Origin of the sequence: Xenorhabdus sp. PB30.3 (genome assembly GCF_963895965.1) — a bacterium.
Taxonomy (GTDB): domain Bacteria; phylum Pseudomonadota; class Gammaproteobacteria; order Enterobacterales; family Enterobacteriaceae; genus Xenorhabdus; species Xenorhabdus stockiae.
In genome coordinates this window covers 1-52,737 of sequence record NZ_CAWQMW010000114.1, presented here as the reverse complement: position 1 = coordinate 52,737, position 52,737 = coordinate 1, and the positions used below count along the sequence as shown (strand labels likewise).

Sequence of the window (52,737 nt, the reverse complement as noted above, 5' to 3'; positions counted from 1 at the left end):
TTGTCTGATTATGTTGTTAAAGAGCATTGCAACCGAACATCTCGTTCCGGGTTGCGAGGCTGCGTATCTTACGCTTTTTGCCTCCGGAGTCAAGCGTTTATTTTCGCTTTCTTTCCGCTGTCCTGCGCGGCGTGTCTCAGCTCAGCGTCGGTCAGTGGTGGCGCATTATAGGGAGTTTTTCGGCCTTGACAATAGTTTTTTTGAAAAAAAATACCGACTGCTGGTTATTACGCCAAATTTGACTTAAGTTGGCAGTTTTTCCAGCGAAATGAAGCCATAATTATATAAAACAGGCCGTAGAGACTCGCTATTAGCATCTATTTTGGTGCAATACGCTAAGTTATTTTCTGTCGTTACAGATAAATTTTCTCGATTTTTTATCAGCCATGCGGTTCTTCGTGCAATTGCAGCACCTGAATCAATCAATCTCGTGCCATTAGGCAGAACCTGAGACAGTTCCTCTGCAAGTAAAGGAAAATGAGTACATCCCAAAATAACAGTGTCTGGTGGTTCTTTCATTCTCAGCCACGGTTTTAATATTTTTTCCAGTTCTTCCAGAGGGATGGTTTCACCGTGCAGCTTTCGTTCTGCCAGTTCGACCAGCTCAGCTGAACCGATAGCATGAACCTGACAATCCGTAGCGAATCTGGTGATAAGTTCTTTAGTATAGTCACGATTGACTGTTGCCCGTGTTGCCAATAGTCCAACTACGCGGTTACAAGTGAGCTTCGCGGCAGGTTTGATAGCAGGAACAACACCCACAACAGGAAAAGAAAAACGCTCACGCAAAGCTGGAAGGCTGACAGTACTCGCGGTGTTGCAGGCGATAACGACAATTGCTAATGGATGCCTTTTCTGGATTTCATCAACAACTTTGACAACCCGCTCAATAATGACTTCTGCCGTTTTCTCGCCATAGGGGAAGGCTTCATTATCGAATGCATATATATAGTGGAGATCCGGCAGCAATTGTCGGATCTCCTGATATACAGATAAACCACCCACACCGGAATCAAATACCAGAATGGTCGGGCGGGCGGTTTTCTTTATATCGAATGTAGTTAAATCAGAAGTTGTAACTGCCTGTGATGAAGTATTCTCGTCCTGGAGTGCGATAGCCATACGCTGTCTCATAATTTTTATCAAACAGATTAGCTATTCTAGCATGGATTGTCAGACGGTCAGTGACTGGATAAGACCCGTTGATATCCCATAGACTGACTCCGCCCACGCGAGTCCTCTTATAATTATCGGTGTTTATATCATAACGTTGGCCTAAATATTGATAAGTCACTCCCCAATCAATATTCAGAGCTTCCCAATCTAATTGGTATTTCACTTGTTGCTTAGCCCGGCGAGTCAATGGTTGGTCATTACCATCACGCGGATCAACATACTGCAATGTGAGTTGATGTTGGAATATTCCGGTATCCAGATTTCCTACCCACTCAACTCCCTTAATAGTAGCTTGTGCAATATTGTAATAACGATTATTTTCGAAACCGATAAATTCACTAATCTCATTTCGATAAGCACTTAAACGCCAACCTAGCGTTCCTGTAAGACCTTCTAGACCGCCTTCCCATTGCTTACTTTGTTCTGGCTTAAGATTTATATTTCCCCACTTGCTATAAAGCTGACCAAGTGTTGGTGCTTTAAATGCCGTTCCATAGGAAGCAATCAGACGATAGCCATCAATGAACTCCCATCCCATTGCTGTTTGCCATGTGGTATTCCAACCATATTCAGAATGCTTATCCGAACGAACAGCACCCTCGACAATAACTGTATGAATTTTTTGCTGAGCGGTTAAATATAACCCCGTATTATCAATATTTCTTTTGGCCAGAATAGAATTTGAACCCGCAGCAACAGATTCCCTTTGCCAATCAATTCCACCACTAACTGTCCCATGACCAACACTCAGTGAATTACCCCACTGAATATTGTAATTTTTAGAATTACTTAGCCCAGAACTCTTATCATAACGACCATATTTGGGATCAAAATTATAATCCTTTGCATGGCTATAACTCGCAATCAATTGAGATGAATACACATCCTGATTAAATTGGATGCCTACATCATAGCTACGACTGAAAAATTCACGGGTATCAGGTCTGGCATATGGGTAATCCCAATCATTACCGCTATCATAATTCGAGCGGTTATTAAATCCAGAAGTGCGAACAAACCCATTGAACCGATCATTAAACTGATGATTAATCCCCAACCACAAAGCCTTACTCATAAAACCGTCACGATCCGACTGAGGGTATCCTCCCGTACTGCCATTAGCGACTACATCAAATCCTTTAGTATAGGTATAGCCCGCTGCGGCACTCAGTACTGTATCTTCATCCAATTTCTGCTGGATTGAACCATTGTAATTCTGGTATCCATGCGAACCGATCCCTGCATTGAGGGTCGTCCCTTGCTGCTCTCGTGTTGTGATGATATTGAGTACTCCTCCAATCGCATCTGAGCCATATACAGCAGAACGGGCACCGCGAATATATTCAATTTTTTGCACTAAACTAAGCGGGATCTGGCTAAGGTCAGAAGAGCCTGTAATACCTGCTTGATTTAACCGAATGCCATCGACCAGAATCAAAACATGGCGTGAATCTGAACCGCGTATAAATAAAGAAGAGTTCTGCCCTATTCCACCATTTTGAGCAATATCAACTCCCGGTAAACGGCGCAATACATCAACCAAGCTATTTGACTGCCAGCTGTCTATTTCGTCACGGGTCACAACTGTTACTGGTGCCAGAACAGAAGAAACGGGCTGTTTAAAGCGGTTTGCTGTCACTACCAGCGAGTCCTGATTATCTGCGGCGGAGAAATTGCTCCAGCCAGAAAACACCACCATGAAAGTGGCGGATATGAAAGTGTGTTTTTTATTTATCATGGGAGAGAATGGAGTCTAACAATTAAAGAGCCATGCTACGATGAAGGCTGGGTAGTGTCCAGAATACCTTCCTATCAAAAAAGCCGGGTAATGAACCAGAAAACTGGACATCCTTTGTACTTTCCCTACAATGCCGCTCGGAAATTTTTCTTAATGTGATCATACGAGAACCAGATAATGCAGAATCTCTTGCCAACGGAAGATTATGAAAACCAATTGATGGAGAAAGTCCATCGTCTGAAAGAAATGATGGTTTCCTTTAGTGCGCCCGAGCCTGAAGTTTTCCGTTCCCCTGCATCTCACTACAGAATGCGTGCAGAATTCCGTATCTGGCATGAGGAAGATGACCTCTACCACATTATGTTTGATCAACAAACTAAGCAGCGTATCCGGATTGATCAGTTTCCCGTAGCCTGCCAACTCATTAATAGCATGATGCAGGCCATTATTGCGGGTGTAAAAAATAATTCAGTATTGCGCCACAAACTGTTTCAGGCTGATTATCTCGCCACTCGCAGCAACAAAATCATTGTTTCCCTCCTTTATCATAAAAAACTGGGGGATGAGTGGCGTGAACAAGCAATCGCATTGCGGGATCAGCTAAAAGCAGAAGGCTTTGATGTTCAGCTTATTGGGCGTGCATCAAAAACCAAAATTATGCTTGATCATGACTATATAGATGAAGAGCTACCTGTCGCCGGTAAGACAATGATTTACCGTCAGGTTGAAAACAGCTTTACCCAGCCAAACGCCAGTATCAATATCCATATGCTGGAGTGGGCGATTAACAGCACCAAAGACGCCAAAGGCGACCTACTTGAACTGTATTGTGGTAATGGTAACTTTTCTCTGGCATTGGCTCAGAACTTTGAACGTGTGCTGGCGACGGAAATTGCTAAACCTTCCGTTGCTGCTGCTCAGTTTAATATTGAAGCCAATCAGATTGATAACGTACAGATTATCCGTATGTCCGCAGAAGAATTCACTCAGGCAATGAATGGAGAGCGGGAGTTCAACCGTCTTCAGGGAATTGACCTGAAGAGTTATCAGTGTGAAACCATTTTTGTCGACCCACCGCGTAGTGGTTTAGATGAGGAAACGGTGAAAATGGTACAGGGATACCCGCGCATTCTGTACATTTCCTGTAACCCGGAAACACTCTGCCAGAATCTGGAAACATTGTCGCAAACCCACAAAATCAGCAAGCTGGCTCTTTTTGATCAGTTCCCTTATACCCATCATATGGAGTGTGGGGTATTACTGGAAAGAATCAATTAATTCTATTATTACTACAACCCGTTTTTACCTTACAAACGCCATAACTGATTATTATGGCGTTTTCATAACATATTTCTCAAACAGTCATCAGTTATGTTTTTCTGACAAGGTTGCCTGTTGTCTGCGCCCTTTTATCTTCCTGTAAAGCCAGAAGACTAATGCCGTTCCAACCACAACAGACAGGAAGTTAGAGCCAATTTCTGGGTGGTTAACCCGAATAATTGCGTTATAGGCAAAAAGGCCTAAGAAGAAACAACCAACAGCCAGTTTTGGTAATCCCTCAGCCATAGGATAATTTAAATAACGCTGATGGAGACAATACAGAGATAGTGCAAGTGTGATAATCGGGAAAATTGAAAAAGGTACCAACGAATTAAAAAATGCTGAAAAAGTGCCGTGAGTTGCCAATCCAACGATAAGAGCCAGCAGCATTGTGCTTTTATCCTGGCGATATTGTTCCATCGTGTTGTTCTCCTTTCAGTCGTGTTCAAGGGGTTTTAGGGACAGAAGTCTTAGAGACAGCGGTTTTTAGGACAGTATTTTTTAAGTTAGCCGTTTTTTCCTGCTCCCGCCGATACCAGTAAAAAGCACCTTTGGAAATCATACGCAGTTGTAATACCAAACGTTCTTCGAGACGACGTCTTTTTTCTTCATCAATATCCAGCGCTTCTGCACCCGCACTGAACACAATTGTTACCATCGCTTCGGCTTGTATTTCGGTAAAATGGCGAGGCATATGACTGGCCTGCTCAAGGTAGTCTGCCAGTTCTGCAATAAAATGTTGGATTTCCCGTGCGACAGCGGCACGGAACTCAGCCGATGTACCGGAACGTTCACGCAGTAATAACCTGAATGCATTCGGATTATTACCGATAAACTCCATAAAGGTTGAAACAGAGGTGCGAATGATACTCCCACCTTTTGCGATACGCTGTCGAGCCTGACGCATAAGCTGACGCAGCATTAAGCCGCTTTCATCCACCATCGTCAGCCCTAATTCATCCACATCACGAAAATGGCGATAAAATGAAGTCGGTGCAATTCCTGCTTCCCGGGCGACTTCCCGTAAACTCAGGCTGGTGAAACTACGTTCAGCACTCAGTTGGCTAAATGCTGCTTCAATCAGTGAACGACGGGTTTTCTCTTTCTGTTTCGCTCTGACACCAGTTACATTATTCACAGCAATCCTGATATACATACTCGACTATACTATGCAGCAAATATATCAGATTCTGCTACATTTGCTGTGATTGTTCTCTTAAAGATATTAACCAATGTTTCCTTAGTTTTATATCAACGCCGGAAACAAAAACCGTACTCTAATTAGGTTATTACGCCAACCAATGTTAATATAGAGTTGTTATTTTGTGTAAAAACAGGTCTTTCCTCTATGCAATATACTCATTTTGATGCCATTGTGATTGGCTCCGGACCCGGTGGAGAAGGGGCAGCAATGGGGTTGGCAAAACAAAGAAAAAACGTTGCAGTTATAGAGCGTTATAACAATATTGGCGGCGGCTGTACCCACTGGGGCACTATCCCGTCCAAAGCTCTCCGCCATGCTGTCAGTCGTATTATTGAATTTAATCAAAATCCTCTCTACAGTGACAACTCCCGCATTCTTCGCTCTTCGTTTTCAGAAATTTTACGTCATGCCGAAGTTGTCATAAATCAGCAAACTAAAATGCGGCAAGGGTTTTATGAGCGCAATCGGTGTAAGATGTTTGCCGGTGAAGCCACCTTTATCGATGAACATCATGTTAGTGTGCGTTATGCTGATGATAGTGTAGATATATTGAGTGCCGACAAAATAATTATTGCCACAGGCTCTCGCCCTTATTGCCCTCCCGATGTCGACTTCACTCATTCCCGTATTTATAACAGCGATACTATTCTGGAACTGGATCACGAACCACGTCATGTCATTATTTATGGCGCGGGTGTGATTGGCTGCGAATATGCTTCTATCTTCCGTGGGTTGGGCGTTAAGGTCGATTTGATCAATACCCGTGACCATCTGCTGTCATTTCTTGATCAGGAAATGTCTGACGCGTTGTCTTATCATTTCTGGAATAGCGGTATTGTTATCCGCCATAACGAAGAATATGAAAAGATTGAAGGTCTTGAAGATGGCGTCATTATCCATCTGAAATCAGGCAAGAAAGTTAAAGCAGACTGTCTGCTTTATGCCAATGGCCGAACCGGCAACACAGATAAACTCGGGATGGAAAACGTCGGGCTGGAAACCGATAGCCGTGGTTTAATGAAAGTAAACCGGGTTTATCAAACCAGTAATGAAAATATTTATGCTGTTGGTGATGTTATTGGTTATCCCAGCCTTGCTTCTGCCGCCTACAATCAGGGGCACATTGCAGCAAAAGCCATCATGACCGGAGCTAAGAATGCCGAACAGTATCTGGTAGACGATATCCCAACGGGCATTTATACCATCCCTGAAATCAGTTCTGTAGGTAAAACTGAGCAGGAACTAACAGCGATGAAAGTTCCGTATGAAGTGGGACGTGCCCAGTTTAAACATCTGGCCAGAGCACAGATTGCAGGGATGAATGTAGGCAGCATCAAGATATTATTCCACCGCGAGACAAAACAGATCCTCGGCATTCACTGTTTTGGCGAACGTGCAGCGGAGATTATTCATATCGGTCAGGCGATTATGGAACAAAAAGGTGAAGGTAATAGTATCGAGTATTTCGTTAATACAACCTTCAACTATCCGACAATGGCCGAAGCTTATCGCGTTGCTGCCCTTAATGGACTGAACCGGTTATTTTGATGTTGTTCCACTAATGTCGAAATAATTCATCATTCTGGTTCGGATCGCCTCTGCCAGTTGCTCATAGCGATTACGCAGAGGTGAGCCGGGACGATAAACCAGAATCACAGAACGTTCCGGCAAGGGATTATGACACTCGAGATAACAGATCCCATCACGCTTTTTCTCTTTAGGGACAGCCAAATCAGGCAACAAAGTGATGCCGCTCCCTGCCGCAACCATATTACGCAATGTTTCCATACTGGTTGCCCTGAAATGAGTATCTTCTTTGGCTCCGGCCTGAAAACAGAACCCCATTGCCTGATCACGTAAGCAGTGGCCATCTTCCAGCATCAATAACTTTTCACCGGTCAGCTCGCTCATATTGATCTTATCCCGATCTGCCCATTTATGTTCTTCATAGACCGCAAGCTTCATCGGTTCCTCAAAAAGAGGAATTTCAATAAACGCTTCCGTTTCTTTTATTGCAGCCAGAATCGCACAGTCTAATTTTCCGCTATCAAGCTGAGCCAGAAGGCTCTGAGTCTGGGCTTCGTGCAGGTACATTTCCAGCTTGGGGAACAACTTATGCAGTTCAGGGATAATCAGTGGCAGGAGATAAGGGCCAACAGTTGGAATAAGACCGATATGTAATGGGCCGGACATACTTTCACCCTGAAGTGAGGCCATTTCCTGTAATACCTTCACTTCTCGCAATACCGTCTTGGCTTGCTCCACCAGCAACATTCCCTGTTGTGTAAACAAGACCTTGCGGCTTGTGCGTTCCAGCAGCATTACGCCCAACTCATCCTCAAGTTTGCGTATCTGCCCACTGAGCGTCGGCTGGCTGACATGGCAAGAATCAGCAGCCCTGCGAAAATGCCGATACTCAGCAAGTGCCACAAGATATTCCAAATCGCGGATATTCATTCCCAACCTCATTGTTTTGATATCAATGATAGAATTGATCAATAAATCATTATATGCATGAGAGGAGAAAACTATCAATTCGTGGCGATTTCAGTTTTTTTATAAAGTTACCAGATAAAAAATGACGGAATTCATTCAAAAAATAGATAAATCGGACCACCGCAATAAGCAGGCAGCCCAATTCGTTGACCCGGGGAAGTTATATACTCAGAGGGGTTTCAGTTAGCTGAGGTGTAGCCTCTGCTTTGCCTCAGCAATAGCCAGCGTTACCTGTTTCTGTGCCACGCCACCTTTTGCCAGACGTTTATCCAGACAGGACTGTAACGATAAAATATCGTATACATCGATTAAAATAGTTTCACTGAACTTTTGTAATTCAGATAATGACAACTCTTCCAGCGCCTTACCTTTCTTTATTGCATCAATCACTACTTCACCAACGATGTGATGCGCTTCACGAAATGGAACACCTTTTGCCACCAGATAATCGGCTAATTCCGTAGCATTAGCGTAGCCCTGCTTTGCTGCCTCCCGGCAACGCTCACGTTTTATCTGAATGCCATCCAATACCATTGCTGCCATATGCAGGCAAACCCGCCAGGTATCTAACGCATCAAACAGCCCTTCCTTATCCTCCTGCATATCTTTGTTATAAGCGAGGGGCAGCCCTTTTAATGTCATCATCATACCTGTCAATGCACCCTGTACCCGGCCACATTTACCACGGATAAGTTCCAGTGCGTCAGGGTTTTTCTTTTGAGGCATCAAAGAAGAACCAGATGTTACCCGATCCGATAATTCAATGAAGTCCGCTTCTCCACTGTTGAAGAAAATCAGATCTTCGGCAAAACGCGAAAGATGGATCATACTGATGCTGGCATTTGACAGCAGTTCCAGCACATGATCACGGTCTGACACGCTATCTAGACTATTACGGGTTGCTGATGCAAAACCAAGCCATGATGCCAATTGTTCCCGATCAATATCATAAGCCGTTCCTGCTAACGCACCACATCCCAACGGACTGACATCCAGCCGTTTTAAAGTATCCTGCAAACGGCTTTCATCACGGGCAAGCATTTCTGCATATGCGAGACACCAGTGTGCGAAAGTCACCGGCTGTGCCCGCTGTAAATGAGTATACCCCGGCATAACAGCATCCTGATTATTCTCAGCCGTAATCACTAATGCCTGTTGTAATGATGTCAGAGCCTGCCGGATATCCGCTATCTGATCCTTACACCACAACTTCAGGTCAGTCGCGACCTGATCATTACGGCTTCGTCCTGTATGCAGTTTTTTGCCTAAATCCCCAACTTTTGCGATCAGCTGGCCTTCCACCCAGCTATGAATATCTTCCGCATCGCTTTGCAAAATAGCCTCTGGGTTGGTTCTCACTTCATCCAATAATGCATTCAACGCCAACTCCAGCTTCTGCTGCTCTTCAGATGTCAGAACACCCACTGTAACCAGCGCCTTTGACCATGCGACAGAGCCAACAATATCCTGCTCTGCCAGACGATAATCAAAACACAGGGAATCATTAAACTGCTTAAATTGCTGATCAGCTTCCTGACTGAAGCGCCCACCCCAAAGTGCCATAATTGCATTCCTCTTCTTTTTATTACCCGGAAATTACTTTTTGCTTTTCAGCGCACGAATGCGGGAAGAAAGCGAATGGAGGCGGATAAACCCTTCAGCATGGCTGTGATCATAAACTTCATCCTCGCCAAAAGTAGCAAACTCTTCAGAGTAGAGACTATGAGGAGATGTTTTCTGAGTGGCTGTCACCTGCCCCTTATACAGCTTCAGGATCACTTCACCACTGACATTCTCAGCCAGCATCTCTGCCGCAGCCTGAATAGACTGACGCAGCGGCACAAACCAGCGCCCATCGTAAACAACATAAGACATTTCCAGACCCAGCTGCTGACGCCATTTAAAACTGTCACGATCCAGAACTAATTGTTCAATACCACGCAGAGCCGCCATCATGATGGTTCCTCCCGGTGTTTCATAACAACCACGGGACTTCATTCCGACCAGACGGTTTTCCACAATATCGACCCGGCCAATACCATGTTTAGCACCCAGCTCATTCAATTCATTAAGGCATTGATATGGCGACAGTAATTTCCCATTAACTCCGACAACCTCTCCTCTCTCAACAGTGACAGAAAGATATTCAGGCTCGTCAGGAGCATCTTCCGGCTCTACAGTCCACTCCCAACAATCTTTATTCGCCGCATTCCACGTATTTTCCAATACGCCACCTTCGGTGGAAATGTGCCACGCGTTTTCATCACGGCTGTAAATTTTTTCCAGTGTTGCCGTAGTAGGAATATCGCGGACTTTCAGGTAATCCAACAACGCCTCGCGGGAACGCAGATCCCACTCTCGCCACGGAGCGACGACTTTCAGATGTGGAGCCAATGCCGTATAGGTACTCTCAAAACGAACCTGATCATTCCCTTTACCTGTCGCCCCATGCGCCAGCGCATCAGCACCCACTTTCAGGGCCAGTTCAACCTGCGCTTTAGCAATAATCGGGCGAGCCATTGAAGTACCGAGCAAATAACTGCCTTCGTACAATGCTCCGGTTTTCAGTACCGGATAAACATATTCTTTGATGAATTCTTCACGCAGATCGGCGATATGGCATTCTGAAGCGCCGGAACGTAATGCTTTTTGTTCTATACCCTCCAAATCTTCACGGCTCTGACCAACATCGGCGACAAACGCAATCACATCACAGTTGCCATAATGTTCTTTCAGCCACGGAATGATGGCAGAAGTATCCAAACCGCCAGAATATGCCAGCACAATCTTTTTAATACTGTTTTTTACCGAAGTAGTCGTCGTTGTCATAGAGGTAGCCTTTTACTTTTATTCACCAGCAAGTTTTCACCAGAAAGGTGCCATGCTGTTAATCAGTCAAAACCGTTTTCATTCTCTGTTATGTCAGAATGGTTATGCCAGAATACGAGTGCCAACGGATATACCATTAAATAGAGCAATCAGTTGATCAGCATAACGCCAGCTGGCGATATCCACCGGACGCCCCAGTGTTTTTGCGGCTTCCAGTGCTGCATGGACTTTCACAACCATGCCGTCAGTAATCACACCCTGTTTAATCATCTGCTGTATTTCTTTTTCTGAAACTTCAGGGATCTTGTTGCCTTTTCCGTTCAGAATACCGCTGACATCTGACAGAAAAACTAAATCGGCATCCAGTGACTGTGCGACAGCTGTAGCAGCCTGATCTGCATTCACATTCATTAATTTGCCGTCTTCTGTAATACCAATAGAGCTAATAATGGGGATATAACCGATATCCAGTAAAATTTTCAGCAAATCCGGATTACCGGGGGAAGCCATGCCCGTGTGACCAAATTCCTCGTTAAACTGAGAAACTTTCACAACACAGCCATCACCCAAACATAGACCAACCGCAGGTAAACGGTATTTTATCGCCCAGGAGAGTAAGGTTTTATTAGCTGTGCCAGCCAGTGTCCCGGTAATAATATCAATCTGATCTTCTGGCGTTACACGCAGGCCTTGTTTCTTGATAATCGGCAACTGTAATTTCTGCATCAGTTCATCAACCAAGCAACCGCCCCCATGTACAATGACTAGAGGACGTTTATGCGTTTTTCGATATAACTGTAATGTGGAAAATAATCGTACCAGCGCTTCATCACTATCTAATAACACCCCACCCAGCTTGATAACTAATGGCTCCATCAGATTTATCCTCTGTCGATATCAAATAATTTCTGAAATAAAAAAGCTCTGAATTCAAAACACACTAAATTAAAGTAACGCCTGAGTTTCTTCGAACCCGAAGCGAATATTCATACACTGTACTGCCTGCGCTGCTGCACCTTTCAGAAGATTATCCTCAGCCCCGACAATAATCAGATGCTGCCCTTGTACAGCAAAACCAATATCACAGAATGGCAACCCGACGACCCCTTTCAGGGCAGGAACACCTTTTTCATATAACCGAATAAGTGGCTTATCGTGATACGCCTGTTGATAGGTATGCCTGACTTGTTCTTCTGTGATACCAGCTTTCAGCTTGCAGGTAATCGTAGCTAAGATCCCTCGCGCAAAATTGCCCAAATGGGGGGTGAAAATCACATCTATCCCTAAATGTGTAGCAATTTCCGGCTGGTGGCGATGATTGAAAACACCGTAAGGCTGCAAACTGACTTCACAAAAATTGTTATTTATTGACGCCTTACGCCCGGCCCCACTCACACCACTGACAGCATTAATAACGGGCCACTGTCCTGTATCCAGCAAACCAGCTTCCAGCAGTGGTTTCAGCGAAAGCTGTGAAACCGTAGGGTAACAACCCGGCACTGCGATTAGCTGAGCTGTTTTAATTTTCTCCGCCTGCCATTCCGCCAGCCCATATACCGCCTGCTCAAGCCAATCGGTATTTTTATGCTCAAATCCATAGTATTCTGAATAAAAACGTGTATTTTGTAAGCGATAGGCACCAGATAAATCAAATACGATACAGCCTGCCTGTAGAAATTCCGGAGCAATGTCATGGCTGACTTCGTGTGCAGTAGCAAGGAAAACGATATCAATACCGCTTGCGGCTTCAGCCACATCAGTTAACGGCTGTAAAGGTAAATCAAGGGTTCCTTTATACTGTGGGTAAAGTTCTGACAAGCACTTTCCGGCATCAGAGCTTTGAGCAGAAACCATCAGACCCGCAAGATGTATATAAGGATGGCGTTGCAGACATGCTGCTAATTCCGCTCCGGTATAGCCACTGGCACCAACTATCAACGTATTAAGCATGGGATTTATTCACCTTGTATGAACCCAATGTATTGTATTAACCCAATGTAGTAACCCGATTACACAATTGAATTTATATTCAATTAAATTGCATTAATATTGATACTATCTTGAATAAGGGCTGTCAACAGTGAATATTAAATTACCAACGTTTATTGAATTATATCGCCAGCTTATCGCAGCACCCTCCATCAGTGCCGTAGATGAAGAGCTAGATCAAAGTAATGAATCGGTTATCTCTCTATTGGCTGACTGGCTGAAACAGATTGGTTTTGAAATTGAGGTTCAGCCTGTGCCGGAATCTCGCGGAAAATTTAATATGCTGGCAACGTTAGGGAGTGGCTCTGGAGGGTTACTTTTATGCGGTCATACAGACACTGTACCATTTGATGCCGGGCGCTGGACTCAGGATCCATTCACACTGACAGAGCGTAATGGCAAATTATACGGACTGGGAACTGCTGATATGAAAGGCTTCTTTGCCTTTATCATTGATGCAATACGAGATATTGATATTAGTAAGCTGTCTCACCCACTCTATATTCTGGCAACCGCAGATGAAGAAACCTCAATGGCTGGTGCCCGATATTTTGCCGCAAACGCAACTATCCGGCCTGATTTTGCCATTATTGGCGAACCGACATCACTACAGCCAATCCGCGCCCATAAAGGGCATGTTGCCCATGCTATCCGTATTGAAGGAAAATCCGGCCACTCCAGTGATCCGGCACGGGGTGTTAATGCGATTGATTTGATGCATGAATCCATCACTCAGCTGATGAAATTACGTCATACCTTGCAGGAGCGTTACCATAATCCGGCTTTCGCCATTCCCTATCCCACCATGAATTTTGGTCATATCCACGGTGGTGATGCAGCTAACCGGATCTGTGCCTGCTGTGAGCTGCATATGGATATTCGCCCGCTACCCGGCCTAACATTACAGGATTTGAATGAAGCACTGAATGAATCACTGGAACCCGTCAAGCAACGCTGGCCGGGACGCCTGAATGTGACAGAACTTCATCCCCCCATTCCCGGTTATGAGTGCCCGACCAATCACAAACTGGTCGGTGTCATCGAAAGACTATTAGGAACAAAAGCAGAAACCGTCAATTACTGTACGGAAGCCCCTTTTATTCAGCAACTCTGCCCGACAATAGTTCTGGGACCGGGCTCCATTGAGCAGGCCCATCAACCTGATGAATATATAGAAGTGTCGATGATTGAGCCGACAAGGAAACTGATCGCCCAGATTGTGGAGCATTTTTGTTTGGGTGTGGATTAAAGCTCATTTTTCGGAGTGGGACCACGGTCCCACTTATTTTAAATGGAAAAATTCATTGAATCGCCATTAGGTAATTTAACACCAAGGGTCATTTCTCCCCCCATAGACTCAATGTACTTTTTGAGTGTGGAAATTTTTAATTCATTTCCCCGTTGCTCGATTGCAGCAACTGATGACTGTGCAATACCTAAATTTTTTGCGACCTGAGTTTGTGAAAGCTCTAACGTTTCACGAATTTGATATAGTTGTGTTTCAAGCAACAACTCCGCTGCTTTTTCTTTAATTCTCTCTTGGCTCTCGGGACTGCGTTTTTCCATTAGTTCTTTTAACGTAGCCATATCATCTCTCCAGATTTTCTAGATGAATTCTGAATTGTTCATCCGCAATTCTAATCATCTCTTTATAGAACAATCGTTGATTCTGCCCTTCTTTGTTACCTGCACAAAGAATAATTGCCTGACGTTTTGGATCAAATGCAAAAAAAGCACGAATTGGAACTCCATTATGTTGGATCCGTAATTCTTTCATGTTCGGATAACAGGAACCATTCAATGTATCAACCAATGGTCGGCCCAGTACTGGCCCTTTGAGCGCTAACACATGCATTACTGCCAAAACACTTTCTTGTAATTCATCTGGTTGCACATTAAACCACTGGTCAAACAGTTCTGTTGTTATTAACTCCCACACATTTTACTCCCTCTATACAGTTATAATTTTCCAAGTGAATCATAGACTGTAGGCTATAAACGCAGAATAGATTATAGTCTATAAAACACAACCTATCTTGTACAAAAATTATCCCGGTTTCGTTAATAACACATTTTTCATAGCACTTTTTCCCAACATGAATTTCTTTCCTGATCACACTGAATATTCCTCACTGGAAATAAGCCATTTCCTAATTGACTAAAAATCCCGCTTCGCTCATTCTATTTGGACATCTAAACGGATAGACATATAAACACTTAAGCATCTAAATATAATCGGAGAAAAACTCCGTTCGTTCACGAGGGTACAGGGTATGAGTTTCTTTCACGCTAATCATCAAGAGGCACTAAATCAGAATCTGGCTGAACTTGAAGGTCAAATTCGTGTTTCCTTCGAATTTTTTCCCCCCCAAACGGCTGAAATGGAACAGACCCTGTGGAAGTCCATTGACCGTCTAAGCAAACTCAAGCCTAAGTTTGTTTCCGTGACTTATGGAGCCAATTCTGGTGAGCGTGATCGTACTCATAGCATCATTAAGGGGATCAAAGACAGAACAGGCCTTGAAGCTGCACCGCATCTAACCTGTATTGATGCCAACCGTGAAGAATTGTGTAACATCGCCCACGATTACTGGAGTAGCGGGATTCGTCATATTGTGGCCTTGCGCGGCGATTTACCAAATGGCAGCAGTAAACCTGAAATGTACGGCGCTGATTTGGTTGCACTATTAAAAAAAGAGGCTGATTTTGATATTTCCGTAGCGGCTTATCCGGAAGTCCATCCCGAAGCAAAAAGTGCGCAATCTGACCTGATTAACCTAAAAAGAAAAATTGATGCCGGTGCCAATCGCGCTATTACTCAATTCTTTTTTGATGTGGAAAGTTATCTTCGCTTTCGTGATCGCTGTGTTTCAACAGGAATTGATGTAGAAATCGTGCCGGGAATTTTACCTGTCTCTAACTTCCGTCAGCTACAGCGGTTTGCGACTATGACTAATGTTCGTATCCCAAGCTGGATGACCAGAATGTTTGAAGGATTGGATGATGATCCTGAAAGCCGCAGCTTAGTGGGCGCTTCAATAGCAATGGATATGGTGAAAATTCTGAGCCGCGAAGGAGTGAAAGATTTCCATTTTTATACTCTGAACCGAGCGGAATTGAGTTATGCAATCTGCCATACATTAGGGGTTCGCCCTTGTTGATTCGTTCACAAAAGCCGGACAAAACTTTAATCTCCGGCTTTATGAGTTTTCATACTCAGTAATAATATACTCTCTCCTACTTCCCTCAAGTTATAAAGACAACGCCAAAATTACATCTAAATATATTCTGCAATATTTATACTTTAGTGTACTTTATCAACTCTCTATTGAAGTAGATGTCGTTATTCACTAAATAAAACCTCATTCAACACGATATCATATCTACCTTTTATCACTAAAAACTCTAATTTATTATAAATAGTTAGTAAGAATCATGTCTAAAAGGAATAACTACAGGTATGAAAACAAGATATCAGTTTCGCTTTAATCTTACCAACCAAGAGCAGGAACAGCTAGCGAAGTACACTAAACCCAGTAAAAGAGAAGCAATACAAAAAGGTTATAAGCTATTAGGTATTCTAGGAAATATAGCAAAAATCACATTCATGATAATTATGTTAGATAGTGTGTTACTTCTGATGATGTTAGCCAGTGGAAAAATACCTGTATCTCAGATAGATATGATCTTAGTATGGGCAGACATTATCGCAATTGTTTTGCTTTTCTCATTATTTTCTATCCGTGATTCATTAACCAACTATTTTATAAAAAAAAATGCAGTATACGAATCGACTTCACCTGATACTTTATATGTACTCAAAGCTAATCGCTATTTTGTTTATATTTATCATTGCAATATTGAAGTGCGCGTTTTTTGGCCTGACATAGATGATATTTACCGCAAGAAAAACAATGTCTATATACGCAGCAAAGTATTTCATGATATATGCTTCCCTGCAAAAATATTTTTGAACAAGCAAGAATCAAAAGAATTTTATACTTTCGCTCTACACCAGATGGCTAAATACGATTAGATTACTTCCTACCACATAGCAACATCATTTAAAGGATATAAAATGAAAAGACCATTCAGTATTTGGGTCATGTTAGTTCTTCTTCTCATCATGTCATTAGATCATCTTGTTGGAATACTTACCCTACTTATTCCTTTTTCTCAGATCATAGCTAAATACGGACTATTATCTGATGAAGCTCGTACCATTCTGGTGTATTTCTTGATCAGAGTAATTATTTTGGTCGTGCTATCTTATGGGTTTTGGATGACGGTATCACCAAAGAAAAATGCAAAAAAATTCCTTATATTCGCATGGATAATATTAATGCTCGTCTTTATATTTAGAAATTATGAAGCATTCGCTGGTACTAATGACAAATATTTGAAGTATGAAAATCCGGCTGAACAGGGTGGTGCTATGATTGCCTTTATGATTCAGTTTATTCTTTATCTTGGCGTCCTATGTAATCTGATTTTCTCAAAGACGGTAGCCAACTACCTTAAAGTAAAAGCCGGTAAGGCAAGTACTCAGAAAATCGATACAGGTAATGAAGTAATAAACAAATCATAAAATTCTTCTAAAAATTAACTAAATAAAATGGCAACCGCAATAAAAATGACTTTAATTAAATATTGCGGTTGCTTTTGATAAACCAAAACAGAAATCCAACAATAATAACCATACTATACACTTCGTCTTTCAAGTTGCCTCTTTGTTGGCTGCACTCGTTCCCCCCAGTCACATAGTTATCTATGCTCCTGGGGATTCACTCCCTTGCCGCCGCGATGCATCTTGAAATCCATTGTGTATAACAATATTCAGGATATACCACCCAGCCTCCATACCCACTGACAGAGAAGCAAGCATATTAGACAGATAGATAATAAGCGAATTAGCTCCCTGTAATTTATGTTTGAATGGACTACCGATACGATAAGCAAAACCGGACAGTTTCCCATCCGGTTTCACCATTTTTCTCATCAAGAAAACGAAATACTAACCTGTATTGCGCATCCCCGCCGCAACTCCTGCTATTGTTACCATCAGCGCCAGCTCTACGCGAGGATCAGGCTGTTCCTGCTGGCGGGAACGTTGTAATAGCTCTGCCTGTAAAACATTCAGCGGGTCTGTATAAACATTACGTAATGCGATGGATTCCGCTATCCACGGTAGATCCGCCATCAGTTGCCCATCACGTGAAACGGCCAGAACAGTCTCGATATCGGCTAAAAGTTGATTACGCAGTTTCGTACCCAGCGGCCACAGTTTTTTATCAACCAAACGTTGGTCATAATATTCCGCCAACCATAAATCAGCTTTGGCAAAAACCATCTCCAGCATAGCGATACGCGTCGTAAAAAATGGCCAGTCACGAGACATTTCCGACAAAGTATCCTGCTGATCAGCCTCTATCACATGCTGTAATGCAGCACCTGCCCCCAGCCATGCCGGAAGCATCAGGCGGTTTTGCGTCCATGCAAAAATCCACGGAATGGCGCGCAGGCTTTCTACTCCACCTGTCGGACGACGTTTGGCAGGGCGCGAGCCTAACGGTAATTTCGCCAGCTCCTGTTCAGGAGTTGCCGAACGGAAATAAGGTACAAATTCCGGCTGCTCACGGACGTAATCACGATACATATCACAGGAAATATCGGAAAGCGTATCCATGATCTGCTTCCATTCAGGTTTCGGCTCTGGCGGTGGCAATAAGTTCGCCTCCAGAATGGCGCTGGCGTACATTGCCAGACTACTGATCGTCACCTGTGGCAAACCGAACTTGAAGCGGATCATTTCTCCCTGCTCTGTTACACGCAACCCTCCTTTCAGGCTGCCCGGCGGCTGAGAAAGTAATGCCGAATGTGCCGGAGCACCACCACGCCCGATTGTTCCTCCCCGGCCGTGAAACAGTGTCAGTTTCACACCTTCTTTTTCACACACTCTGATCAGTGCATCCTGAGCACGATACTGTGCCCACGATGCTGCCATCACGCCCGCATCTTTTGCCGAATCAGAATAGCCAATCATGACCATTTGTTTATCCTGAATCAGTTCACGATACCATTCGATATGGAGCAATTGCTGGATCACGCTTTCCGCGTTATTCAGGTCATCAAGCGTTTCAAATAATGGGGCTACAGGTAATGACAATGAACAATCCGCAGCTTTCAGCAGTAATTTCACTGCCAGTACATCTGAAGGGACTTTCGCCATGGAAATCACATAGGCGGCAATCGCATCCGGTGGCGATTCTGCAATGACTTTACAGGTTTCCAATACTTCCTGAGTTTCTGCACTTGGCTGCCAGTGACGGGGAATTAATGGACGCTTCGAATTCAGTTCACGTAACAAAAAGGCCTGTTTCTCTGTTTCTGACCAGCTCGCATAATCGCCCATTTCCAGATATTGGGTCAGCTCGGCGATAGCATCAGTATGACGGGTACTTTCCTGACGAATATCAATGCGAACCAGTGACAGACCGAAACAACGGATACGACGCAGAATATCCAGCAACTGACCATCGGCGATAATTTCCATACCGCAGGATTTCAGGGACTGATAACAGGCATAGAGCGGCTGCCATAATTGATCGTTATGCAGCAATAAATCTGTGGGAGGGATAACCTGTTCACCTTTCAGGCGTTTTTCCAGATATGCCAGCGTATTATTTAATTGAGTACGCAGCTGTTTAGCAATTTCACGATAAGGCTCGATAACCTCATCTCCTCCTGCCAGCTGACGTAGCTCTGGCGTGCATTCCGACATCGAAAGCTCGGATACCAGAACCTGAATATCCTTCAGAAACAAGTCAGCGGCTTTCCAGCGGCTAAGTAACAGCACATGGCGGGTAACTTCTGCGGTGACGTTAGGATTTCCATCCCGATCGCCACCCATCCAGGAAGTAAAACGGATTGGCACCGCTTCCACCGGTAAGCTGTAACCGATAGATTCTTCTAATTGCTCATTGAATTCACGCAAAAACGCAGGAACACCTTCCCACAGGCTATTTTCCACTACCGCAAAACCCCATTTGGCTTCATCAATCGGGGTAGGGCGGATCTTGCGGATTTCATCGGTATGCCAGGACTGAGCAACCAACTGGCGTAAACGACGCATGATATTGTTATGCTCGTAATCAGCCAAATCATCATGATCCAGCTGTGCCAGACAGGTATTCACTTCAACCAGTTTATGGATCAGAGTGCGACGGGCAATTTCTGTCGGATGCGCGGTCAGCACCAGTTCAATGGAAAGTTCATTGACCGCCTGAACCAAATCATCATTATTGAAGTTTTTACTTTTCAGCCGTTCAAAGAGTGCTGCTAATGCAACCGGGTTACTGGCTGCTTCACCATGCGGTGAGATGCTGTGATATTGTTCAGCAGCATTGGCCAGATTAAGAAACTGGTTAAACGCTCTGGCAACCGGCAGTAATTCATCATTAGATAAATTTTGCAGTGTCGATAACAGTTGCTGGCGATCAGCGTCGTTTCCGGCACGGGATGATTTGGATAACTTCCTTATCGTTTCAACTTTATCAAGAATGTCCTTTCCCTGAGCCTCTTTGATCGTGTTTCCCAGTATCTTACCAAGCATACTGACATTACTTCGCATTGCGGAATATTGTTGATTCATGTGAGTCCTGACCTTGTGTTGCTGTATGCATGTTTACCCTTCGCCTTTCAAGCTGCCTCTTTGTTGGCTGCGCTCATTCACCCCGGTCACATAGTTATCTATGCTCCCGGGGATGACTTCCCTTGCCGCCGCGATGCAACTTGAAATCCATTGGGTATATTTAATCTACTATTCATATCAGAAAACAAACAAATTGGGCGGATTTTATGAAATTTTGCTCAAAACTTTCTTTAATCTGAGTCAGACTATTGGCTTTGAAAATTCCCAACAATGAAGGAAAAACAACGAACTTTGGCTGGTAAATGGGGGCTACTTGAGCCTGCTCCAATCAAAAATAAAAGATGGAACAGGCATAAATCAAATATTCTGATAGAAAGTGCGGATTACTATAAAAGTTGCGATAAACGATTCAAATCTGACTGAATCGCACCGGCCGTGACATCACGCCCTGCGCCCGGGCCACGAATGACCAGAGGGTTATCACGATACCAGCGGCTTTCTATGGCGAACACATTATCCCCCGGTAATAACGAAGCTAAAGGATGCTCTGAACGCACCGCTTCCACTCCTACTTTAGCCTTACCTTTGGCATCAAAGCGCGCCACATAACGCAGTACCATGCCCATTTCACGCGCAGCGTCCAGCCGTTTCTGCATTTGCTCATTAATCGCAGAGCTGTTTTCAAAAAACTCGTCAATCGAGCCAACGCTGGCTTCTGGTGGTACAAGTGATTCTATCCGCACCTGATCCGGCTCAATCTCATAGCCAGCCTCACGAGCCAGAATCACTAGCTTACGCATCACATCCTGACCTGAAAGATCAATGCGGGGATCAGGCTCTGTTAGCCCTTGTTGCCATGCCTGTTCCACCAGATCGCTGAAAGGAACTGTGCCATCAAACTGGAGGAACAGCCACGATAATGTACCAGAGAAAATCCCACTGATAGACAGGATCGTATCGCCGCTTTCCCGCAAGTCCCTGACAGAATAGTTAATGGGTAACCCTGCACCAACAGTTGCGTTATATAACCAGTGACGGCCTGTTTTTGTAAAAGCATCCCGTATCATGCGATAAGTATTACTGTCGGAGGCACCGGCAGCCTTATTAGCGCTAATCACATGGAAACCATAACTGGCAAAATCGATGTAGTTACCCGCCAACTCTTCACTCGCCGTCACATCAAGTACGACCAAATCATCATAAGGGTGTGCCCGCATCCACAAAAACAGTTCATCATCTGCATGAGTGGTGGCCTCATCATTGAAGAATGCTAATGCCCGGCTTGCATCAATCCCCTGATAATTCAGCAGGCTTCGGCGACTATCAACAATGCCTGCCAGAATGAATTCAAAATCACTGCGCGCCGAGATATTTTTCTGTTCACGCGCAAACAGCTCCAGCCAGCGTGAACCAATATTACCTTTTCCAAACAGAACCAAACCGATCTGTTTTTCTGCCCGGAACAAACTCTGATGTAGTCCCTGAATCAGATGAGATGTCTGACCCAAGCGCAGTACAGCAACCAGACTGATATCATCTTCAGCATGCCAGATAAACTCAACCGGCTGGTCTTTGAGCTGCTGATAAAAACGGTGGCTATGCAACGGATTTTTACATACTCCTGCCCCGACCAACGCCACCAGCGAAAACCCTTCACGCAAGGAAAGTTTTCCCGGCAAAGAGGCATCCTGTAATACATCAAGGGCACTGTTAACTATTTCAGAGGTATAACAAAGCTGAATCAAATTGCAGTCAGTATGCAGCCCCGTCGCCAACGGCCTGATTTGGGCGCGCTTCAGCAATGAGTCGATATCTTTATAGGTTTGCTTAAAATCGAGGGCCGAAAAAAGGTGTAACTCAATCAGGCAGACATCATCATGGCTGGTTACAATCTTTGCTCCCATCCCGGATGCCAGAACCCGCTCAATACGGGTAGAACCCTGTTCAGGCTGGTAACTGCAACGTAATTGCAAATCGATATCACTGAGCGAAACAGGCTGTAATGTTCGGGTATGAAGTACAGGAGCAGCCAGACGCGCCAGTTCACTGGCTTCATCCAGACGCAATAATGGCAATAGGCACGCATCGCTGACTTTACGTGGATCGGCACTGTAAACCCCGGCCACATCACTCCAGATTGTCACTTTTTTGGCACCCGCTAATGCCCCAACCTGTGTAGCAGAATAATCACTGCCATTGCGCCCTAATAGTACGGTTTCTCCTTTATGGTTACTGGATATAAAACCTGTCACCACCAGACGCTTATCAGAATTCTCAACTAATAACTGGCTCAATAAAGGCTGGGATAAGATAACATCAACCTGCGGCTGGGCCGCCCGTTCAGCACGCAGGAACTGACGCGCATCCAGCCATGCGCTGGAAATACCCTGAGATTCAAGCACGGCGGCCATCAGACGGGCAGACCATATTTCGCCATGACCAACAACTTCAGCGTAGGTAATATCACTCACCGGTTTATCCAGTAATGCGCTCAGCCTTTCCAAATCAGCAATAAAATCTGCGATCAATGTTTCGGCGGCAGCTTCTGGCAACAATCCCCTGATTAATTCCTGCTGATAACGCCGTAAGGCCTGCTGAACCTGATGTGCTGAAATACGATCATTCTGGCTTAATTTCAGCCAGTCAATCAGCTGGTTCGTCGTACTCCCCGCCGCCGATACCACCATCAAATCACCCGGCTGGCTGTAGTTCGCCATAATATCCGCAACCCGCTTATAACATTTCACGTCTGCAAGGCTGCTACCGCCAAATTTATGTAACTGGCGGCCAGATTCCGCCCCCGCTATTGCCAGTTCAACCATAATGAATGCTTACCTCGTTGCCGCTGCCTGAAATGCACTATCCAGATCAGCAATTAAATCCTGACTATCTTCTATTCCCACCGAGATACGAAGAAGTGAATCCGTAATTCCCGCCTGTTTCCTTGCTTCTGCCGACATACCAGCATGTGTCATCGTTGCGGTATGAGAAATCAATGATTCCACACCACCCAGCGATTCGGCCAGCGTAAATAATTTTAACGCAGATAAAAAGCGACGCATTGTTTGTTCATCACCTGCAAGCTCAAAACTCAGCATCGCACCAAATCCGGCCTGCTGCCGGAGTGCTATTTCATGGCCCGGATGATCTTTCAGCCCCGGATAATAGAGTTTTTTCACCTGTGGCTGTTGTTGCAGATATTCCGCAATGGCAGCCGCATTATTTTGCTGTAGAAGTACCCGGGCTGATAATGTACGAATTCCCCGCAACAGCAGATAACTGTCGAAAGCCCCGCCTGTTACGCCGATATTATTCGCCCACCATGCCAAATCCTCGGCAATGGCGGGATCTTTAGCAATCACGGCACCAGCAATCACATCAGAGTGCCCATTCAGATATTTTGTACAGGAATGAACAACCAAATCTGCGCCCAAATCCAGTGGTTTCTGTAAGACGGGACTCAGAAATGTGTTATCGACTACCGTTAATACACCGGCTTCACGAGCCAGTTCACAGATGTACCGGATATCTACGATCCGCAGCAACGGATTACTGGGTGTCTCAATCAATACCAGTTTGGGCTTTTGGGCAAGAGCCTGCTTCAGTGCTGCATCATCCGACTGATCCACAAAAATAACATTGTAGGCTCCACGGCGGCTTAAACTGTCAAACAGACGATAACTCCCGCCATAGCAATCATGGGGAGCCACCAGCAAATCGCCCGGCTGTAAGAATACCGTGCATAACAAGTGAATCGCTGACATCCCGCTGCTGGTCATCACAGACCCTGCACCACCTTCCAGTTCAGTCAGAACCTGCTGGACAACATCACGCCCCGGGTTACCGCGCCGGGAATAGTCATGCGCTCTGGGTTCATTAAATCCCGTGAAATTATACGTACTGGAAAGATAGACGGGAGGAACAACACAGCCATATTGTTCGTCAACATTGATACCACTTTGAACTGCAGCCGTTGCTTGTTTACAACCCGCGATTTGTTTACACCCCACTACTTGCTTAAACCCCATAGCTCTACCCATTATTGTATTTTAGGAGTGACAGAAGAATAACCTCCAGAAATATAGACGTCAATACATCTAGACATCCAAAAAGATTTGAGCTTTAATAATACAATCCGTCTATTACCCCTGTTTTGATGTCAGATTAGGGCATATTTTCTGAAATCCTTAACCGTAGCGATATAGTCGATAGGGGAAATATGCTAAAATGCGGAATTATCGACACGAACATAGTTCAGAAATAATTTCTTTTATTTCTGATTTCAATTGCTTGATTTAAAACTATTTAAGGTATCTCATGGCTGAGTGGAATGGTGAGTATGTCAGCCCTTATGCTGAACATGGCAAAAAAAGTGAACAAGTCAAAAAGATTACGGTTTCAATTCCATTAAAGGTATTGAAGATACTGACTGATGAACGCACCCGCCGTCAGGTAAATAATCTGCGTCATGCAACAAATAGCGAATTACTGTGTGAAGCATTTCTCCATGCATTCACCGGACAGCCTTTGCCTGACGACGACGATTTACGCAAAGAGCGTCATGATGAAATTCCTGAAGCAGCCAAAGAGATAATGCGTGAGTGTGGGATTGATCCCGATACTTGGGAATATTGATATCTCTTTTATCTCAAGTCGTTGTTTATATGCTGTACTGCGACTTGAAATCAATCAGATGCAGGCAGTTAAAATTGCATTCGTTTAAAACAAAAACGCCCGGTATATACACCGGGCGTTTTTGTTGGCAGTAAGAATTACTTCTTAGCACCTGGAACGCTGAAACGTTTGTTAAAGCGATCAACACGACCACCAGTCGCAACGTCACGCTGCTTACCAGTGTAGAACGGGTGGCATGCACCACAAACGTCCAAGTTCACATCGTGACCGGTAGATTTGATTTTGATAACGTTACCGCAAGAACAGGATGCAGTAATTTCTTCGTATTTAGGATGAATACCTTGTCTCATGGGGAAAACCTCTGTTAAGGCCGTGTCGCTATCCGGCCTTATTGCCGCCAGACACCACACGTCGTGTTGATTAAAATAAGTTTGGTAATTTTTATACCAAAGGCGGCGGATCATACAGAATATCGTTTTATCGCGCAATGAAATCTGCTGAGTTGCTATGATACTCTTTGTTTATATGTTTGCCATTAATCATCCGGAAATCACTTTATGACAGTTGTTCAGGTTGCGTTACCTGTCCCTTTGGCCCGTTCTTTTGATTACCTGTTACCCGAAGGATTGCCCGTTCCTGCCTCTGGAATACGGGTGCGAGTGCCTTTTGGCAAACGCAGTGCAATTGGTGTTGTCACCGGGATCACCGACAACAGTGAATTCGCTCCTGAACAACTGAAATCAATTACTGAACTTCTTGATGAAACTACCCTTTTCCCTGACGATCTCTGGCAATTACTCCAATGGTCCGCCCGCTATTATCACTACCCGCTCGGGGAAGTTCTTTTTCATGCTATGCCTGTTTTGCTGCGGCAGGGCAAACCAGCAGAATTTTCCCCGCTCTGGCAATGGCAAATAACAGAAACCGGCCAACAAGTGCCACCAGAACAACTTAAACGCTCAGCTAAACAACAACAGGCATTAGCCAAACTTCGCCAGCAATCCGTTTATCGCCATCAGGTTTCTGAATTAGAAATCAGCGAAAGTGCACTACAGGCACTGAAAAAAAAGGGGTTCATTGATTTGCATCCGGTACAGCCGGAAGCGGAGAACTGGCGGGAACATTTTCAGGTTATCGGCGAACGGCTGAAACTCAACACCGAACAGGCCACCGCAGTTGGTGCGATTCGCGCAGAAGATAAAACTTTCGCTCCCTGGTTACTTGCTGGTATCACGGGTTCAGGTAAAACCGAAGTTTATCTGAGTGTACTGGAAAATATTCTGGAGCAGGGAAAACAGGCGCTGATTCTGGTTCCTGAAATTGGTTTAACACCTCAGACTATTCGCCGATTCAGAGAACGTTTCAATGCACCTGTCGATGTTCTGCATTCGGCTTTAAATGACAGCGAAAGGTTATCCGTATGGTTAAGAGCCAGACGGGGAGAAAATGCGATTGTTATCGGCACCCGCTCTGCACTGTTTACACCTTTTGCCCACTTAGGTGTCATCATTATTGATGAAGAACATGACAGCTCCTATAAACAACAGGAAGGCTGGCGTTATCACGCCCGTGATCTGGCGGTATTCCGGGCCAAAAAAGAGAGCATTCCCATTATTCTGGGAACCGCCACACCTGCACTGGAAACACTGCACAATGTACAGCAGGGTAAATATCGGCAACTCACTTTGACAAAACGGGCAGGTCACGCCAAACCAGCTACTCAACACCTGCTTGATATGAAAGGGTTACCGCTGACTGTCGGTCTATCTCAGCCATTGATTAACCGCATGAAAGAACATTTAAACGCCGATAATCAGGTTATTCTGTTCCTGAACCGGCGTGGTTATTCGCCTGCCCTGCTCTGCCATGAATGTGGCTGGATAGCAGAATGTCAGCGTTGTGATCACTATTACACCCTTCATCAGAATCATCGCCATCTGCGCTGTCATCACTGTGACAGCCAACGGCCTATCCCACGCCAATGCCCACAATGTGGGACAACAAATCTCATCCCGGTAGGGCTGGGAACGGAGCAACTTGAGGACGGTATCAGCCAATTATTTCCCGATATTCCGGTTACCCGTATCGATAGAGATACCACCAGCCGCAAAGGGGCTTTAGAGCAACAACTGGCTGACGTTCATCAGGGAGGAGCCCGCATTCTAATCGGAACCCAAATGCTGGCAAAAGGCCACCATTTCCCTGATGTCACACTCGTCGCTTTACTGGATGTGGATGGTGCCCTGTTTTCTGCCGATTTTCGTGCCGCTGAGCGCTTTGCTCAACTATATACTCAGGTTTCCGGCCGGGCAGGACGCGCTGGCAAACAGGGAGAAGTCGTCCTTCAGACTCACCATCCCGACCATCCGCTTTTGCAGGTATTGCTGGAAAAAGGCTATGACGCATTTGCCCGGCAAGCAATAGAAGAGCGCCAGCAGGTTCTTCTGCCGCCTTTTGTCAGCCATATCATGCTGCGATCAGAAGATCACGATAATCAGCAGTCTCCTGCTTTTTTACAGCAAATGCGCCAACTACTCGAACAACACCCCCTGTATAATGACCAGCTATGGATTATGGGCCCTGTTCCCGCCTTACAGGCCAAACGCAGTGGTCGTTATCGCTGGCAATTACTGGTGCAACATCCTTCGCGTATTTATCTCCAGAAAATGATGACTGAGGTCTATCCGGGCATTACAGCATTGCCTCTGGCACGTAAGGTAAAATGGAATATTGATGTCGATCCGACTGAAGGCTAATAAAAATTCAAAACTAAGCAGAACCCCATGAAAAACAGTGAAACTTATTTCCTTAATTTGCGAAGCAGCTCTAAGAAATGATGCGTATCACATTTTTTATGCAAACAAAGTAACGGCTTGAACTGTTAATCTGTTTAAAATGGATTTATTAATATGCCTGTAGAAAACGAATCCGCCAGCGTTTCCCCACAGAAATGGCTGGCGTTTTTTTACTTTCGTTTTTTGACGTTAACTTTTTTAACTTTGCGGATAGCAATCGTTTCACTGCCTGTAGAAAGCGAGGAGTGGCTATGGAAAAAAAGAATTGTGCATTGGCGACAATGAAAGATGTAGCCAAAGTAGCGGGTGTTTCTACCGCAACTGTATCAAGAACGCTAATGAATCCTGATAAAGTTTCTGCGCACACCCGCCAAAAAGTAGAAAATGCAGTACTGGAAGTGGGTTACTATCCCCATAATCTCGCGAAAAATTTAAGGCGGAATGAATCCAGAGCAATTCTGGTCATTGTTCCTAATATCTGCGACCCTTTCTTCAATGAAATTATCCGTGGCATTGAAGAAGCCGCAGCACAACATGGTTATCTGGTTCTGATTGGTGACTGTAAACACCAGCAACAACAGGAACATGCCTTTATTAATCTGCTTATTACCAAGCGTATTGATGGCATGATACTGCTCGGCTCAAACATTCCATTCGATGTTTCCAAAGAAGAACAGAAAAATATGCCCCCTATGGTGATGGCCAATGAATTTGCGCCTGAGCTGGAACTTCCAACCGTCCATATTGATAACCTGACCTCTGCTTTCAATGCCACGCACCACCTGCAAGCACTGGGCCATAAGCGCATCGCCTGTATCACTGGCCCAGAATCAATGCCCCTGTGCCAATACCGGCTTCAGGGTTACATTCAGGCATTACGCCGTGCCAGTCTGCCTATCCGGGATGAATACATTATCAGAGGCGATTTTACTCACGAAAGTGGCGCTGAATTAGCGGAAAAGCTGCTCACTCTAACAAATCCACCCAGTGCTATTTTCTGCCATAGCGATGTCATGGCAATCGGGGCAATGTGGCAAGCTAAAAAAATGGGGTTAAAATTACCAGAAGATCTTTCCATTATTGGTTTTGATAATATCAGCACAGCGCAATATAGCGATCCCCCACTGACAACAGTGGCACAGCCATGTTATGAAATTGGGCATAACTCAATGCTTTTGCTGCTGGAACAGCTTCAGGGCCGTATGGTTTCGAAAGGTTCACGATTACTGGATGCTGAACTTCTTATTCGAGGAAGTACTTGTTCGCCTAAAAGCTAGGCAAAGAAAGACATGTTCAGTAACATTAGGTATCTATTCCTTAATTTTTTTATAACTCAGCGAATTAAATACAGTGGCACAACGAGATTATGTGGGTCGCGGGCATTCTAATCCCCGCAAGAAAGGTTCTGGTAAGAAAAAAAATCAGGCTAAAGGGCTGCCTAAAACACTATTAGTCATTGCTGTAGCTCTGGTCGTCACATTTATTGGCGGGCTTTATTTCATCGTACACACTAAACACGAAAGTGAAAAAAATATACCGCCAGTTGCTCACCAGCCTAAAGGCCATAGTCTGCCACCAAAACCAGAAGAACGCTGGAGCTATATTAAGGAGCTGGAAAACCGGCCTGTGGGCCTGCCATCAATTCAGGATCCATCGCTAACAACCGGCCAGCCAAACAACCGGCCAGCGGAACTGACCCCAGAGCAGCGCCAGTTACTTGAACAGATGCAGGCCGACATGCGCCAGACGCCTGTCCAATTGGCTGAAGTCCCCTATAACAGTGAGCCAGTACCCCGCTCACGTGTGATTATCAATCCACCGTCACAACAGCCGCCTTCAGAATACGCACCACAGCAAAATAAGCCGTCAGTGCCACTACAGTCGCCTCAGGCTCAGGTTCCTCAATCACAAGCATCCAATGAAACCAATAAGCCCAAGACAGAGACGAATGGTTCCCGAATAATGTTACAATGCGGTTCGTTCCGTACGATGGAACAGGCGGAATCTGTCCGTGCCAACCTTGCGCTGGCAGGTATTGAGAGTAAGATCACAACCAAGGACAGTTGGAATCGGGTGGTATTAGGGCCGTATAAAAACAGAGAAAGTGCAGAAAAAATGCACAGACGTGTGACTAATACAGGTATTCCCAGCTGTATTCTCCGCCCTGCCGGGGGTTGAAAAACCAAAAAGTTCCCCCCATCTTGATTTCTAATAACGTGCGCACGCTGCTTTTGATAAACAATTGTGGCTTACAGCCAAGGTGTTGGTAAGCAAAAGTGTCGTGTGTACCATCTTCTATTTTGTAACCAGGGGCTAACTCGTGACTACAATCGTAAGTGTTCGCCGTAATGGCCAGGTCGTCATCGGTGGTGATGGACAAGCAACAATGGGCCATACCGTTATGAAAGGCAATGTCCGTAAGGTACGCCGCCTTTATAATGACAAGGTTATCGCGGGTTTTGCCGGCGGTACCGCTGATGCCTTCACCCTGTTCGAACTGTTTGAACGTAAACTGGAAATGCATCAGGGCCACCTGACCAAAGCTGCTGTTGAACTTGCAAAAGATTGGCGGACAGACAGAATGCTCCGTAAGCTGGAAGCCCTGCTTGCTGTTGCAGATGAAAATGCATCTCTGATTATTACAGGTAATGGTGACGTGATTCAGCCAGAAAATGATCTCATCGCTATTGGCTCCGGTGGCTCATATGCACAGGCAGCTGCGCGCGCAATGCTGGAAACCACTGAACTCAGTGCCCGGGAAATCGCAGAACGCGCCCTGACTATCGCTGGCGATATCTGTATCTACACCAACCAAAATCATAACTTCGAAGAACTGCCTTCAAAAGCGTAAGGATAGATAGCATGTCTGAAATGACTCCTCGCGAAATTGTCAGCGAACTTGACAACCATATCATCGGTCAGGATAAAGCAAAGCGTGCTGTTGCCATCGCTCTGCGTAACCGCTGGCGTCGTATGCAGTTGGATGAATCACTGCGTTATGAAGTGACCCCGAAAAATATTCTGATGATTGGCCCAACTGGTGTAGGTAAAACCGAAATCGCCCGTCGTCTGGCTAAACTGGCCAATGCGCCTTTTATCAAAGTTGAAGCAACAAAATTCACTGAAGTGGGTTATGTCGGTAAGGAAGTTGATTCCATCATCCGCGATCTGACTGATGCGGCAGTAAAAATGGTGCGCCTGCAATCCATTGAGAAAAACCGCTATCGCGCTGAAGAACTGGCAGAAGAACGTATTCTGGATGTTCTGTTACCACCAGCGAAAAATAACTGGGGACAAGCTGAAGAGCAACCAGAACAATCCTCTACCCGTCAGGCATTCCGCAAGAAACTGCGTGAAGGTCAGCTGGATGAGAAAGAGATCGAAATCGAAGTGGCAGCTGCCCCGGTTGGTGTTGAGATCATGGCTCCTCCGGGCATGGAAGAAATGACCAACCAGTTGCAGTCTATGTTCCAGAACCTGTCTGGTCAGCGTCAAAAAAGCCGTAAGATGAAGATCAAAGACGCATTCAAGCTGCTGGTGGAAGAAGAAGCTGCGAAGCTGGTGAACCCTGAAGAACTGAAACAGCAGGCAATTGATGCCGTTGAACAGCACGGTATCGTCTTTATTGATGAAATCGATAAAATTTGTAAACGCGGTCAAACCTCCGGCCCGGATGTTTCCCGTGAAGGTGTCCAGCGTGACCTGCTGCCACTGGTTGAAGGCTGTACTGTTTCCACCAAACATGGCATGGTAAAAACTGACCATATTCTGTTCATCGCTTCTGGCGCATTTCAGGTTTCCAGCCCTTCCGATTTGATCCCGGAACTACAGGGTCGTCTGCCTATTCGCGTAGAACTGGAAGCATTGACTACTGAAGATTTTGAACGCATCCTGACTGAACCAAATGCTTCACTGACAGAACAGTACAAGGCATTAATGGCAACAGAAGGCATGCACATTGAATTTACCGCTGATGGTATTCGCAAAATCGCAGAAGCAGCATGGCAGGTTAATGAAACAACCGAAAATATTGGTGCCCGCCGTCTGCATACTGTTCTTGAGCGCATGATGGAAGATATCTCTTTCGACGCCAGCGAATCTCAGGGTCAGTCAGTTGAAATCAACGCTGACTACGTCAAATCACACTTAGACGAACTGGTCGCTGATGAAGATCTGAGTCGATTCATCCTGTAATTGATCTGGATCCTGCTTAGTAACAGTAAAAATGGAATGGGAGGCTTGCCTCCCATTTCTCTATTCTGCTTAAATCAAAATTTATCACATATGACATATTTGATGACAATATGAACTCAACAACGACAAGCAGTCAAATGCAGGCATGGCTGGAAAGTTTGCGTCCGAAAACCCTCCCGCTGGCGATAGCGGCAATTATGACAGGTTCAGCCCTTGCTTCATGGACCGGTCATTTTAGCTGGCCTGTGGCATTACTAGCCTTCCTGACAGCCTCCCTGCTGCAAATTCTGTCTAACCTTGCTAATGATTATGGCGACGTCGCCAAAGGCAGTGATACCGAAAAGCGTATCGGCCCAATGCGGGGTATGCAGAAGGGGCTGATTACAGCCCAACAAATGAAAATCGCGTTAAAAATTACCGTGCTGCTCTCCTGTTTGTCAGGCATTGCGCTTATCGCCGCAGCCTGTCATAGCCTTGGCGATATTATCGGTTTTCTGGGATTAGGTTTACTGGCAATTATTGCAGCCATTACTTATACCGTTGGTGCCAAACCTTATGGCTATATGGGGCTGGGTGATCTTTCTGTCCTGATTTTCTTTGGCTGGCTCAGTGTTCTTGGCACGTATTATTTACAGGCCCATACTTTTTCTTTAAGTACCGTTCTGCCAGCAACTGCCTGCGGTTTACTCTCCGTAGCTGTACTGAATATTAATAACCTGCGGGATATCGAGACAGATAGCCAAAATGGCAAAAATACACTGGCAGTCAGGCTCGGTGGCAAAAAAGCACGCTATTATCATGCTGCTCTGCTTACGGGGGCTATGTCCTGCTTTATCGCCTTTACACTTCTGTACCTGAACAACAACGGGTATAGCTGGTTATTTCTGCTGGCTTTCCCCATGCTATTGAAGCATGTACTACAGGTACTGCGCGATCCAACAGCCGAAGGTATGCGTCCTCAATTAGTACAGATGGTCAAAGTGGCACTCCTGACCAATATCCTGTTTTCGATTGGGCTGATACTTAATTAAGCGAGTACATATCAATTTTATCCTCACGTTTTAAGATTGATGATTTTGCCAACGCTAGTCTTAAAAGGATATACTGTCCGTTCCTTGCATAAACCAGACGTAAATCCCATGAAATATGATACTTCCGAACTTTGTGATACCTATCAAGAAGATGTGAATGTGGTAGAACCATTATTTTCCAACTTTGGTGGGCGTACTTCATTTGGTGGTCAAATCATCACGGTGAAATGTTTTGAAGACAACGGACTGCTCTATGACTTGCTGGAAGAGCCGGGACGCGGGCGCATTTTACTGGTTGATGGTGGCGGATCGGTACGCAAGGCTCTGCTTGATGCCGAGCTGGCCCAGCTTGCTGTCAATAACGAATGGGAAGGTATTGTCATTTATGGCGCTGTGCGTCAGGTAGATTACCTTGCTGAATTTGATATTGGTATTCAGGCGATGGCAGCAATCCCTGCTGGCTCCAGCAGTGAAGGCATCGGGGACAGCGATATCAGAGTGAATTTTGGCGGAGTGACTTTCTTTTCCGGTGATTATCTTTATGCAGACAACACTGGAATGATTTTGTCAGAAGTTCCGCTGGAAATAGATGGGGATGAAGATAGTGATGAAGTGTCATAACTCATAGCCCAACTATCATTCCTGAGCATTGATAAAAAAGGGCGCAGTAATTATCGCCCTTTTTTTGCAAAATAATTTCTGCAAAACTCTCTTTCGGTAAAGCCAGCGGATACTTTATTGCACGTCTTCCATTTTACCCAACAAGGTACGTAAGCGTTCCTGCCATGCTGATTGTTCTTGTTTGAGCTGCTCATTTTCACGTACCAGTGAATCACGGTTGTCTGTCGCATTCTGGACATCCTGAGATAACACTGCGTTCTGTTCTTTTAATTCTTCAATTTCCATTTGCAGCAAAGTAATGGTATCAATTGCCTGCTGAACTTTAGATTCCAGCTTTTCAAAAACTTCAAATGACATTCTCGAGCCCCTCTTATAAGCAATGCCTTGATTGTATTTAGCCTGTTAACGCCTGTCTAGTTTCATACTTCTAATGTGTGGCATATACCCTTCATCTTACGAGCTACCTTCTCGTTCACTATACGAACGAAGAAACCCGAAATCTACCGGGTATGACGAGAAATATAGTGACTAATCCTAAATGAAGATAAGATCACATTTTAACGATGAATAAAACCCCAATTAAATGCGAATTCGCTCATTTTGTTGACGCAACACGCAGATTTCAATTTCGCTATTTCTCGTTTCCGCTCATTAACGATAAATTCACACTACCTTTCTCTGCGTAATCAGAACGCAGCAAGAAAGGACTAATAATTAATCTCCTCTCTGTACTTTTTATAGGATATAGAAATGGGCCAGACCACCACTCCAACATTATCAGGTCAATGTATTTCAGAGTTTCTGGGTACAGCATTGCTTGTTTTCTTCGGCTTAGGCTGTGTTGCTGCTGCACGTCTTGCAGGTGCACAACTTGGACTGTGGGAAATCAGCATTATCTGGGGCTTTGGTGTTGCCCTGGCTGTTTACCTTACTGCCGGCATTTCTGGTGCACACCTTAATCCCGCAGTAACTATCGCTCTATGCCTATTTGCCAGTTTTGACAGAAAAAAAGTACTTCCTTACATCATTGCCCAAATGCTAGGCGGTTTTGTCGCCGCAGCTCTTGTCTATATGATGTATTACAACCTTTTCCTTGATTATGAGCAAGTTCACAACATTGCTCGTGGGTCGCAAGAAAGTCTTTTCACGGCTGGCGTCTTTTCCACTTACCCTGCAACACAAATATCCGTATTCCATGCATTTATTGTTGAAGTTATCATCGCGGCTGTTTTGCTTTGCCTGATCCTGGCTCTGACAGACGACGGCAACGGTATTCCACGTGGCCCTTTGGCACCACTGACTATCGGCATTCTGATTGCCGTTATCGGTGGTTCTTTTGGTCCTCTGACCGGATTTGCACTGAATCCCGCTCGTGATTTTGGACCTAAATTAGTTGCTTATTTTGCCGGATGGGGAAATATTGCTCTGACCGGAGGTCGGGACATCCCTTATTTCCTTGTTCCATTGGTAGCCCCTATTATTGGCGCCATTCTGGGTGCATTTGGTTACCGCAAATTAATTTCCCGCCATTTACCACGTGAAAATTAGTTTTGCCTATATTTAGAAATGATAACAGATTAAAAAATAAAAAATTATTAAATAAGACCAGGTTATAGTTATGACAACAGAAAATATCACTGATAAAAAATATATCGTTGCGCTGGATCAGGGAACAACCAGCTCAAGGGCGGTGATTCTTGATCACGATGCCAATATTGTCAGTATTTCACAACGTGAATTTCCACAAATATACCCTAAACCAGGCTGGGTAGAGCATGATCCGATGGAAATCTGGGCCAGCCAAAGCTCAACGCTGGTTGAAGTATTGGCAAAAGCCGATATTCGCTCAGACCAAATTGCCAGTATCGGGATCACGAATCAACGGGAAACAACGATTGTCTGGGAAAAAGAGACAGGTAAACCCGTTTACAATGCCATTGTATGGCAGTGTCGCCGAACAGCCGATATCTGTACCCGCCTGAAGAAAAAAGAAGGCCTGGAAGAGTATATCCGTCATAACACTGGTTTGGTTATCGACCCTTACTTTTCCGGAACAAAAATAAAATGGATTCTGGATAATGTTGAGGGTGTCCGCCAACGTGCTGAAAATGGGGAGCTACTATTTGGTACCGTTGATACTTGGTTAGTCTGGAAAATGACACAAGGTCGCGTACATGTTACCGACTATACCAATGCTTCCCGCACGATGTTGTTTAACATCCATGACCTCGACTGGGATCAGAAGATCCTCGATGAACTGGATATTCCTCGCGTGATGCTGCCAAAAGTTGCGGCCTCCTCTGCAATTTATGGTCAGACTAATATCGGCGGTAAAGGCGGTACTCGTATTCCTATCGCAGGTATCGCAGGCGATCAGCAAGCCGCACTGTACGGCCAGCTATGTGTCCATCCGGGCATGGCAAAAAATACTTATGGCACTGGATGCTTCCTGCTGATGAATACCGGCACCGATGCAGTACGCTCCAGCCACGGTTTGCTGACCACTATAGCCTGTGGCCCACGAGGAGAAGTGAATTACGCTCTGGAAGGTGCCGTGTTTGTGGGAGGAGCATCAATCCAGTGGCTGCGTGATGAACTGAAACTGATCGCTGACGCAGCAGACTCCGAATACTTCGCCACAAAAGTACAAGACAGCAATGGCGTTTATGTTGTTCCGGCCTTTACCGGGCTTGGCGCACCTTATTGGGATCCGTATGCCCGTGGTGCCATTTTTGGGCTGACCCGCGGAGCAAACAGCAACCACATTATCCGGGCGACTCTTGAATCAATCGCTTACCAGACCCGCGATGTACTGGATGCAATGCAGGCTGATTCCGGCGCACGTTTACAGGCGCTGCGCGTAGATGGTGGAGCGGTCGCGAATAATTTCCTGATGCAGTTCCAGTCTGACATCCTCGGCACCCGTGTAGAGCGTCCTGAAGTTCGTGAAAGTACTGCATTAGGTGCGGCATTCCTTGCTGGTCTGGCTGTCGGCTTCTGGAAAGATCTTGATGAAGTGAAAAGTAAAGCGACCATCGAAAAAGAATTCCGCCCAGGCATAGAAACCACAGAGCGTAACCACAAATACAATGGCTGGAAAAAAGCCGTTGCCCGTGCTCAGGAATGGGAAGACCGCGCTTAAAAAGCGTATACATGCGAAAGCTCTGACGCTAATCTGTCAGAGCTTTTTAATATCCGGTGAATTCAATACACAGCGCAATAAGTATCTCAGACAGTACGTTCCTGCTGCTGGATCCTCTGAGAGATTGGCAGCCAACACAATAAAATAAGTAACGCCATACAGAACATCAGCATACCCACGCTGAATTGGCTATTTTGTGGCAGCATCGCCGATAACCATGTAGCCACGCCAGAACCTACATTCTGTAATCCGCCCACCAGCGCACCCGCGGCACCCGCCAGATAAGGGAAGGGTTCCATCGCACCCGTCGTCGCCAGCGGAAATAACATACCCGCTCCAAAAAAGAACAGCGCAGCCGGAAGCAATAACGTCCAGACATTCATAATGCCGAACCAGCCGGGCAGCCACATCAGCGTCCCCGCCAGCAGGCAGCACATAACAGCATTCCACACCAGCTGATAAAACGTTTTGTTTTCACGCCCTGCGTACCATGCCCCCAGAAATGCGGCAGGAATAGGCAGAATAAACAAAATACTGACCGTTAAACTATCCAGCCCTAAAACAGCTCCGAGCAAAACGCCACAGCTAGCTTCAAACACGGCCACTCCCGCCAGACCGCCAATCAGCATAATCAGATAAGAAACAAAAATGCCATTGGATAGCAACTGATGGAAAGAAACCAGCATTGTATTCTGCGTTGTCTGCTCCGGGCGGGTTTCCGGGAAATGCCGGAGTAAAAATAGAATCACGCCTGAACCCAGCAACAATAAAAACCAATAGCAGGCACGCCAGCCAAAATAATGGCCCACGACACCACCAATCATCGGCGCTAATAACGGGCTGACCAGTATCGCCATATTCAACAGACTATTAGCACAACGCAGTGATGCCCCGGTGTATAAATCTCTTGGCACAGTACGTATCATTACGCCTGCGACTCCCGTTCCCAGCCCCTGAAATACACTGACTAGCACCAATGCCAATAAACTGGAAGAAAACAGTGCACATATCGTAGCAACCAGAAAAACTGACATTCCTGCTAAAATGACGGGGCGACGACCGACTTTATCCGACAGTGGCCCATAAAAGAGCTGTGAAAACCCATAAGCGAACAAATAGGCCGCCATAACCCGTTGAACTTCCCCCGCCGGCTTGCCGAAGCTATTCGCTATATCAGCAATCACCGGAACATAAATTGTCTGAGTCATCTGCCCAACAGCAGCTAACGCAATTAACATCAGCAATAAATTGAAATGTGCTATTTTTCTCATCGCATTTACATACAATTTTATTTAAGCAAAATATACCGCCTGATTAAGGTACATTCTCTATCAATCAGATGGGTATAACGGCAACAGCGAAGCCCTCAGGTTATTAATGAACAAACCTGACTACAGACTTCACTAGATTAAATTTTCCCGAGCAATGTATATTTTTTATCGGCAGTATACAATTTTACATGAGGAAAAAATTGCAGTCATATTACCCTGCAATGTCAATAAAAGTGTACATATCCATCTTAAAATACAACGAGAATACAGTTAATTAGACTGCAACACGTAATCGATAAGCCTATTTCCCTCAATCGCGTAGAATCACCAGTTGATGAGTCACTCACTCCGTACAATTTCATTCTGTAAAATTTTATTTCGTATAATTTTCTTTCGTAATAGTGCAGAGAGGCTAAATGCAATGGCAAACTGGGTTACAGGAAAAGTCACTGACGTCACCAATTGGACAGATTCACTATTCAGTATCAAGCTACATGCACCAATAGAAAAATTTACTGCTGGCCAATTTGCAAAACTTGCTCTCGAAATTGAAGAGGAACGCATCCAGCGGGCCTATTCTTATATCAACGCTCCCAATGACAATAGCCTTGAGTTTTATTTAGTCACTGTACCGAATGGAAAACTCAGCCCTCAGCTTGCCACTTTGCAGGTCGGTGATGAAGTTCTGGTAACAGAACAGGCAGCCGGTTTTTTTGTTCTTGATGAAATCCCTGATTGCCAAAACCTTTGGATGCTCTCAACCGGAACGGGTATAGGGCCTTATCTTTCCATTCTCCAGCTGGGAAGTGATTTGGAGCGGTTTGAAAATATTATCTTAGTTCATGCGGTCAGGCTGGAGCAGGATTTAAGTTATTTACCTCTCATGCGGCAACTGGAAAAAATGTTTCAGGGGAAATTGCGGATCCAGACCATCGTTAGCCGGGAACAATGCCAGAATTCGCTAATGGGGAGAATTCCGGCACTGATTGAAAATGGTGAATTGGAATCAGCTATCGGCTTATCAATGCAGGCAGAAAACAGCCACGTGATGTTATGCGGAAACCCCCAGATGGTCAGAGATACCCAACAATTGCTTAAAGAACAACGTGGCATGACAAAGCACCTGCGCCGTAGGCCGGGGTATGTGACCAGTGAGCAATACTGGTAGTATACACTTCGTCTTTCAAGTTGCCTCTTTGTTGGCTGCGCTCGCTCACCCCAGTCACATAGTAATCTATGCTCCAGGGGATGAACTCTCTTGCCGCCGCGATGCATCTTGAAATCCATTGTGTATATTCATAAATCAACTCATTGGATATATGACCATTTAATGTTTTTGTGCAGAATTGCCGGCAGAGATGTACTCAACCATTTCTGCCGATTCACCAAAACGGTTTGCACCTTCCGTACCCCGGAATACTCCACAGTCCAGTATGATCATGACAAAAATCAGTGTCGGGATAAAACGGCCAATTCCCCACTGCCATATGGGTGCTAGCATATTCCAGTCGAGAGAGAGCAAAAACCAGGCCAATATCAGCAATAACGCCCACCCTCCGCGTTTATTGCGATCATGCAGGCGCTTCGAAAAAATCGCCGCTGTCGGATACAATATCAGTGCCGTGCATACTGCCGCAAAATTCATGGGGAGAACATTCATTCCATGCAGAGTGAGGAGAATAAAAATCAGAGCAAAACAGATACCAATTCCGATCCAGAACTCCCGTCGACCGATGCGACCTTTGAATGAAAATCCCCATTGTTGTAATGTCATGTATTCTTTCCCAATTGTGGATACTGTTTTTCTGCCATTGACACTTTTTCCGCGACTTACATTCGGCGAGTAACAACATGAAAACAGGCATAAATAAACTTCTGCTGACAATATTAATCGCTTTTGGTATCGGTTTACCATTCTCAAGCACTGCAGGTGAGCCTTCTGTCACACCAGATCTGCGCCCACAGTTAATGTATCTCCTGCCTGATTCCCCGACTTTTGAAGACAATATCCCGGCCTTCCGGGAAAAATACAATAAAAGTCATCCTGATATTCTGCTGCATGAATATAAAGTTATTACGAGCACCGATATCTCTCTGCCTTTTATCCGTGCTGCCAGCAAGATCAACGAAAAAATCTACTCTTCCGCCGTACTGGAAAGAGGCAGTGAAAAAATTAAGAGTCTGCAAATTACATTACTGCCATCCCAACTCGCACAGGAAAAAGAACAAAATCTGCTCCTGACGAAAAAGTATATCGCCGCCATAACCCGCCAGTTTGAGCCCACACTTTCTCTGGAACAGGCTCAGACACAAACAGAGAAACTTTTTAAGATGGCGGAAACACAACCTTTTTACAGTCTAAAAATCGGGGCGATACGCTATATCATCGTAAACAGCAGCGAAAATATAATGACCTTCGCTATTGAACCGATTAAGCTATCACTATCTGACGTACCAGCAAATGAAAATTAGTGACATAGCGCAGAGCTATTCGAGCCGATGATCTTTATACTGTCGGCCTTTCGCTATTCACGAGAGCACATTCATTTAGTTCGCAATTTGATTATTTTTCTGGTTGGAGGGAAAAACATGCGACATCCATTAGTTATGGGTAACTGGAAACTCAATGGCAGTACCCACATGGTTAACGACCTGATTGCAGGCCTGCGTAAAGAACTGAGCAACGTTGACGGCTGTGGCGTCGCTATTGCACCACCAACTGTTTATGTCACTCTGGCAAATAATGCACTGGCTGGTAGCCGTATCGCACTGGGCGCTCAAGATGTAGGCGTTAATCTTTCCGGTGCATATACAGGCGAAACATCCGCAGAAATGCTGAAAGATGTGGGCGCAAAATATATCATTATCGGTCACTCTGAACGCCGTACTTACCACAAAGAAAGCGATGAGTTCATTGCGAAAAAATTCGCTATTCTGAAAGAACAAGGGCTTATCCCGGTTCTGTGTATTGGCGAAACTGAACAAGAAAATGAAGCAGGCCAGACAGAAGCCGTCTGTGCGCGCCAGATTGATGCCGTTCTGAACACACTGGGCGCAGAAGCGTTTAAAAACACCGTTATTGCTTACGAACCTGTCTGGGCTATCGGCACCGGAAAATCTGCTACTCCTGCACAAGCACAGGCTGTTCACAAATTCATTCGTGATCACATTGCTAAACAGGATGCGGCTATCGCTGAGCAAGTCATTATTCAATACGGTGGCTCTGTTAACGCCAGCAACGCAGCAGAATTATTTACTCAGCCAGATATCGATGGTGCTCTAGTTGGCGGAGCATCACTGAAAGCTGATGCATTTGCCGTTATCGTGAAAGCAGCAGCTGAAGCGAAAAAAGCCTAAGAGCTTACAAAGATAATCGCCACCGCAGAACGCCGTGGCGATTATCCTTTTCTTACCTGTCAGTTAACGCCGAATAATCTCATCAAATACCCCACCTGTGGCAAAGTGTTCTTTCTGCGCTTTTTCCCAGCCACCAAATACGCCATCAACTGTGAATAACTTCAGCTCAGGAAAAACGGCACGGTACTTTTCGATAATCGTTTTATCACGAGGACGATAATAGTTTTTTGCAGCAATTTCCTGCCCAACCGGTGAATACAGATATTTCAGGTATTCTGTTGCCAGCTCACGCGTGCCTCGCTTATCGACAACTTTATCGACTACCGCTACAGTTGGCTCTGCCAGAATAGACATACCCGGAGTGACAATTTCAAATTGCCCTTTTCCCTGCTCTCCGTTATCTAAAGTATGAATTGCCAGTAATGCTTCATTTTCCCATGCAATCAACACATCCCCAATCCCACGCTCAACAAACGTATTCGTTGCGCCACGGGCACCTGAGTCTAAGACTTCAACATTTTTATACAGTGCCTTCACGAAGGCTTTTGCCTTAGATTGGTCCTGATTATTATGAGCCAGCGCGTATCCCCAGGCAGCCAGATAATTCCAGCGTGCACCACCGGATGTTTTAGGATTCGGGGTTACAATCGAAACATCAGGCCGGATCAAATCTGACCATTCTTTGATATGTTTAGGGTTTCCCTTTCTTACCAGAAAAACAATAGTGGATGTGTAAGGCGCTGAATTATCGGGTAAACGGTGAAGCCAATTTTTGGCAATCCGGCCACGCTCTGCAATCGCATCTACATCATAAGCCAGAGCCAGTGTCACCACATCTGCCTGAAGACCATTGATAACTGAAGTTGCCTGTTTGCCTGAACCACCGTGTGATTGCCGGATTGTGACCCGATCTCCGGTTTTCTGCTGCCAATATTGGCTGAATGCCTGATTATATTGCTGATATAACTCACGCGTCGGATCATAAGAAACATTCAGGAGCTGTAAATCTTTCGCCCAGGCATTTCCTCCGGTCAGCATGACCAGCAATAGCACCACTAAGGGGAAATACCGGCTTATTCTCCATTTTATCCTCTTCCATTTCATAGGCGTAATCATCGGAAATGCTCTCCTCAATATTGGGTATGATTTTCATCGTAAAATTGACAGAAAGCGTTATGCCGCAGAAATAATTTTAAATTCCCACTTATTCATTATGGGAATATGGCGTATGAAAAGGAGAGAGATAAAAAGAAAAACAGCCATATAAATATCATATGGCTGTATCTGAAAAATGCGCTTATGGAGGTTAGTAAAGTTTCTTCGCTGTTTCTAACCAATCTTTCTTGAAGATACGCTGCATATTCTGCACCGCATCAATAATGTCATGGTGAACAAGTTTTTCGTTCTGGATACCAACACAGCGGCCGCCACACCCTTCCAACAACAGTTGAACAGAATAAGCTCCCATACGTGATGCCAGAATACGGTCATAAGCCACTGGCGCACCACCACGCTGAATATGACCTAATACCGTTGCCCGCGTTTCGTGGCGTGTTTCCGCTTCAATATATTTTGCCAGCTCATCAACATCGCAGACATGCTCCGTAATCGCAACAATGGCATGGCGCTTACCTTTCTGGATACCAGCTTGAATTTCAGCTAACAATTCTTCGCGATCAAACGGAATTTCACGTTCAGGCAGCACGATAAACTCACACCCACCTGCAATTGCAGCAGACAACGTCAAATCACCACAATAACGTCCCATGACTTCAACAATAGAAATACGCTTGTGGGAGGTTGAGGTATCACGCAGACGGTCAATAGCTTCAACAACCGTATCCAGTGCTGTAAAATAACCGATGGTGTAATCTGTTCCCGCAACATCATTATCAATTGTACCGGGCAGGCCAATGCAGGGGAAACCCGCCTCAGTCAGTTTTTTCGCTCCCAGATAAGAACCATCACCACCAATCACCACCAGAGCATCAATTTCATTTTTACGCATGTTTTCGATAGCAATTTCACGCACTTTATCATCCCTGAACTCAGGAAAACGTGCGGAACCTAAAAACGTGCCGCCACGGTTAATCATGTCGGAAACACTGTAGCGATCGAGCTTTTTCATCCTGTTTTCATACAACCCCAGATAGCCATCATAAATACCATAAACCTCTAACCCTTCGGTTAAAGCGGCACGAACAACTCCACGAATAGCGGCGTTCATACCCGGTGCATCTCCACCGCTCGTTAAGACTCCGATTCTTTTAATCTTGTTGATCATGATGACCTCTGACTTATAGATGTAATATTTGCCTAATCTGCTGACTGCCCTTCCAAAAGGGAAGGTTCACGACGATTATTTCACTCAACTTTTGATTGCCAATTCATTAGCTGAATTGATTCAACCGCGCCCATGATACGGAAAAACATTCAGTCTGCATCAATCTTTTGTCTACTTTTTGACATTATTTTGATTATGAATAAATTCTTCTATCAATCCCAATTGTTTTTACGTTCATCAGGAACAACAGAGTCAGGATCCTGATGGATAATAATATCGGCACCGGGAAACCTATCACGCAATTTATTTTCAATTCCTTCGGCTAAAGCATGAGCCTGTACCAACGGTAAATTATCATCTATCTCAAGATGAAACTGAATAAACCTCGTCGGACCCGATTGACGGGTGCGCAGATCATGCCCGCCGGAAACACCAGGGTAATTCCTGATAATCTCTATAATCTCCTGCCGTTCCTCATCTGGCAAGGCACGATCCAGTAAAGACTGAATCGCATCGTATCCCATTCTTAACGCGCTATAGAGAATATACACACCAATTCCCAATGCGAATAAAGCATCTGCTCGTCGGAACCCGTAGACACTCAAAACCAATGCCACCAAAATCGCGCCATTCATTAATAAATCAGACTTGTAATGCAACATATCGGCACGAATGGCCTGACTTTGAGTTTTATTAATCACCCATTTCTGAAAAATAACCAGACAGCTTGTTGAAACAATAGCAATGATGATTACCCAAACACCCACAGCGGCATGCTCTAAAGGCTGGGGAGAAAACAAATGCTGAAAACCTGTCAAAAACAGAAAAATCGCTGAACCGGAAACAAACATACTTTGGGCAAGAGCAGCCAGTGACTCGGCCTTACCATGCCCAAACGTATGTTCTTCATCCGCTGGCTGAAGGGAATAACGCACGACAAAAAAATTAGTCAGAGAAGCAGCCAGATCGACCAGAGAATCTACCAGTGCCGCCAATAAACTCACCGAGCCGGTAAACCACCAGGCAAAAATTTTCACGACTAACAATACACTGGCCAGTATTGTCGCCACCAGTGCAGCAGTACTGACCCATCGGCCATAATTAATACCCATATTCACAGCCCTCAGAGTTATTCAGGATGGTCTGTATCAGGTATAAAAATAGCGCGTTAAATGGAAAAATATAGGGGCAGAAAAGCAAAGAGAATCGATTCTGTCCAACATACCGCCGTGGCCTTCAATAATCTCACCAAAATCTTTCACGCCGCTGTCACGTTTGATCGCTGACATACACAGTCCACCGATGAACCCCATCAATGTAACAGCCAGTGACATCCCTCCGGCTACCCACGGAGAAAATGGCGTTATCCAATACAGCGACATTCCCAGCAATACCGACGCTAAGATACCGCCGATAAACCCTTCAACCGTTTTATTCGGGCTTAATTTCGGTACAATCGGTCGCTTGCCGAATAATTTACCGAACACATACTGCAAAACGTCAGACATTTGCGCCACAATCATCAAAAACAGCAATAGCTTGATATTCTGCCCCTGATATTCCGCGATATCTAACATCAACAAAGCCGGTGCATGGCTAATGGCAAACACCGTTACCAACATTCCCCACTGTATTTTTGCCGTACGTTCCAGAAAGTGAGTTGTATCACCGACCAAAGCAATACGGGCCGGTAAAAACAGAAAAACATAAACAGGGATAAACACCGAAAACAGCCCGTACCACTGCATTCCAACTAACACATACTGAACCGGCAGAAAACCGAAGAAACACCAGAAAAGTGCCTCATGATCACTACGACGAGTCGGGGTGAGAGTGATAAATTCACGCAGAGCAAAAAAAGACATAACAGAAAACAACACAACGGACCCGATTGGCCCGATAACTACGGCCAGCACACAAACAATACACATCATCCACCAGCCACGAATACGGGCATTCAGATTATCGATGGTTGCGTTCCGTTTTTCTCCTGAATAACAGAGTGACAGAATACCGCCAATCACACTGGCAATAATCAGCACCCCAAAAATTCCGCTAAACAACAACATCAAATCATGATCTATCCCTGTCATAACACCAGCTCCTCCAATGCAGTCTGGGCACGTTGTAAAAAGACTTCCTTACTTTCATCATCCGCCAATTTATCCAGAGGCTGACCAAATGTCGCCGAACAAATAACGGGGATTAAGATCCTTTTTCCTTTTGGTAAAGCACGATTTAAATTTTCCAGATAAACAGGGATAAGTTCAGCATCAGGATATTTTCGGGCCAGATGATACAGACCGCTCTTGAACGGATTGATTTGCTCACCATTCCCACGAGTTCCTTCCGGAAAGATAATCAAAGACTCCCCTTGCGCCAGAACACGCTCCAACGGTGCCAGAATTTCTTTTCTGTTACTGTTTTCCCCCTGACGCTCGATCAAGACAGCACAAAATACCTTATGAATAAGATATCGGCGCAGTTTGGTTTTATCCCAATAATCACGAGCTGCAACCGGATGTACTAAATGGCGCAATACCGATGGAAGACCTGACCAAATGACTAATCCATCCAGATGACTGGAGTGATTGGCATAATAAATCCGGCTCTTTGTCGATGGCTGGCAACCAACCCATCGCACACGTACCCCCGTCAGGACACGACACAGGCCCGATAACATCGCCCCCATGCTTCTCGACAGTAAACTGATTTTATGAATTTTTCCCATATAGGGTATCCCTATCCCTTTTTATATAGAGTAACAGTGATAAGATTTTTTAATTGAACAGACTGGGAAGGTAAGATAATCAAGATTGGCTAAGATAACAACAGGCCTATAGCTTATAACAAGAACTGAAATACCCCATAATTTACGGCTTACGATACCTGCCTGACGGAATTTACATGATTGCCCTGTTATTTCTTCGTGCCTCAAACCCTAAAATAATAGAGAATACCCGCTAAAATCCGTGTTTGTTCAGGTATGGTTATGTTTAAAGAAACAATCAGAAATCATTTATCTTGGAGTACGTTTTTCGTAGGAGGGTACATTTCACTCGTCTACGTTACAGGTGTTACTCGTTATAAAAACTTATTCTTTGCTTTGATAGCACTGGCTGCACTCTACTGGATTATAAAAAACCCTAAAGGATGCCTCGCTGCACTGAAAAATAATCTTGTGTTGGCTTTGGGAATATTCACACTAACCACTATTTATTCTGTCATTATCTCTCCTGACCCAAAACTCAGCTTCCATGAGATAAAAACACCTTTTTTTAGAGACGTGGTCCTTTCTGCGATACTGATTACTTTGGCTCTAAGCCAGACTGATAAATTGAAAATCAAGAAAATGATCATCGGTTCATTTCTGCTTGGATTACTCTTTATCACAATGAAAGAGATGTACCTATTTTATCAGGACTATCAGAACGGCATTATGCCTTTCACTAACTACAATCACCGTAGCGTATCTGATGGTATTGTCTTCTTCTTCCCCGCATTAGTCGCCCTTTGGCATTTTCAGAAGCCCAAGAATTATATCCGCCTAACGCTGACGATTTTACTGATTCTATCAGTATCTTTTGTACTGTTAGGTACACTTGCGAGAGGGGCGTGGCTGGCTGTTTTCGTTATGTTTTTCATGATGATATTGATGAATAAAAACTGGAAAACATTGTTTACAAGTATTATTGTTATTTGTATGGCTTTATTCGCTATTAAACATGGTTACCTCGCTAAAGAAGCTACTTTAAATTATAAGCTAACTCAAACTGATAGCAGCTATCGGTACACCAACGGCACACAAGGCTCAGCACTCAACCTAATTCTGGAAAACCCTCTCAAAGGTTATGGTGCAGGCGGTAAGATCTACGACCAAATTTATAATGATAACGTTAAAAACTATCCAACCTGGACATTCAAAGAATCCCTAGGGCCACATAATATTTTTCTGACCGAATGGTTTGCTGCCGGGATATTAGGATTAGGAGGGTTTCTGTTCTTGATATTTGCTTACCTGAAACAATCAGGTAAGCAGTGGAGGCAAGATAACGGCTGTTATAAACAAGCTGCACTAATTTTGCTCACCTCTTTCACTGGATATTTTATCGTGAGAGGAAACTTTGAAACCGTTCACCTAAACACCTTGGGTATTTATTTCGGCTTGCTGCTCGCACTCTGTCAGAAAAGGCTGAATGAGTAACCAAAAGCAACTGTAGATATCAAAAATATCCACACGTAGAAAATTTTATTTTTTCTACAGTTGCTTAACGAAAAATGATCTATCTGATTTTAAATCAAATTAAGGCTAAGATGCAGATAAAAAAAAGCCCCGAAACGGGGCTGAAAGACAGGGATGGTGTCTATGGCAAGGAAAATCGTTATTGATACTGTTTTATAGATAGTTATAACAGCATCAGTACAAATACCGGGTAGTTCGTGCCTGATAACATCTCTGGAACTGTTTTTCTTGCTCAGGCGTCATCACTTGATACATCTGATTGCGAATACGCGCAAACGTCTGCACCGATATCAACATCATATCTTGCTATTTTTTCAAGCTGCACTATAACCGCAACTTAATCAAAATTCTTTGTTACCAAAAGGCCGTATATCTTCTGATCTTCTATCTGCATATCCGTTATTAATCGCTCATACAGATACCGTTTTTTCACCAGAACCCACATCACCTACCGCTGCTTTTCAGTTAATGTGATTCCCCCAAAGACACAACTATAGTTATAGTTACGCAGAAAGTTGCCAGAATCACTGTTGTCATATGGCAGACAAAGCGATGAATCAACCTCAGAGTCGTTACACGTACCCAACAGTTTCGGCTAGAGCCATCATCGTTCCAAGAACGGGTATTGACGCTAAAGCTAACATTGCTATTTTACGCACTTTTGGTAATTCCTCACTTTATCGAATAGCGCTATTCGATTCAGTGCGGGTAATATAGCCCCACGGCTGCAAACTAGCGTCAGAGCATGTAAAAGAACGTAAAGTCATGGAATAGCAAAATTTGTTATCGTATTTTGCTCTCGGAGGAAGAATGAATGCATAAGATATTATTAGTTGATGATGACCGCGAACTGACAGCTTTATTGAAAGAACTTCTTGAGATGGAAGGGTTCAATGTGGTTATCGCACATGATGGTGAACAGGCATTACAATTTATAGACTCTTCAATTGACCTTCTGCTGCTGGATATTATGATGCCGCGCAAAAATGGCATTGAAACCCTGAAAGAGCTGCGTCAATATCATCAGACTCCCGTTATTATGTTAACAGCGAGAGGAAGCGACCTAGATCGAGTTCTGGGGCTGGAACTGGGCGCCGATGATTACTTACCTAAACCATTTAACGATCGCGAACTGGTGGCCCGTATACGCGCGATTCTACGTCGTTCCAACTGGAGTGAACAACAAGCCGACAACAGCACACCTATACTAGAAATCGATAAGCTACAACTCAATCCTGGACGTCAGGAAGCCAGTTTTGACGGCGATATTCTGGATTTAACCGGTACAGAGTTCACACTTCTCTATTTGTTAGCTCAACATATTGGGCAAGTTGTTTCTCGTGAACATTTGAGTCAGGAAGTATTAGGAAAACGGTTAACACCTTTTGACAGAGCCATAGATATGCATATTTCTAACCTTCGACGTAAATTACCTAACCGGACTGATGAATTACCCTGGTTCAAAACACTACGTGGGCGCGGATACTTAATGGTTTCAGAGAAATGATTAATAGTTTAACAGCGCGCATATTTGCAATCTTCTGGCTGACACTGGCACTTGTCCTGATGGTGGCACTGATGGTGCCCAAGCTGGATTCCCGGCAATTAACTCCGCTATTAGATAGTGAGTACCATCAGGGAAATCAGTTAGCCAGACATATTGAAGCAGAATTGACCCGCCATCCCCCCAGTGATCTATTCTGGTGGCTAAGGCTGGATCGTGCCATAGTCAAATGGGTGCCACCGGATCAACGCTTATTTCTCGCAACCGGAGAAGGACGCGTTATCAGTACTGAGAAGCGCGATACGCAGCTCGTGCGCAATTTTATGGGGCAATCAGATAACTCCGACCACCCTAAAAAGAAAAAATATGGTCGTGTCGAAATAATGGGACCATTTTCAATACGAGATGGTGAAGATTACTATCACCTTTACCTGCTTCGCCCGACCAACAGTCCACAATCAGACTTTATCAATCTGATGTTTGATCGTCCTCTTCTGTTACCAGCAGCAACTATGCTCATCAGTGCGCCATTACTCTTATGGCTGGCATGGAGTTTGGCAAGACCCGCACGTAAACTAAAAAATGCAGCAGATCAGGTAGCAAAAGGTAATTTAAAACAGCACCCAGAACTGGAATCAGGCCCACAGGAATTTCTGGCAGCCGGCAGCAGCTTTAACCAGATGATTAGTGCACTAGAAAGGATGGTAACTGCTCAGCAACGTCTCATATCCGACATTTCCCATGAACTGCGTACTCCCCTTACCCGGTTACAGCTCGCTACAGCATTATTGCGCCGCCGTCACGGAGAAAGCAAAGAGCTGGAACGTATTGAAACAGAAGCGCAGTTACTGGATAGCATGATTAACGACCTGTTAGTACTTTCCCGTAACCAGCATAAAAACGAACTACTGCGTGAAAACATCAAGGCTAACAAGATATGGAATGACATACTGGAAAATGCCAAATTTGAAGTCGAACAGATGCACAAAACACTGGACATCGTTTCACCACCCGGCCCTTGGGTTATCTACTGCAACCCAGCAGTACTCGGCAGTGCACTAGAAAATATTGTCCGCAACGCTCTCCGCTATTCCAAAAGCCATATTGCTGTTGCATTTAAAGCTGATAACCATGGCGTAACAATTACCGTTGATGACGATGGTCCGGGAGTCAGCCCTGAAGACCGTGAACATATCTTCCGACCGTTTTATCGTACGGATGAAGCAAGGGATCGGGAGTCAGGGGGAACTGGTTTAGGGCTGGCGATAGTAGAGACAGCGGTAGAGCAACATAGGGGCTGGGTGAAGGCAGAGGATAGCCCTTTAGGCGGGTTAAGACTGGTAATTTGGTTGCCGTTGCATGGGAGATAGATAATGACCTGACTAAAATTAAGCTAATAACAGCATGTAATAATTAAAGAAAAAAGACTATTATACTTGACCTTGAGGCGTTGAGGCTCTAACCTCGTCTCGGTTTAATACAAATTGTTGATGTGATTATTTTTGTTAAGGGATAAAGTTCTTTTATATTAATAAAATAGCATCCATATAGGCACTCTGGGAGCCGTAACCTAGTGCGGTAGCTTTGATATTTAGTCATACCACAAAACTTCTATTCAAAACCCTATATCCACCCTTCCTATCTTTTAAAATGATTATTTTTATACGATATATTAAAGGCTTATTACATGTCATTTCTGAATCAATTAATTAACAAGTTTAATAATAAAAGTGCAAATATAGCTATTGTTGGGTTAGGATATGTCGGACTACCTTTAATGCTAAGATACAGTGATGTTGGTTTTAAAGTTATCGGTTTTGATATAGATAAAAACAAAACGGATAAGTTAAGTCAGGGACTAAGTTATATTGAGCATATTTCTTCCTCTAAAATTCAAAAGGCCATAGAAACAGGTTTTGAAGCAACAACAGATTTTTCAAGAATTTCCGAATGTGAAGCAATTATTCTCTGTGTACCAACTCCGTTAAATAAATACAGAGAACCTGATATGAGTTTCGTCATAAATACCACAGATATGGTGAAGCCATTCTTAAGATCAGGGCAAGTTCTTTCTCTAGAAAGCACAACTTATCCAGGAACAACGGAAGAAGAATTATTACCACGAGCAGAAGAGAATGGTCTAAAAGTTGGTGAAGATGTATTCCTCATCTACTCACCAGAACGTGAAGATCCAGGTAATCCTGATTTTGAAACTAGAACAATTCCAAAAGTCATTGGTGGACATACAGAAAACTGCCTCAAAGCAGGTATTGCTCTTTATCAACCAGCTATTGATAAAGTTGTACCTGTTAGCTCTACAAAAGCAGCAGAAATGACTAAATTACTAGAAAATATACATAGAGCCGTTAATATAGGTCTAGTAAATGAAATGAAGCTAGTTGCAGATAAAATGGATATTGATATACACGAAGTCATCAGGGCGGCGGCAACAAAACCATTTGGCTTTGTACCTTACTATCCAGGCCCCGGATTAGGTGGTCATTGTATACCAATCGATCCTTTCTATTTAACATGGAAAGCCAGAGAGTACGGTATTAACACCCGTTTTATTGAGCTATCAGGTGAAGTGAATTCATCAATGCCAGATTATGTTGTTACTAAAACAGTCTTAGCTTTGAATAAAGCTAATAAATCCATTAACGGAAGTCGTGTGCTTATTTTAGGGATTGCATATAAGAAAAATGTTGATGATATGAGAGAAAGTCCATCAGTCCATATCATGGAGAAATTGAGAGATTTAGGTGCGTTAGTAGAGTATTCAGATCCACACGTTCCTGTTTTTCCTAAAATGCGTGAACATCACTTCGAATTAACAAGTCAGCCTATGACTGAAGACAATTTAAACGAATTCGATTGTGTTATTTTAGCAACGGACCACGATAAATTTGACTATGACTTAATAATTAATAATGCAAAATTAATTGTTGATACTCGTGGAAAATATTCTCCTAATCATAACAATGTAATAAAAGCTTAATTAAAAAATACGACCACCCGAATTTCACCCATATTCCTTGGTTGTTAAAAACAATCAAGGAATGAAACCAAGAAGAAAAATAAAATATGAATATAGAAAAACATGACAGAATTATATCTCCATATTTGATTTATAATTTATTTAACATAGAGGCAAACTTTCGCCCATTCAATGGAATCGGTGATATACATTCCAATCATGATACAAACTTGTTAAGCTATATTAAAGATGATAAATACATTCATATATTAAATCAAAA

Annotated in this window: 48 protein-coding genes; 24 read left to right on the top strand and 24 right to left on the bottom strand. The window is 44.4% G+C overall.

The annotated features are described in order from the left end of the window. Positions 1-247: hypothetical protein (locus tag AACX38_RS07810; protein WP_228863905.1), on the top strand; the 247-nt coding region annotated here is incomplete at its 5' end. Here the strand turns inward: AACX38_RS07810 and murI are convergent. Next, entirely contained in the window at positions 244-1,122 is an 879-nt protein-coding gene (murI, locus tag AACX38_RS07805) for a glutamate racemase (RefSeq protein WP_099120830.1), read from the bottom strand. The two genes, AACX38_RS07810 and murI, sit on opposite strands and share 4 nt — an antisense overlap. Continuing rightward, the gene (btuB, locus tag AACX38_RS07800; RefSeq protein ID WP_228863904.1) at positions 1,067-2,914 is read right to left on the bottom strand and encodes a TonB-dependent vitamin B12 receptor BtuB; all 1,848 of its coding nucleotides are present in this window, start codon (positions 2,912-2,914) and stop codon (positions 1,067-1,069) included. Before btuB ends, murI begins: the two co-directional genes overlap by 56 nt. A gap of 177 nt (positions 2,915-3,091) precedes the next feature. Between btuB and trmA the strand changes: the two genes are divergently transcribed. After that, the gene (gene trmA, locus AACX38_RS07795; protein WP_099120833.1) at positions 3,092-4,192 is read left to right on the top strand and encodes a tRNA (uridine(54)-C5)-methyltransferase TrmA; all 1,101 of its coding nucleotides are present in this window, start codon (positions 3,092-3,094) and stop codon (positions 4,190-4,192) included. A gap of 87 nt (positions 4,193-4,279) precedes the next feature. Here trmA and AACX38_RS07790 read toward each other — a convergent pair whose 3' ends face one another. Both AACX38_RS07790 and fabR read right to left on the bottom strand, forming a co-directional pair. Beyond that, positions 4,280-4,654 (bottom strand): YijD family membrane protein, encoded by a 375-nt coding sequence (locus tag AACX38_RS07790; RefSeq protein ID WP_099111268.1) that lies wholly within the window; start codon positions 4,652-4,654, stop codon positions 4,280-4,282. A 25-nt stretch (positions 4,655-4,679) separates the two neighbouring features. Further along, on the bottom strand, positions 4,680-5,372 hold the full coding sequence (fabR, locus tag AACX38_RS07785) for an HTH-type transcriptional repressor FabR (RefSeq protein WP_228858013.1): 693 nt from the start codon (positions 5,370-5,372) through the stop codon (positions 4,680-4,682). Between the two features lie 210 nt (positions 5,373-5,582). Between fabR and sthA the strand changes: the two genes are divergently transcribed. Beyond that, positions 5,583-6,986 (top strand): Si-specific NAD(P)(+) transhydrogenase, encoded by a 1,404-nt coding sequence (sthA, locus tag AACX38_RS07780; protein WP_099120835.1) that lies wholly within the window; start codon positions 5,583-5,585, stop codon positions 6,984-6,986. Here sthA and oxyR read toward each other — a convergent pair. The 5 genes from oxyR to argC form a co-directional block, all read right to left on the bottom strand. Continuing rightward, a complete protein-coding gene (oxyR, locus tag AACX38_RS07775) occupies positions 6,978-7,895 on the bottom strand; it encodes a DNA-binding transcriptional regulator OxyR (RefSeq protein ID WP_228863903.1) in 918 nt (305 codons plus the stop codon). The two genes, sthA and oxyR, sit on opposite strands and share 9 nt — an antisense overlap. Positions 7,896-8,117: 222 nt before the next feature. Then, a complete protein-coding gene (gene argH / locus AACX38_RS07770; RefSeq protein ID WP_099120839.1) occupies positions 8,118-9,497 on the bottom strand; it encodes an argininosuccinate lyase in 1,380 nt (459 codons plus the stop codon). A 33-nt stretch (positions 9,498-9,530) separates the two neighbouring features. Next, the gene (locus tag AACX38_RS07765) at positions 9,531-10,763 is read right to left on the bottom strand and encodes an argininosuccinate synthase (protein WP_228863902.1); all 1,233 of its coding nucleotides are present in this window, start codon (positions 10,761-10,763) and stop codon (positions 9,531-9,533) included. A gap of 102 nt (positions 10,764-10,865) precedes the next feature. Next, on the bottom strand, positions 10,866-11,639 hold the full coding sequence (gene argB, locus AACX38_RS07760; RefSeq protein ID WP_099120842.1) for an acetylglutamate kinase: 774 nt from the start codon (positions 11,637-11,639) through the stop codon (positions 10,866-10,868). A 69-nt stretch (positions 11,640-11,708) separates the two neighbouring features. Then, the gene (argC, locus tag AACX38_RS07755; RefSeq protein WP_228863901.1) at positions 11,709-12,713 is read right to left on the bottom strand and encodes an N-acetyl-gamma-glutamyl-phosphate reductase; all 1,005 of its coding nucleotides are present in this window, start codon (positions 12,711-12,713) and stop codon (positions 11,709-11,711) included. Positions 12,714-12,843: 130 nt separating this feature from the next. On the opposite strand from argC, the gene argE reads away from it, so the two are divergent. Further along, positions 12,844-14,001: an acetylornithine deacetylase gene (argE, locus tag AACX38_RS07750; protein WP_228863900.1), complete on the top strand. Its 1,158-nt coding sequence runs from the start codon at positions 12,844-12,846 to the stop codon at positions 13,999-14,001. A 38-nt stretch (positions 14,002-14,039) separates the two neighbouring features. On the opposite strand, the gene AACX38_RS07745 is transcribed toward argE, so the two are convergent. Next, a complete protein-coding gene (locus AACX38_RS07745) occupies positions 14,040-14,339 on the bottom strand; it encodes a helix-turn-helix domain-containing protein (protein ID WP_099111260.1) in 300 nt (99 codons plus the stop codon). Between the two features lies 1 nt (position 14,340). Continuing rightward, complete coding sequence (locus AACX38_RS07740; protein WP_099111259.1) at positions 14,341-14,691, bottom strand: type II toxin-antitoxin system RelE/ParE family toxin; 351 nt, start codon at positions 14,689-14,691, stop codon at positions 14,341-14,343. 334 nt (positions 14,692-15,025) lie between these two features. Between AACX38_RS07740 and metF the strand changes: the two genes are divergently transcribed. The 3 genes from metF (at position 15,026) to AACX38_RS07725 (ending at position 17,340) form a co-directional block, all read left to right on the top strand. Further along, positions 15,026-15,913, top strand: coding sequence for a methylenetetrahydrofolate reductase (gene metF, locus AACX38_RS07735; RefSeq protein WP_228863899.1), 888 nt, complete (start codon positions 15,026-15,028; stop codon positions 15,911-15,913). A gap of 299 nt (positions 15,914-16,212) precedes the next feature. After that, positions 16,213-16,788, top strand: coding sequence for a hypothetical protein (locus tag AACX38_RS07730; RefSeq protein WP_099120849.1), 576 nt, complete (start codon positions 16,213-16,215; stop codon positions 16,786-16,788). Between the two features lie 42 nt (positions 16,789-16,830). Further along, entirely contained in the window at positions 16,831-17,340 is a 510-nt protein-coding gene (locus AACX38_RS07725; protein WP_228863898.1) for a hypothetical protein, read from the top strand. Between the two features lie 180 nt (positions 17,341-17,520). Here AACX38_RS07725 and AACX38_RS07720 read toward each other — a convergent pair whose 3' ends face one another. The 4 genes from AACX38_RS07720 to metB form a co-directional block, all read right to left on the bottom strand. Next, positions 17,521-17,742, bottom strand: coding sequence for a hypothetical protein (locus tag AACX38_RS07720; RefSeq protein WP_228863897.1), 222 nt, complete (start codon positions 17,740-17,742; stop codon positions 17,521-17,523). 24 nt (positions 17,743-17,766) lie between these two features. Beyond that, positions 17,767-20,403: a phosphoenolpyruvate carboxylase gene (ppc, locus tag AACX38_RS07715; protein WP_228863896.1), complete on the bottom strand. Its 2,637-nt coding sequence runs from the start codon at positions 20,401-20,403 to the stop codon at positions 17,767-17,769. Between the two features lie 386 nt (positions 20,404-20,789). Then, positions 20,790-23,225, bottom strand: coding sequence for a bifunctional aspartate kinase/homoserine dehydrogenase II (locus tag AACX38_RS07710; protein ID WP_228863895.1), 2,436 nt, complete (start codon positions 23,223-23,225; stop codon positions 20,790-20,792). A 9-nt stretch (positions 23,226-23,234) separates the two neighbouring features. Beyond that, positions 23,235-24,431 (bottom strand): cystathionine gamma-synthase, encoded by a 1,197-nt coding sequence (gene metB, locus AACX38_RS07705; RefSeq protein WP_228863894.1) that lies wholly within the window; start codon positions 24,429-24,431, stop codon positions 23,235-23,237. Positions 24,432-24,720: 289 nt separating this feature from the next. Here metB and metJ point away from each other — a divergent pair, with 289 nt between their 5' ends. Beyond that, positions 24,721-25,038: a met regulon transcriptional regulator MetJ gene (gene metJ, locus AACX38_RS07700; RefSeq protein WP_099111253.1), complete on the top strand. Its 318-nt coding sequence runs from the start codon at positions 24,721-24,723 to the stop codon at positions 25,036-25,038. Positions 25,039-25,175: 137 nt separating this feature from the next. Here metJ and rpmE read toward each other — a convergent pair whose 3' ends face one another. Further along, positions 25,176-25,388: a 50S ribosomal protein L31 gene (rpmE, locus tag AACX38_RS07695; RefSeq protein ID WP_099111252.1), complete on the bottom strand. Its 213-nt coding sequence runs from the start codon at positions 25,386-25,388 to the stop codon at positions 25,176-25,178. 207 nt (positions 25,389-25,595) lie between these two features. On the opposite strand from rpmE, the gene priA reads away from it, so the two are divergent. From priA to rraA, 7 genes are all read left to right on the top strand, one after another. After that, a complete protein-coding gene (priA, locus tag AACX38_RS07690; protein WP_228863893.1) occupies positions 25,596-27,794 on the top strand; it encodes a primosomal protein N' in 2,199 nt (732 codons plus the stop codon). A 290-nt stretch (positions 27,795-28,084) separates the two neighbouring features. After that, on the top strand, positions 28,085-29,110 hold the full coding sequence (gene cytR / locus AACX38_RS07685; RefSeq protein ID WP_228863892.1) for a DNA-binding transcriptional regulator CytR: 1,026 nt from the start codon (positions 28,085-28,087) through the stop codon (positions 29,108-29,110). Positions 29,111-29,183: 73 nt separating this feature from the next. Continuing rightward, the gene (ftsN, locus tag AACX38_RS07680; protein ID WP_099120861.1) at positions 29,184-30,011 is read left to right on the top strand and encodes a cell division protein FtsN; all 828 of its coding nucleotides are present in this window, start codon (positions 29,184-29,186) and stop codon (positions 30,009-30,011) included. Between the two features lie 142 nt (positions 30,012-30,153). Next, positions 30,154-30,684: an ATP-dependent protease subunit HslV gene (gene hslV, locus AACX38_RS07675; protein WP_099120862.1), complete on the top strand. Its 531-nt coding sequence runs from the start codon at positions 30,154-30,156 to the stop codon at positions 30,682-30,684. Positions 30,685-30,695: 11 nt separating this feature from the next. Beyond that, complete coding sequence (gene hslU / locus AACX38_RS07670) at positions 30,696-32,027, top strand: HslU--HslV peptidase ATPase subunit (protein WP_099120864.1); 1,332 nt, start codon at positions 30,696-30,698, stop codon at positions 32,025-32,027. Between the two features lie 110 nt (positions 32,028-32,137). Then, positions 32,138-33,058 carry a 1,4-dihydroxy-2-naphthoate polyprenyltransferase gene (locus AACX38_RS07665; protein ID WP_228863891.1) on the top strand — a complete coding sequence of 307 codons (921 nt, stop codon included), beginning with the start codon at positions 32,138-32,140 and terminating at the stop codon, positions 33,056-33,058. 108 nt (positions 33,059-33,166) lie between these two features. Beyond that, positions 33,167-33,679, top strand: a complete 513-nt coding sequence (gene rraA, locus AACX38_RS07660) for a ribonuclease E activity regulator RraA (protein ID WP_099120866.1) — start codon at positions 33,167-33,169, stop codon at positions 33,677-33,679. Between the two features lie 114 nt (positions 33,680-33,793). On the opposite strand, the gene zapB is transcribed toward rraA, so the two are convergent. After that, on the bottom strand, positions 33,794-34,036 hold the full coding sequence (zapB, locus tag AACX38_RS07655; protein WP_099120868.1) for a cell division protein ZapB: 243 nt from the start codon (positions 34,034-34,036) through the stop codon (positions 33,794-33,796). Positions 34,037-34,429: 393 nt separating this feature from the next. On the opposite strand from zapB, the gene AACX38_RS07650 reads away from it, so the two are divergent. Both AACX38_RS07650 and glpK read left to right on the top strand, forming a co-directional pair. Continuing rightward, positions 34,430-35,227 carry an MIP/aquaporin family protein gene (locus AACX38_RS07650; RefSeq protein WP_228863890.1) on the top strand — a complete coding sequence of 266 codons (798 nt, stop codon included), beginning with the start codon at positions 34,430-34,432 and terminating at the stop codon, positions 35,225-35,227. 70 nt (positions 35,228-35,297) lie between these two features. Beyond that, positions 35,298-36,821 (top strand): glycerol kinase GlpK, encoded by a 1,524-nt coding sequence (gene glpK, locus AACX38_RS07645; protein ID WP_099120871.1) that lies wholly within the window; start codon positions 35,298-35,300, stop codon positions 36,819-36,821. Between the two features lie 86 nt (positions 36,822-36,907). Here the strand turns inward: glpK and emrD are convergent, their stop codons facing one another. After that, positions 36,908-38,092, bottom strand: a complete 1,185-nt coding sequence (emrD, locus tag AACX38_RS07640; RefSeq protein WP_228863889.1) for a multidrug efflux MFS transporter EmrD — start codon at positions 38,090-38,092, stop codon at positions 36,908-36,910. Between the two features lie 421 nt (positions 38,093-38,513). On the opposite strand from emrD, the gene fpr reads away from it, so the two are divergent. Further along, positions 38,514-39,260: a ferredoxin--NADP(+) reductase gene (gene fpr / locus AACX38_RS07635; RefSeq protein ID WP_099120875.1), complete on the top strand. Its 747-nt coding sequence runs from the start codon at positions 38,514-38,516 to the stop codon at positions 39,258-39,260. A 159-nt stretch (positions 39,261-39,419) separates the two neighbouring features. On the opposite strand, the gene AACX38_RS07630 is transcribed toward fpr, so the two are convergent. Next, entirely contained in the window at positions 39,420-39,866 is a 447-nt protein-coding gene (locus AACX38_RS07630; protein ID WP_099111239.1) for a DUF805 domain-containing protein, read from the bottom strand. Positions 39,867-39,943: 77 nt separating this feature from the next. Here AACX38_RS07630 and AACX38_RS07625 point away from each other — a divergent pair, with 77 nt between their 5' ends. Together AACX38_RS07625 and tpiA are read left to right on the top strand one after the other, a co-directional pair. Next, positions 39,944-40,564 (top strand): DUF1454 family protein, encoded by a 621-nt coding sequence (locus AACX38_RS07625; RefSeq protein ID WP_099120877.1) that lies wholly within the window; start codon positions 39,944-39,946, stop codon positions 40,562-40,564. Between the two features lie 117 nt (positions 40,565-40,681). Then, entirely contained in the window at positions 40,682-41,449 is a 768-nt protein-coding gene (gene tpiA, locus AACX38_RS07620; RefSeq protein WP_099120878.1) for a triose-phosphate isomerase, read from the top strand. Between the two features lie 63 nt (positions 41,450-41,512). Here the strand turns inward: tpiA and AACX38_RS07615 are convergent, their stop codons facing one another. From AACX38_RS07615 to AACX38_RS07595, 5 genes are all read right to left on the bottom strand, one after another. After that, a complete protein-coding gene (locus AACX38_RS07615; protein WP_370630616.1) occupies positions 41,513-42,565 on the bottom strand; it encodes a sulfate ABC transporter substrate-binding protein in 1,053 nt (350 codons plus the stop codon). A 190-nt stretch (positions 42,566-42,755) separates the two neighbouring features. Beyond that, positions 42,756-43,733 carry a 6-phosphofructokinase gene (pfkA, locus tag AACX38_RS07610; RefSeq protein WP_099125614.1) on the bottom strand — a complete coding sequence of 326 codons (978 nt, stop codon included), beginning with the start codon at positions 43,731-43,733 and terminating at the stop codon, positions 42,756-42,758. 212 nt (positions 43,734-43,945) lie between these two features. Next, complete coding sequence (gene fieF, locus AACX38_RS07605; protein WP_228863888.1) at positions 43,946-44,845, bottom strand: CDF family cation-efflux transporter FieF; 900 nt, start codon at positions 44,843-44,845, stop codon at positions 43,946-43,948. Positions 44,846-44,881: 36 nt separating this feature from the next. Further along, on the bottom strand, positions 44,882-45,826 hold the full coding sequence (locus tag AACX38_RS07600; protein ID WP_228863887.1) for a phosphatidate cytidylyltransferase: 945 nt from the start codon (positions 45,824-45,826) through the stop codon (positions 44,882-44,884). Further along, a complete protein-coding gene (locus AACX38_RS07595; protein WP_228863886.1) occupies positions 45,823-46,464 on the bottom strand; it encodes a lysophospholipid acyltransferase family protein in 642 nt (213 codons plus the stop codon). Before AACX38_RS07595 ends, AACX38_RS07600 begins: the two co-directional genes overlap by 4 nt. Positions 46,465-46,725: 261 nt before the next feature. Here AACX38_RS07595 and rfaL point away from each other — a divergent pair, with 261 nt between their 5' ends. The 4 genes from rfaL to AACX38_RS07575 all read left to right on the top strand — a co-directional run bounded on the left by rfaL (position 46,726) and on the right by AACX38_RS07575 (position 52,478). Then, on the top strand, positions 46,726-47,937 hold the full coding sequence (gene rfaL, locus AACX38_RS07590) for an O-antigen ligase RfaL (RefSeq protein WP_228863885.1): 1,212 nt from the start codon (positions 46,726-46,728) through the stop codon (positions 47,935-47,937). Positions 47,938-48,790: 853 nt separating this feature from the next. Then, complete coding sequence (gene cpxR, locus AACX38_RS07585; RefSeq protein WP_228863884.1) at positions 48,791-49,483, top strand: envelope stress response regulator transcription factor CpxR; 693 nt, start codon at positions 48,791-48,793, stop codon at positions 49,481-49,483. Then, positions 49,480-50,850: an envelope stress sensor histidine kinase CpxA gene (gene cpxA, locus AACX38_RS07580; protein WP_228863883.1), complete on the top strand. Its 1,371-nt coding sequence runs from the start codon at positions 49,480-49,482 to the stop codon at positions 50,848-50,850. Before cpxR ends, cpxA begins: the two co-directional genes overlap by 4 nt. A 317-nt stretch (positions 50,851-51,167) precedes the next feature. Continuing rightward, a complete protein-coding gene (locus AACX38_RS07575; protein ID WP_228863882.1) occupies positions 51,168-52,478 on the top strand; it encodes a nucleotide sugar dehydrogenase in 1,311 nt (436 codons plus the stop codon). The last annotated feature ends 259 nt before the right edge of the window (positions 52,479-52,737 follow it).

Excerpts from the sequence above, each read along its gene's own strand:
- rfaL (WP_228863885.1), top strand. The coding sequence starts at position 46,726 with ATGTTTAAAGAAACAATCAGAAATCATTTATCTTGGAGTACGTTTTTC.
- fpr (WP_099120875.1), top strand. The coding sequence starts at position 38,514 with ATGGCAAACTGGGTTACAGGAAAAGTCACTGACGTCACCAATTGGACA.
- rraA (WP_099120866.1), top strand. The coding sequence starts at position 33,167 with ATGAAATATGATACTTCCGAACTTTGTGATACCTATCAAGAAGATGTG.
- AACX38_RS07710 (WP_228863895.1), bottom strand. The coding sequence starts at position 23,225 with ATGGTTGAACTGGCAATAGCGGGGGCGGAATCTGGCCGCCAGTTACAT.
- rpmE (WP_099111252.1), bottom strand. The coding sequence starts at position 25,388 with ATGAGACAAGGTATTCATCCTAAATACGAAGAAATTACTGCATCCTGT.
- AACX38_RS07665 (WP_228863891.1), top strand. The coding sequence starts at position 32,138 with ATGAACTCAACAACGACAAGCAGTCAAATGCAGGCATGGCTGGAAAGT.
- AACX38_RS07650 (WP_228863890.1), top strand. The coding sequence starts at position 34,430 with ATGGGCCAGACCACCACTCCAACATTATCAGGTCAATGTATTTCAGAG.
- AACX38_RS07765 (WP_228863902.1), bottom strand. The coding sequence starts at position 10,763 with ATGACAACGACGACTACTTCGGTAAAAAACAGTATTAAAAAGATTGTG.
- emrD (WP_228863889.1), bottom strand. The coding sequence starts at position 38,092 with ATGAGAAAAATAGCACATTTCAATTTATTGCTGATGTTAATTGCGTTA.
- AACX38_RS07725 (WP_228863898.1), top strand. The coding sequence starts at position 16,831 with ATGAAAAGACCATTCAGTATTTGGGTCATGTTAGTTCTTCTTCTCATC.
- pfkA (WP_099125614.1), bottom strand. The coding sequence starts at position 43,733 with ATGATCAACAAGATTAAAAGAATCGGAGTCTTAACGAGCGGTGGAGAT.
- AACX38_RS07600 (WP_228863887.1), bottom strand. The coding sequence starts at position 45,826 with ATGACAGGGATAGATCATGATTTGATGTTGTTGTTTAGCGGAATTTTT.
- metF (WP_228863899.1), top strand. The coding sequence starts at position 15,026 with ATGAGTTTCTTTCACGCTAATCATCAAGAGGCACTAAATCAGAATCTG.
- argC (WP_228863901.1), bottom strand. The coding sequence starts at position 12,713 with ATGCTTAATACGTTGATAGTTGGTGCCAGTGGCTATACCGGAGCGGAA.
- AACX38_RS07615 (WP_370630616.1), bottom strand. The coding sequence starts at position 42,565 with ATGATTACGCCTATGAAATGGAAGAGGATAAAATGGAGAATAAGCCGG.
- trmA (WP_099120833.1), top strand. The coding sequence starts at position 3,092 with ATGCAGAATCTCTTGCCAACGGAAGATTATGAAAACCAATTGATGGAG.
- AACX38_RS07730 (WP_099120849.1), top strand. The coding sequence starts at position 16,213 with ATGAAAACAAGATATCAGTTTCGCTTTAATCTTACCAACCAAGAGCAG.
- AACX38_RS07745 (WP_099111260.1), bottom strand. The coding sequence starts at position 14,339 with ATGGCTACGTTAAAAGAACTAATGGAAAAACGCAGTCCCGAGAGCCAA.
- cpxA (WP_228863883.1), top strand. The coding sequence starts at position 49,480 with ATGATTAATAGTTTAACAGCGCGCATATTTGCAATCTTCTGGCTGACA.
- oxyR (WP_228863903.1), bottom strand. The coding sequence starts at position 7,895 with ATGAATATCCGCGATTTGGAATATCTTGTGGCACTTGCTGAGTATCGG.
- fieF (WP_228863888.1), bottom strand. The coding sequence starts at position 44,845 with ATGGGTATTAATTATGGCCGATGGGTCAGTACTGCTGCACTGGTGGCG.
- hslU (WP_099120864.1), top strand. The coding sequence starts at position 30,696 with ATGTCTGAAATGACTCCTCGCGAAATTGTCAGCGAACTTGACAACCAT.
- cpxR (WP_228863884.1), top strand. The coding sequence starts at position 48,791 with ATGCATAAGATATTATTAGTTGATGATGACCGCGAACTGACAGCTTTA.
- glpK (WP_099120871.1), top strand. The coding sequence starts at position 35,298 with ATGACAACAGAAAATATCACTGATAAAAAATATATCGTTGCGCTGGAT.
- murI (WP_099120830.1), bottom strand. The coding sequence starts at position 1,122 with ATGGCTATCGCACTCCAGGACGAGAATACTTCATCACAGGCAGTTACA.
- zapB (WP_099120868.1), bottom strand. The coding sequence starts at position 34,036 with ATGTCATTTGAAGTTTTTGAAAAGCTGGAATCTAAAGTTCAGCAGGCA.
- AACX38_RS07625 (WP_099120877.1), top strand. The coding sequence starts at position 39,944 with ATGAAAACAGGCATAAATAAACTTCTGCTGACAATATTAATCGCTTTT.
- sthA (WP_099120835.1), top strand. The coding sequence starts at position 5,583 with ATGCAATATACTCATTTTGATGCCATTGTGATTGGCTCCGGACCCGGT.
- argB (WP_099120842.1), bottom strand. The coding sequence starts at position 11,639 with ATGGAGCCATTAGTTATCAAGCTGGGTGGGGTGTTATTAGATAGTGAT.
- btuB (WP_228863904.1), bottom strand. The coding sequence starts at position 2,914 with ATGATAAATAAAAAACACACTTTCATATCCGCCACTTTCATGGTGGTG.
- tpiA (WP_099120878.1), top strand. The coding sequence starts at position 40,682 with ATGCGACATCCATTAGTTATGGGTAACTGGAAACTCAATGGCAGTACC.
- ppc (WP_228863896.1), bottom strand. The coding sequence starts at position 20,403 with ATGAATCAACAATATTCCGCAATGCGAAGTAATGTCAGTATGCTTGGT.
- priA (WP_228863893.1), top strand. The coding sequence starts at position 25,596 with ATGACAGTTGTTCAGGTTGCGTTACCTGTCCCTTTGGCCCGTTCTTTT.
- argH (WP_099120839.1), bottom strand. The coding sequence starts at position 9,497 with ATGGCACTTTGGGGTGGGCGCTTCAGTCAGGAAGCTGATCAGCAATTT.
- AACX38_RS07720 (WP_228863897.1), bottom strand. The coding sequence starts at position 17,742 with ATGGTGAAACCGGATGGGAAACTGTCCGGTTTTGCTTATCGTATCGGT.
- AACX38_RS07575 (WP_228863882.1), top strand. The coding sequence starts at position 51,168 with ATGTCATTTCTGAATCAATTAATTAACAAGTTTAATAATAAAAGTGCA.
- metB (WP_228863894.1), bottom strand. The coding sequence starts at position 24,431 with ATGGGGTTTAAGCAAGTAGTGGGGTGTAAACAAATCGCGGGTTGTAAA.
- metJ (WP_099111253.1), top strand. The coding sequence starts at position 24,721 with ATGGCTGAGTGGAATGGTGAGTATGTCAGCCCTTATGCTGAACATGGC.
- cytR (WP_228863892.1), top strand. The coding sequence starts at position 28,085 with ATGGAAAAAAAGAATTGTGCATTGGCGACAATGAAAGATGTAGCCAAA.
- AACX38_RS07790 (WP_099111268.1), bottom strand. The coding sequence starts at position 4,654 with ATGGAACAATATCGCCAGGATAAAAGCACAATGCTGCTGGCTCTTATC.
- AACX38_RS07595 (WP_228863886.1), bottom strand. The coding sequence starts at position 46,464 with ATGGGAAAAATTCATAAAATCAGTTTACTGTCGAGAAGCATGGGGGCG.
- AACX38_RS07630 (WP_099111239.1), bottom strand. The coding sequence starts at position 39,866 with ATGACATTACAACAATGGGGATTTTCATTCAAAGGTCGCATCGGTCGA.